Source organism: Streptomyces sp. NPDC004658, from assembly GCF_040609555.1.
Taxonomy (GTDB): Bacteria; Actinomycetota; Actinomycetes; order Streptomycetales; family Streptomycetaceae; genus Streptomyces.
Genome location: NZ_JBEXKG010000043.1, coordinates 1 through 53,674, shown reverse-complemented (window position 1 = coordinate 53,674; position 53,674 = coordinate 1). Strand labels below are relative to the sequence as shown.

Annotated in this window: 53 protein-coding genes, 2 tRNA genes and 2 pseudogenes; 26 read left to right on the top strand and 31 right to left on the bottom strand. The window is 72.3% G+C overall.

The window, feature by feature from the left end; genetic code table 11:
* Window positions 1–695: SDR family oxidoreductase (locus tag ABZV94_RS17560; protein WP_356341238.1), on the top strand; the 695-nt coding region annotated here is incomplete at its 5' end.
* Between the two features lie 32 nt (window positions 696–727).
* Entirely contained in the window at window positions 728–1,732 is a 1,005-nt protein-coding gene (locus ABZV94_RS17555) for a Gfo/Idh/MocA family oxidoreductase (protein ID WP_356341237.1), read from the top strand.
* A gap of 49 nt (window positions 1,733–1,781) precedes the next feature.
* Here the strand turns inward: ABZV94_RS17555 and ABZV94_RS17550 are convergent, their stop codons facing one another.
* From ABZV94_RS17550 to ABZV94_RS17530, 5 genes are all read right to left on the bottom strand, one after another.
* Window positions 1,782–1,976: a hypothetical protein gene (locus ABZV94_RS17550; RefSeq protein ID WP_356341236.1), complete on the bottom strand. Its 195-nt coding sequence runs from the start codon at window positions 1,974–1,976 to the stop codon at window positions 1,782–1,784.
* Between the two features lie 162 nt (window positions 1,977–2,138).
* Window positions 2,139–3,047, bottom strand: coding sequence for a sugar phosphate isomerase/epimerase (locus ABZV94_RS17545; protein WP_356341235.1), 909 nt, complete (start codon window positions 3,045–3,047; stop codon window positions 2,139–2,141).
* A gap of 2 nt (window positions 3,048–3,049) precedes the next feature.
* Window positions 3,050–3,961 (bottom strand): ATP-binding cassette domain-containing protein, encoded by a 912-nt coding sequence (locus tag ABZV94_RS17540; RefSeq protein ID WP_356341234.1) that lies wholly within the window; start codon window positions 3,959–3,961, stop codon window positions 3,050–3,052.
* 3 nt (window positions 3,962–3,964) lie between these two features.
* Window positions 3,965–5,041, bottom strand: a complete 1,077-nt coding sequence (locus tag ABZV94_RS17535) for an ABC transporter permease (protein ID WP_356341233.1) — start codon at window positions 5,039–5,041, stop codon at window positions 3,965–3,967.
* Complete coding sequence (locus tag ABZV94_RS17530; RefSeq protein ID WP_356341232.1) at window positions 5,041–6,060, bottom strand: sugar ABC transporter substrate-binding protein; 1,020 nt, start codon at window positions 6,058–6,060, stop codon at window positions 5,041–5,043. The genes ABZV94_RS17535 and ABZV94_RS17530 overlap by 1 nt, the downstream gene beginning before the upstream one ends.
* A 176-nt stretch (window positions 6,061–6,236) precedes the next feature.
* Between ABZV94_RS17530 and ABZV94_RS17525 the strand changes: the two genes are divergently transcribed.
* The 5 genes from ABZV94_RS17525 (at window position 6,237) to ABZV94_RS17505 (ending at window position 12,527) form a co-directional block, all read left to right on the top strand.
* Complete coding sequence (locus ABZV94_RS17525) at window positions 6,237–7,028, top strand: GntR family transcriptional regulator (RefSeq protein ID WP_356341231.1); 792 nt, start codon at window positions 6,237–6,239, stop codon at window positions 7,026–7,028.
* A 267-nt stretch (window positions 7,029–7,295) separates the two neighbouring features.
* Window positions 7,296–8,609, top strand: a complete 1,314-nt coding sequence (locus ABZV94_RS17520) for a carbohydrate ABC transporter substrate-binding protein (protein ID WP_356341230.1) — start codon at window positions 7,296–7,298, stop codon at window positions 8,607–8,609.
* 8 nt (window positions 8,610–8,617) lie between these two features.
* Window positions 8,618–9,598, top strand: coding sequence for a sugar ABC transporter permease (locus ABZV94_RS17515; protein WP_356341229.1), 981 nt, complete (start codon window positions 8,618–8,620; stop codon window positions 9,596–9,598).
* Window positions 9,595–10,482, top strand: coding sequence for a carbohydrate ABC transporter permease (locus ABZV94_RS17510; protein ID WP_356341228.1), 888 nt, complete (start codon window positions 9,595–9,597; stop codon window positions 10,480–10,482). Before ABZV94_RS17515 ends, ABZV94_RS17510 begins: the two co-directional genes overlap by 4 nt.
* Before the next feature lie 26 nt (window positions 10,483–10,508).
* Window positions 10,509–12,527 carry a beta-galactosidase gene (locus ABZV94_RS17505; RefSeq protein ID WP_356341227.1) on the top strand — a complete coding sequence of 673 codons (2,019 nt, stop codon included), beginning with the start codon at window positions 10,509–10,511 and terminating at the stop codon, window positions 12,525–12,527.
* Here ABZV94_RS17505 and ABZV94_RS17500 read toward each other — a convergent pair.
* Entirely contained in the window at window positions 12,521–13,507 is a 987-nt protein-coding gene (locus ABZV94_RS17500; protein WP_356341226.1) for an aldo/keto reductase, read from the bottom strand. The two genes, ABZV94_RS17505 and ABZV94_RS17500, sit on opposite strands and share 7 nt — an antisense overlap.
* Before the next feature lie 97 nt (window positions 13,508–13,604).
* Between ABZV94_RS17500 and ABZV94_RS17495 the strand changes: the two genes are divergently transcribed.
* Window positions 13,605–14,972 carry a cellulase family glycosylhydrolase gene (locus ABZV94_RS17495; RefSeq protein ID WP_356341225.1) on the top strand — a complete coding sequence of 456 codons (1,368 nt, stop codon included), beginning with the start codon at window positions 13,605–13,607 and terminating at the stop codon, window positions 14,970–14,972.
* A gap of 56 nt (window positions 14,973–15,028) precedes the next feature.
* On the opposite strand, the gene ABZV94_RS17490 is transcribed toward ABZV94_RS17495, so the two are convergent.
* From ABZV94_RS17490 to ABZV94_RS17475, 4 genes are read right to left on the bottom strand one after another with little or no spacing between them, the layout of a single operon-like run.
* Window positions 15,029–17,413, bottom strand: coding sequence for a glycoside hydrolase family 3 N-terminal domain-containing protein (locus ABZV94_RS17490; protein WP_356341224.1), 2,385 nt, complete (start codon window positions 17,411–17,413; stop codon window positions 15,029–15,031).
* Entirely contained in the window at window positions 17,410–18,228 is an 819-nt protein-coding gene (locus ABZV94_RS17485; protein ID WP_356341223.1) for a carbohydrate ABC transporter permease, read from the bottom strand. The genes ABZV94_RS17490 and ABZV94_RS17485 overlap by 4 nt, the downstream gene beginning before the upstream one ends.
* Window positions 18,225–19,181 (bottom strand): sugar ABC transporter permease, encoded by a 957-nt coding sequence (locus ABZV94_RS17480; RefSeq protein WP_356341222.1) that lies wholly within the window; start codon window positions 19,179–19,181, stop codon window positions 18,225–18,227. Before ABZV94_RS17480 ends, ABZV94_RS17485 begins: the two co-directional genes overlap by 4 nt.
* 7 nt (window positions 19,182–19,188) lie before the next feature.
* On the bottom strand, window positions 19,189–20,493 hold the full coding sequence (locus ABZV94_RS17475) for an extracellular solute-binding protein (RefSeq protein ID WP_356341221.1): 1,305 nt from the start codon (window positions 20,491–20,493) through the stop codon (window positions 19,189–19,191).
* Window positions 20,494–20,626: 133 nt separating this feature from the next.
* Between ABZV94_RS17475 and ABZV94_RS17470 the strand changes: the two genes are divergently transcribed.
* Window positions 20,627–21,649, top strand: coding sequence for a LacI family DNA-binding transcriptional regulator (locus ABZV94_RS17470; RefSeq protein ID WP_356341220.1), 1,023 nt, complete (start codon window positions 20,627–20,629; stop codon window positions 21,647–21,649).
* Between the two features lie 129 nt (window positions 21,650–21,778).
* Here the strand turns inward: ABZV94_RS17470 and ABZV94_RS17465 are convergent, their stop codons facing one another.
* Complete coding sequence (locus tag ABZV94_RS17465; RefSeq protein WP_356341219.1) at window positions 21,779–22,864, bottom strand: endo-1,4-beta-xylanase; 1,086 nt, start codon at window positions 22,862–22,864, stop codon at window positions 21,779–21,781.
* Window positions 22,865–23,173: 309 nt separating this feature from the next.
* Here ABZV94_RS17465 and ABZV94_RS17460 point away from each other — a divergent pair, with 309 nt between their 5' ends.
* From ABZV94_RS17460 to ABZV94_RS17450, 3 genes and pseudogenes are all read left to right on the top strand, one after another.
* Window positions 23,174–23,869, top strand: coding sequence for a glycoside hydrolase family 11 protein (locus tag ABZV94_RS17460; protein ID WP_356341218.1), 696 nt, complete (start codon window positions 23,174–23,176; stop codon window positions 23,867–23,869).
* Between the two features lie 67 nt (window positions 23,870–23,936).
* Window positions 23,937–24,617, top strand: a pseudogene (locus tag ABZV94_RS17455) (polysaccharide deacetylase family protein); the annotation flags it as partial.
* 209 nt (window positions 24,618–24,826) lie between these two features.
* Complete coding sequence (locus ABZV94_RS17450) at window positions 24,827–24,994, top strand: hypothetical protein (protein WP_356341217.1); 168 nt, start codon at window positions 24,827–24,829, stop codon at window positions 24,992–24,994.
* 43 nt (window positions 24,995–25,037) lie between these two features.
* On the opposite strand, the gene ABZV94_RS17445 is transcribed toward ABZV94_RS17450, so the two are convergent.
* Complete coding sequence (locus ABZV94_RS17445) at window positions 25,038–26,054, bottom strand: zinc-dependent alcohol dehydrogenase family protein (RefSeq protein ID WP_356341216.1); 1,017 nt, start codon at window positions 26,052–26,054, stop codon at window positions 25,038–25,040.
* Window positions 26,055–26,279: 225 nt separating this feature from the next.
* Window positions 26,280–26,353: transfer RNA gene (locus ABZV94_RS17440), tRNA-Pro, on the bottom strand.
* A 104-nt stretch (window positions 26,354–26,457) separates the two neighbouring features.
* Between ABZV94_RS17440 and ABZV94_RS17435 the strand changes: the two genes are divergently transcribed.
* Both ABZV94_RS17435 and cobF read left to right on the top strand, forming a co-directional pair.
* On the top strand, window positions 26,458–26,964 hold the full coding sequence (locus ABZV94_RS17435) for a DUF309 domain-containing protein (protein WP_356341215.1): 507 nt from the start codon (window positions 26,458–26,460) through the stop codon (window positions 26,962–26,964).
* A gap of 150 nt (window positions 26,965–27,114) precedes the next feature.
* The gene (cobF, locus tag ABZV94_RS17430; RefSeq protein ID WP_356341214.1) at window positions 27,115–27,897 is read left to right on the top strand and encodes a precorrin-6A synthase (deacetylating); all 783 of its coding nucleotides are present in this window, start codon (window positions 27,115–27,117) and stop codon (window positions 27,895–27,897) included.
* Between the two features lie 73 nt (window positions 27,898–27,970).
* Here cobF and ABZV94_RS17425 read toward each other — a convergent pair whose 3' ends face one another.
* Entirely contained in the window at window positions 27,971–28,726 is a 756-nt protein-coding gene (locus ABZV94_RS17425; RefSeq protein WP_356341213.1) for a cobalt-precorrin-6A reductase, read from the bottom strand.
* 69 nt (window positions 28,727–28,795) lie between these two features.
* On the opposite strand from ABZV94_RS17425, the gene ABZV94_RS17420 reads away from it, so the two are divergent.
* Window positions 28,796–29,575, top strand: coding sequence for a TIGR01458 family HAD-type hydrolase (locus ABZV94_RS17420; RefSeq protein WP_356341239.1), 780 nt, complete (start codon window positions 28,796–28,798; stop codon window positions 29,573–29,575).
* A 14-nt stretch (window positions 29,576–29,589) separates the two neighbouring features.
* Here ABZV94_RS17420 and ABZV94_RS17415 read toward each other — a convergent pair whose 3' ends face one another.
* The 3 genes from ABZV94_RS17415 to ABZV94_RS17405 form a co-directional block, all read right to left on the bottom strand.
* On the bottom strand, window positions 29,590–30,363 hold the full coding sequence (locus tag ABZV94_RS17415) for a sulfite exporter TauE/SafE family protein (protein WP_356341212.1): 774 nt from the start codon (window positions 30,361–30,363) through the stop codon (window positions 29,590–29,592).
* Window positions 30,364–30,447: 84 nt separating this feature from the next.
* On the bottom strand, window positions 30,448–31,959 hold the full coding sequence (locus ABZV94_RS17410; RefSeq protein WP_356341211.1) for a long-chain fatty acid--CoA ligase: 1,512 nt from the start codon (window positions 31,957–31,959) through the stop codon (window positions 30,448–30,450).
* 73 nt (window positions 31,960–32,032) lie between these two features.
* Window positions 32,033–33,220 (bottom strand): thiolase family protein, encoded by a 1,188-nt coding sequence (locus tag ABZV94_RS17405; RefSeq protein ID WP_356341210.1) that lies wholly within the window; start codon window positions 33,218–33,220, stop codon window positions 32,033–32,035.
* Window positions 33,221–33,384: 164 nt separating this feature from the next.
* Here ABZV94_RS17405 and ABZV94_RS17400 point away from each other — a divergent pair, with 164 nt between their 5' ends.
* The 5 genes from ABZV94_RS17400 (at window position 33,385) to ABZV94_RS17380 (ending at window position 36,673) form a co-directional block, all read left to right on the top strand.
* A complete protein-coding gene (locus tag ABZV94_RS17400; protein ID WP_356341209.1) occupies window positions 33,385–34,194 on the top strand; it encodes a lysophospholipase in 810 nt (269 codons plus the stop codon).
* 84 nt (window positions 34,195–34,278) lie between these two features.
* Window positions 34,279–34,770: a DNA starvation/stationary phase protection protein gene (locus ABZV94_RS17395; RefSeq protein ID WP_356341208.1), complete on the top strand. Its 492-nt coding sequence runs from the start codon at window positions 34,279–34,281 to the stop codon at window positions 34,768–34,770.
* Window positions 34,771–34,802: 32 nt separating this feature from the next.
* Entirely contained in the window at window positions 34,803–35,147 is a 345-nt protein-coding gene (locus tag ABZV94_RS17390; RefSeq protein ID WP_356341207.1) for a DUF3140 domain-containing protein, read from the top strand.
* A 13-nt stretch (window positions 35,148–35,160) separates the two neighbouring features.
* Entirely contained in the window at window positions 35,161–35,808 is a 648-nt protein-coding gene (locus tag ABZV94_RS17385) for an endonuclease (protein ID WP_356341206.1), read from the top strand.
* A gap of 67 nt (window positions 35,809–35,875) precedes the next feature.
* Entirely contained in the window at window positions 35,876–36,673 is a 798-nt protein-coding gene (locus ABZV94_RS17380) for an SAM-dependent methyltransferase (RefSeq protein ID WP_356341205.1), read from the top strand.
* On the opposite strand, the gene ABZV94_RS17375 is transcribed toward ABZV94_RS17380, so the two are convergent.
* Window positions 36,663–37,538 (bottom strand): Cof-type HAD-IIB family hydrolase, encoded by an 876-nt coding sequence (locus tag ABZV94_RS17375; RefSeq protein WP_356341204.1) that lies wholly within the window; start codon window positions 37,536–37,538, stop codon window positions 36,663–36,665. The genes ABZV94_RS17380 and ABZV94_RS17375 overlap by 11 nt on opposite strands.
* Window positions 37,539–38,258: 720 nt before the next feature.
* Here ABZV94_RS17375 and ABZV94_RS17370 point away from each other — a divergent pair.
* The 4 genes from ABZV94_RS17370 to ABZV94_RS17355 are packed head-to-tail and all read left to right on the top strand — an operon-like array spanning window position 38,259 to window position 42,236.
* Complete coding sequence (locus ABZV94_RS17370) at window positions 38,259–39,071, top strand: SAM-dependent methyltransferase (RefSeq protein ID WP_356341203.1); 813 nt, start codon at window positions 38,259–38,261, stop codon at window positions 39,069–39,071.
* A 39-nt stretch (window positions 39,072–39,110) separates the two neighbouring features.
* Window positions 39,111–40,514, top strand: coding sequence for a glutamine synthetase family protein (locus ABZV94_RS17365; RefSeq protein ID WP_356341202.1), 1,404 nt, complete (start codon window positions 39,111–39,113; stop codon window positions 40,512–40,514).
* A 2-nt stretch (window positions 40,515–40,516) separates the two neighbouring features.
* Window positions 40,517–41,692, top strand: coding sequence for an amidohydrolase family protein (locus ABZV94_RS17360; protein WP_356341201.1), 1,176 nt, complete (start codon window positions 40,517–40,519; stop codon window positions 41,690–41,692).
* Between the two features lie 16 nt (window positions 41,693–41,708).
* On the top strand, window positions 41,709–42,236 hold the full coding sequence (locus tag ABZV94_RS17355; RefSeq protein WP_201842046.1) for an NUDIX hydrolase family protein: 528 nt from the start codon (window positions 41,709–41,711) through the stop codon (window positions 42,234–42,236).
* A gap of 177 nt (window positions 42,237–42,413) precedes the next feature.
* Here the strand turns inward: ABZV94_RS17355 and ABZV94_RS17350 are convergent.
* Window positions 42,414–42,487 (bottom strand) — tRNA-Pro (locus tag ABZV94_RS17350).
* Between the two features lie 124 nt (window positions 42,488–42,611).
* Between ABZV94_RS17350 and ABZV94_RS17345 the strand changes: the two genes are divergently transcribed.
* Both ABZV94_RS17345 and ABZV94_RS17340 read left to right on the top strand, forming a co-directional pair.
* The gene (locus tag ABZV94_RS17345) at window positions 42,612–43,319 is read left to right on the top strand and encodes a transketolase (RefSeq protein WP_356341200.1); all 708 of its coding nucleotides are present in this window, start codon (window positions 42,612–42,614) and stop codon (window positions 43,317–43,319) included.
* A 38-nt stretch (window positions 43,320–43,357) separates the two neighbouring features.
* Window positions 43,358–44,281 (top strand): transketolase, encoded by a 924-nt coding sequence (locus tag ABZV94_RS17340; protein ID WP_356341198.1) that lies wholly within the window; start codon window positions 43,358–43,360, stop codon window positions 44,279–44,281.
* A gap of 88 nt (window positions 44,282–44,369) precedes the next feature.
* Here ABZV94_RS17340 and ABZV94_RS17335 read toward each other — a convergent pair whose 3' ends face one another.
* From ABZV94_RS17335 to ABZV94_RS17280, 12 genes and pseudogenes are all read right to left on the bottom strand, one after another.
* Window positions 44,370–45,662 carry an MFS transporter gene (locus tag ABZV94_RS17335; RefSeq protein WP_356341197.1) on the bottom strand — a complete coding sequence of 431 codons (1,293 nt, stop codon included), beginning with the start codon at window positions 45,660–45,662 and terminating at the stop codon, window positions 44,370–44,372.
* A 123-nt stretch (window positions 45,663–45,785) separates the two neighbouring features.
* Window positions 45,786–46,145 (bottom strand): MmcQ/YjbR family DNA-binding protein, encoded by a 360-nt coding sequence (locus ABZV94_RS17330; RefSeq protein ID WP_356341195.1) that lies wholly within the window; start codon window positions 46,143–46,145, stop codon window positions 45,786–45,788.
* 71 nt (window positions 46,146–46,216) lie between these two features.
* Complete coding sequence (locus tag ABZV94_RS17325; RefSeq protein ID WP_356341194.1) at window positions 46,217–46,762, bottom strand: GNAT family N-acetyltransferase; 546 nt, start codon at window positions 46,760–46,762, stop codon at window positions 46,217–46,219.
* Window positions 46,759–47,325 (bottom strand): XRE family transcriptional regulator, encoded by a 567-nt coding sequence (locus ABZV94_RS17320; RefSeq protein ID WP_356341193.1) that lies wholly within the window; start codon window positions 47,323–47,325, stop codon window positions 46,759–46,761. Before ABZV94_RS17320 ends, ABZV94_RS17325 begins: the two co-directional genes overlap by 4 nt.
* 46 nt (window positions 47,326–47,371) lie before the next feature.
* Window positions 47,372–48,274 carry a LysR family transcriptional regulator gene (locus ABZV94_RS17315; protein ID WP_356341191.1) on the bottom strand — a complete coding sequence of 301 codons (903 nt, stop codon included), beginning with the start codon at window positions 48,272–48,274 and terminating at the stop codon, window positions 47,372–47,374.
* A gap of 29 nt (window positions 48,275–48,303) precedes the next feature.
* Window positions 48,304–49,497, bottom strand: coding sequence for a glycine C-acetyltransferase (locus tag ABZV94_RS17310; RefSeq protein WP_356341190.1), 1,194 nt, complete (start codon window positions 49,495–49,497; stop codon window positions 48,304–48,306).
* A 44-nt stretch (window positions 49,498–49,541) separates the two neighbouring features.
* Window positions 49,542–50,570 (bottom strand): L-threonine 3-dehydrogenase, encoded by a 1,029-nt coding sequence (gene tdh, locus ABZV94_RS17305; protein WP_356341189.1) that lies wholly within the window; start codon window positions 50,568–50,570, stop codon window positions 49,542–49,544.
* 198 nt (window positions 50,571–50,768) lie between these two features.
* Window positions 50,769–51,344 carry a GAF domain-containing protein gene (locus ABZV94_RS17300; RefSeq protein ID WP_356341187.1) on the bottom strand — a complete coding sequence of 192 codons (576 nt, stop codon included), beginning with the start codon at window positions 51,342–51,344 and terminating at the stop codon, window positions 50,769–50,771.
* A 60-nt stretch (window positions 51,345–51,404) separates the two neighbouring features.
* Entirely contained in the window at window positions 51,405–52,004 is a 600-nt protein-coding gene (locus tag ABZV94_RS17295; protein WP_356341185.1) for an ATP/GTP-binding protein, read from the bottom strand.
* Window positions 51,982–52,353 (bottom strand): DUF742 domain-containing protein, encoded by a 372-nt coding sequence (locus ABZV94_RS17290; protein ID WP_030646844.1) that lies wholly within the window; start codon window positions 52,351–52,353, stop codon window positions 51,982–51,984. Before ABZV94_RS17290 ends, ABZV94_RS17295 begins: the two co-directional genes overlap by 23 nt.
* A gap of 2 nt (window positions 52,354–52,355) precedes the next feature.
* Entirely contained in the window at window positions 52,356–52,790 is a 435-nt protein-coding gene (locus ABZV94_RS17285; protein WP_356341184.1) for a roadblock/LC7 domain-containing protein, read from the bottom strand.
* A gap of 83 nt (window positions 52,791–52,873) precedes the next feature.
* A pseudogene (locus tag ABZV94_RS17280) lies at window positions 52,874–53,674 on the bottom strand (ATP-binding protein); the annotation flags it as partial.

Sequence of the window (53,674 nt, the reverse complement as noted above, 5' to 3'; positions counted from 1 at the left end):
GCGAGGGCGCCGCCGTGGCGGTGAGCGGGCGGCGCCCGGAGCCGGGCGAGGCGCTGGTGGCGGAGCTGTCGGCGGCCGGCGGCAAGGCGATGTACGTCCGGGCCGATCTGGCGGACGCCGAACAGGCCAAGGCGTCGGTCGCCGAGGTCGTGGACGCGTACGGCCGGATCGACTGCCTGGTCAACTCGGCCGGGCTGACCTCGCGGGGCACGCTGCTGGACACCACCCCGGAGCTGTTCGACGCGCACATCGCGGTCAACCTGAAGGGGCCGTTCTTCGCGATGCAGGCGGCGGTCGCCGACATGACGGCCCGTAAGGCGCCCGGCACGATCGTCAACGTCATCACCTCCTCGGCGCACGGCGGACAGCCGTTCCTCGCGCCGTACGTCGCCGCGAAGGCGGGCCTGGCGGGCCTCACCCGGAACGCGGCGCACGCCCACCGCTGGGACCGGATCCGGATCAACGGCCTGAACATCGGCTGGACCGCGACCGATGGCGAGGACGCCACCCAGCGGGCCTTCCACGGCGCCGGCGACGACTGGCGGGAGCGGGCCGCGGCCCGGCTGCCGATGGGCAAGCTCGGCTGGCCGGACGAAATCGCGGACTTCGTGGTCTTCCTGCTGTCCGAGCGGTCGGGGGTGGTCACCGGGTCGGTGATCGACTGGGACCAGAACGTGCTCGGCGGCCTCGACTAGTACTGAAGCACCAACCCTAGGAGCAGTACCGCATGCGTATCGGAATCCTCGGCCTCGGCCGCATCGGCGCCTTCCACGCCGAGACCCTCTCCGGACTGGACGCCGTCGAGTCGCTCGTCGTCGCCGACCCGTTCGCGGACGCGGCCAAGGCCGCCGCCGAGCGGTTCGGGGCACAGGTCGCGGACTCGCCGGAGGCCCTGCTGGCGGCCGGCGTCGACGGCCTCGTCGTCGCGGCCGCCACCGACGCCCATCCGGCGCTGATCCGGGCCGGCGTCGAGGCCGGCGTCCCGGTCTTCTGCGAGAAGCCGGTCGCCCGCACCATGGCGGAGGGCGTCGAGGTGCTGAAGGCCGTCCAGGACAGCGGCGTGCCGATCCAGATCGGCTACAACCGGCGCTTCGACGCGGGCTTCGTCGCCGCGCGGGCCGCCGTACGGGCAGGGGAGCTGGGGACGCTGCACACGGTGCGCTCCACGACCCTGGACCCGGCCCCGCCGCCGGCCGCCTACATCGCCGCGTCCGGCGGGATCTTCCGCGACTGCTCCGTGCACGACTTCGACATCATCCGCTGGGTCACGGGCCGTGAGGTCACGGAGGTGTACGCGGTGGGCGGCAACCGCGGCGCCGACTACATCAAGGCGGCGGGCGACGCCGACACCACCGGCGCGATCCTGACCCTGGACGACGGCACGATCGCCGTGGTGTCCAACTCCCGGCACAACAAGCGGGGTTACGACGTGCGCATGGAACTGCACGGCTTCGCCGACTCGATCGCCGTCGGCCTGGACGACAAGCTGCCGCTGCGCTCGGTCGAGCCCGGTGTCACCTTCCCCGCCGGCACCCCGCACGACTTCTTCATGGACCGCTTCACCGACGCCTACCGCGCCGAACTGAGCGCCTTCACCGAGGTCGTGGCCGGCACCCGGACCTCGCCGTGCACCGTCGAGGACGCCCTGGAGGCCGGCTGGATCGCCGAGGCCTGCACGCTCTCCCTCAACGAGCACCGGCCCGTGACGCTCGCGGAGGTACGGACGGTCTGACCGCACGCCGACGGCGCCGGGCAGGTGCCCGGCGCCGTCGGCGTGTCGGTCAGCCGCAGTACCGGATCAGCCACTCGTCCGGGTTGTAGGTGTCCCGCGCCGGGTCCGGCACCGTGGCCGGCTTCGTCTCCACCGTGTCCTGCGGGCGTATCCGCTCGGGCAGCGCGCCGAAGCGGTCACGGCGCCGGGCCGCGTCGGCGGCCGGGTCCTGAGCCGTGGTGTGGGCGTCCGTACCGTGTGTCATCTCGTCCTCCCGTCCCGCGCGGGCGCTCCCCTTGTCCGTAAGAACGCCCGCGTGACCCCGTTGGTTCCCGGCCGCCCGGTGACCGAATCCCCCGGGACAGCGCAGGAACCGGGCCGCGGTCGTCGGCACCGCGGCCCGGTTCCGGTGGGAACACCCCGTTCCTCAGGCCCCGCAGGAGCGCAGGAAGCGCCGGGTGCGCACGGCGATCGGCAGCGGCTTGTCCGGCGCGCACGGGTACATGTCCTGCTCGACGATCGCGAACAGCTCCACGCCCAGCTTCTGCGCCGCCTCCAGCACCGGCCCCAGCTCCGGGACCCCGGAGGGCGGTTCGCACATCACGCCGCGCTGCACGGCCGGCCCGAACGGCACCCCGCCCGCGACCACCTCGGCGAGGATGTCCGGGTCGACCTGCTTGAGGTGCAGGTACCCGATGCGCTCGCCGTAGGTCTCGATCAGCTTGACGCTGTCCCCGCCGCAGTAGGCGTAGTGCCCGGTGTCCAGGCAGAGGTTGACCAGCTCGCCGTCGGTGGAGTCCAGGAAGCGTTCGACGTGCTGCTCGGTGTCGATGTGGGTGTCGGCGTGCGGGTGCACGACGATGTCCAGGCCGTAGGCCTCCCTGACCTCGTGGCCGAGCCGTTCCATGCCCTTGGTCAGGTGCGCCCACTGCTCGGCGGTCAGCTCGGGCGGCTCCAGGATCTCGGCGGTCTTGTCGTCCCGCCAGAAGGACGGGATGACGACCAGGTGCCGGGCGCCCATCGCCTGGGTGAGCGCGGCGACCTGGCTGACGTGCGCCCACGTCTCCTCCCAGACGGCGGGGCCGCGGTGCATGCCGGTGAAGACCGTGCCCGCCGAGACCTTCAGGTTCCGCTTGGCCACCTCGTCGGTGAGCCGCGCGGGGTCGGTGGGGAGGTAGCCGTAGGGGCCGAGTTCGATCCAGTCGTAGCCGGCCTCGGCGACCTCGTCGAGGAAGCGTTCCCAGGGCACCTGCTGCGGGTCGTCGGGGAACCAGACCCCCCAGGAGTCGGGGGCCGAGCCGACCCTGATGCGGTCGAGCGGAGTGGGGTGCGCCATGATCAGGGGGTTCCTTCCGGGGAGGTCGCCACGGGTGCGCTGAGGTCGCCCTCCTCGGGCAGCTCCTCCACGTCGACGCCGCGCACCTGGGCCAGCTCGTGCTTGAGCGCGGCGAGTTCGGCGCCGCCGGCCATGTGGTTGGTCAGCTCTTCCAGGCCGATGTCGCTGCGTTCGGCGCTCAGCTCCAGGGTGCCGAGGCGCAGGACGCTGAAGTGGTCGCCGACCATGTAGGCGTGGTGGGGGTTGTGGGTGATGAAGATGACGCCCAGGCCGCGGTCGCGGGCCGCGGCGATGTACTTCAGCACCACCCCGGACTGCTTGACGCCGAGGGCGGCGGTGGGCTCGTCCAGGATGAGGACGCGGGCGCCGAAGTAGACGGCGCGGGCGATGGCCACGCACTGGCGCTGGCCGCCGGAGAGGGTGCCGATGGGCTGTTCCAGGTCGTCCAGGACGATGCCCATGTTGCGCAGTTCGTGGTCGGCGGTCTCCTTCATGCGGGCGATGTCCAGACGGCGCAGCGGCCAGGGGCCCTTGGTCATCTCGGAGCCGAGGAAGAAGTTCCGCCACACCGGCATCAGCGGGACGGTGGCGAGGTCCTGGTAGACGGTGGCGATGCCCCGGTCCAGGGCCTCGCGCGGGGTGGTGAAGCGGACCGGCCGGCCGTCGACGAGGAACTCGCCCTCGCTGTGCTGGTGCAGCCCCGAGATGATCTTGATGAGGGTGGACTTGCCGGCGCCGTTGTCGCCGAGCACGCAGGTCACCCGGCCGGCGTGGACCTTCAGGTCGACGCCGTGCAGGGCGCGGATGTTGCCGTAGGACTTGCCGGCGCCGCGCAGTTCGACCAGGGGCCCGTCGGGGTCGGGAGCGCTGTCCTGGAGGACGGCGCCGTGGGTGCCGGTGGTGTGGTCGGTCATCGCTTACCTCCGGGTCGCCGTGCGCTGGACCCACAGATTGATCAGGACGGCGCCGAGGAGCATCACGCCGAGGAAGGCCTTGAACCAGTCGGGGTTCCAGCCGGCGTAGACGATGCCCTGCTGCACCATGCCGAACATGAAGGCGCCGAAGACCGGGCCGATCGCGGAGCCGTAGCCGCCGGTGAGCAGGCAGCCGCCGATGACGGCCGCGGCGATGTAGATCAGCTCCTGGCCGACGCCCTCGCCGGACTGCACGGTGTTGAACGAGAACAGGTTGTGCATGCCGACGAACCAGGCGCCGAAGCCGACCAGCATGAACAGGGTGATCTTGGTGAACTTCACCGGGACGCCGACCGCGCGGGCGCTGTCCTTGTTGCCGCCGACGGCGAAGATCCAGTTGCCGTACTTGGTGCGCAGCAGCACCCAGGTGGCGAGGGCGGCGAAGACCAGCCACCAGATCACGGTGATCTTCACCTGGACCCCGCCGACGTCGAAGGAGGAGGCGAAGAGCTTCCTGGCCTGGTCGAAGCCGTCCATGTCGCTGATGTCGTCGGTGGCGACGTTGCCGGTGACCAGCTTGGTGACCGCGAGGTTGGTGCCCTGGAGGATCAGGAAGGTGCCGAGGGTGACCAGGAAGCTGGGCAGCCCGGTCTTCATCACCATCCAGCCGTTGAAGGCGCCGATCGCGAGGGACACGATCAGGGCGACGATCACGCCGGTCCACACGTTCACGGTCAGCTGGTAGCTGAGCATGCTCGCGGTGAGCGCCGAGGAGATCACGGCGACGCCGGAGGAGAGGTCGAACTCCCCGCCGATCATCAGCAGGGCCACCGGGAGGGCCATGATGCCGATGGTCGAGGACTGGTACAGGATGTTCGCCATCGAGCTGCCGTCCCGCACCGGCGGGGCCGTGATCAGGAAGAAGACCAGGACGGCGACGGCGCCGAGGAAGACGCCCACCTCGGGCCGGGCCAGCAGCCTGAGGGCCAGCGGGCGCCGGGCGGTGCGGCCGTCGGTCTGCCGGGGGCCGGACGCCGGCGGCCTGCCGACCGCCGGCTCAGCCTGCTGGGCCATGCTCATCACCGGGTGCCCTTCGCGGCGAACTCGGCGACCTTGCCGACGTTGGACTTGTCGACGAAGGCCGGGCCGGTGAGCACGGCCTGCTCGCCGCCGCCGCTGTAGTTGCCGTTGTTCTTGTAGAGCCACAGCGAGTCGACGGCCAGGTAGCCCTGGAGGTAGGGCTGCTGGTCGACGGCGAACTCGATGGTGCCCTTCTGCACCGCCTTGACCAGGTCCTTGTTGAGGTCGAAGGTGGCCACCTTCGCCTTGCTGCCGGCGTCGCCCACCGACTGCACCGCGGTCAGGGCGAAGGGGGCGCCGAGGGTGACGACGGTGTCGACGGACTTGTCCTGCTTCAGCTTGGCCGTGATGGTCGACTTCACGGACGGCATGTCGGTGCCGTTCACGTACAGGGTCTCAGTGGTGCCCTTGAACGTCTTCTTGACGCCGTCGCAGCGCTGGGTGAGGCCCACGTTGCCCTGCTCCTGGATCACGCAGACGATCTTCTTCGCACCGGTGGTGTTGAGCTTGCCGCCGAACGCCTCGCCCGCCACGCTCTCGTCCTGCCCGAAGAACTCCAGCAGGCCGAGCTTCTTCCAGTCGCTCAGTCCGGAGTTGAGGCCGACCACCGGGATGCCGGCCTGCTCGGCCTTGGCGATCGCGCCCTTCATCGCGTCGGGCTTGGCCAGGGTCACCGCGATGCCGTCGACCTTCTGGTCGATGGCGTTCTGCACGTAGGTGGCCTGGGTGCCGGCGTTGGGGTCGGCGGAGTAGATCAGCTTGATGTTGTCCTTGGCCGCCGCGGCCTCCGCGCCCTTGCGGACGGTGTCCCAGAAGGTGTCGCCGGGCGCCTGGTGGGTGACCAGGGCGACGGTCATGCGGGGGGTGTCGGCCTTGCCCGCGGAGGGATTCGCCGCTTCCTCCTCGGCCTTCTTGCCGCCGGAACCGCTGGAACAGCCGGCGAGGGTGAGGGCTGCCGCAGCGGTCAGGGCCACGAGGGGGGCCAGCCTGCGGGAGCGGGGGCGAGAAGAGCGGTCCATCTTTCCTGCACCTCACTGTGCGTGCGACGGGGCAAGGACGCTGTTGCGTTGGGACGGGATACAAGCCTCTGTCGAGCCCGCTGTCAATACTTTGTTAAGACATCATTTCACAAGCAGGTCCGAATGTAAGTACAAATCATTGACACCTTCAGCGCCGCGATCTACACCTGGGAAGCATGAGCCCAGTACACCGCACCTCGCAGCGAACGGCACCGGGTGATCGCGCGCTGGATCCCGTGGCCTTCGCCCTGGACCGGTCGAGCCCGGTCCCGTTGTACTACCAGCTCGCCCGGCAGCTGGAGGCGGCCATCGAGCGCGGCGTGCTGGCGCCGGGGAACCTGCTCGGCAACGAGGTCGACCTGTCGGCGCGGCTCGGGCTGTCCCGGCCGACCGTCCGCCAGGCGATCCAGTCCCTGGTCGACAAGGGGCTGCTGGTGCGCCGCCGCGGGGTCGGTACGCAGGTGGTGCACAGCCAGGTCAGGCGTCCGCTGGAACTCAGCAGCCTCTACGACGACCTGGAGGCGGCCGGACAGGGCCCGACCACCCAGGTGCTGCGCAACGAGCGGATCCCGGCGCCCGCCGACGTGGCCGCCGCCCTGGGCCTCCCGGAGGGCGCGGAGGTCGTCGTCCTGGAGCGGCTGCGCCGCACACACGGCCGGCCGGTGGCGTTCCTGCGCAACCATCTGCCCGCCTCCCTGCTCGAACTCGGCACCGGGCGGCTGGAGTCCACGGGCCTGTACCGGATGCTGCGCTCCGCCGGGATCGTCCTGCACAGCGCCCGCCAGTCCATCGGCGCCCGCGCCGCGAGCGCCGAGGAGGGCGCCCTGCTGGAGGAGCGGGAGGGCGCGGCCCTGCTCACCATGCGGCGCACCGCCTACGACGACGCGGGCCGGCCGGTGGAGCACGGCAGCCATGTCTACCGGGCGTCCCGGTACGCCTTCGACTTCCAACTGCTGGTCAGAAGCTGAAACGGAACGATCTGTTTCACACAGCCCCCTCGGCCGCCCGCGCCGAGGGGGCGCTGCGTCCGTGCCGCCGTCAACGACGCAGGTGACGGTGACGATTACGTTTCGGGCAAGAGACACCCCAGTGCGACCGGAGCTATTGACGCATGAGCGGACATGGGGCTGTTATTACGCCCACGATGTTCGGTCGAGTTGATTTCTGAGCGGTTTCGAACCTTTCAGTGATCAGCTCATCCCCTTGACCGAACCCTGTACGCCTCAGGAGCCGCCATGCGCCTCTCGCCCTCCGGGCTCTCCGTCCCGGGACCCAGCCGTCGTTCCCTGCTGCGCGGAGCGGGCGGTGCCGCCCTGCTCGCCGGCGCCGGCATACCCCTGCTGTCCGCCTGCGGAGGCAGCGGTTCCGGCTCCGACCCGAAGACCGTCACTCTGGGCTCGAACCAGTCCGACGCCGTGCCGAAGAAGGCCTACGGCGACATCTACGCGGCCTTCACCAAGCAGTCCGGCATCAAGGTCGATGTGAACACCAAGGACCACAACACCTTCCAGGAGCAGATCAACTCGTATCTGCAGGGCACCCCGGACGACGTGTTCAACTGGTTCGCCGGCTACCGCATGCAGTTCTTCGCGGCGAAGAAGCTGGCCACCCCGATCGACGACGTGTGGGCGAAGATCGGGGACAACTTCCCCGAGGCGATGAAGAAGCTCAGCAAGGGCGCGGACGGCAAGTACTACTTCGTTCCGCTGACCACGTACCCCTGGGCGGTCTTCTACCGCAAGAGCGTCTTCCAGCAGCACGGCTACGAGGTCCCCGCCACCTGGGACGACCTGGTCGCCCTGTGCAAGCAGATGAAGAAGGACGGCCTGGTCCCGATCGCCTTCGGCGACAAGGACGCCTGGCCCGCCATGGGCACCTTCGACCAGATCAACTTCCGCCTGAACGGCTACGACTTCCACGTCCAGCTGATGGCGGGCAAGGCGTCCTGGACCGACGCCAAGGTGAAGGACGTCTTCGACCACTGGGCCGAGATCCTCCCCTACCACCAGGACGGTTTCATGGGCCGCACCTGGCAGGACGCCGCGCAGACCCTGGTCGCGAAGAAGGCCGGCATGTACCTCCTCGGCTCGTTCGTGGCCCAGCAGTTCACGAACAAGGCCGACCTGGACGACCTGGACTTCTTCGCCTTCCCGGAGATCAACTCCGCGTACGGCCAGGACACCGTCGAGGCGCCGACCGACGGCTTCATGGTCAGCAAGTCCCCGAAGAACCACGCGGGTGTGGTGAAGCTGCTCGAGTTCCTCGGCACCCCGCAGGCCGAGGAGATCTACCTGAAGAGCGACCCGAGCGTGGTGGCCGCCTCCGACAAGGCCTCCACCTCCGCGTACTCGCCGCTGCAGAAGAAGGCCTTCGAGATGATCTCGGGCGCCAAGAGCCTCACCCAGTTCATGGACCGCGACAGCCGCCCCGACTTCACCTCCACGGTGATGCAGCCGGGCCTGCAGAAGTTCCTCCAGAACCCCAAGGGCGTGGACAGCCTGCTGTCGTCCATCGAGCGCCAGAAGAAGACCATCTTCGCGTCCTCGTGAGCGCCCCGATGACCACCGACACGACGACGAAGACCCCGGAGCCGGCGGCCGTGCCGGCTCCGGGGGCCGCGCCCGCGAAGAAGCGGGTCTCGCAGGGACACGCCCGCCTGCTGACCCGCCGTGACCGGATCACGCTCGCCCTCATGGCGGGCGTGCCCACCGTCCTGCACGTGATCCTCGTCTGGGTCACCGCCCTCGCTTCGATCTTCCTGGCCTTCACCACCTGGGACGGCATCGGGTTCGACTCGATCAAGTGGGTCGGCCTGGACAACTTCAAACAGCTCTTCACCGACAACCCGCAGTTCTGGCCGGCCGTCCAGCACAACGTCATCTGGTTCGTCGTACTGATCCTGATCCCGACGCCCTTCGGCCTGTTCCTCGCGGTCCAGCTGGACAAGCGGATCCGGTTCAGCCGCGTCTACCAGACCGCGTACTTCCTGCCCGTCGTCATCTCGATGGCGTGCATCGGCTTCGTCTGGCAGCTGGTCTACAACCCGGACACGGGCCTGATCAACAGCATCATCGGCGCCAACAAGCCCGGCCACTACATCGACTGGATCGGCGACCCCGACCTCAATCTCTGGGCCGTCCTGATCGCCGCGTCCTGGCGGCACACGGGCTACATGATGATCCTCTACCTGGCCGGCCTGAAGAGCGTCGACCCCTCGCTCAGGGAGGCGTCCGCGCTGGACGGCGCGAACGAGTGGCAGACGTTCAAGAACGTCATCTTCCCGACCCTGCGCCCGACCAACACGGTCGTCCTCGTCGTCACCATCATCGAGGCACTGCGCGCCTTCGACCTGGTCTTCGTCTTCAACAAGGGCGCCCAGGGCACCGAGTTGCTGTCGATCCTGGTCACCAACAACATCATCGGCGAGTCCAGCCGCATCGGATACGGCTCCGCCATCGCCGTCGTGCTGCTGGTGATCTCCCTCGCCGTCATCATCCCGTACCTGATCGCCACCTTCCGGAAGGAGCGGCGCGCATGAGCACCGTGAGCGCCCTGGGAAAGCGGCGTACCCCCGTCCGGCCGGCCCGGATCCTGCTGCACGTCTTCCTCGCGGGCACCGCCCTCGCCTGGCTGGCGCCTCTGCTCTGGGCGGTCTTCTCGGCCCTGCGCCCGTACAGCGAGACCAGCGCCAAGGGATACGTCTCCTGGCCGGACACGCTGAACTTCGACAACTTCACCAACGCGTTCCAGCAGTCGGACATGCTGCACTACTTCGGCAACACGCTGATCATCGCGGTGCCGGCCGTGCTGCTGACGCTGTTCCTGTCGTCGATGGTCGCCTTCTACGTCAGCCGCTTCGACTTCCGGCTCAACCTGGCGCTGCTGCTCGTCTTCACGGCGGGCAACCTGCTGCCCCAGCAGGTCATCATCACCCCGCTGTACCGGCTGTACCTGCTCACGGACCTGCCGGGCATCACCGCGAGCGGGAAGCTGTACGACTCCGCGCTGGGCCTGGTCCTGATCCATGTGGCGTTCCAGTCCGGCTTCTGCGCGTTCGTGCTGAGCAACTACATGCGCTCGCTGCCGCACGAGCTGACCGAGGCCGCGCTGGTCGACGGCGCCTCCGTGTGGCGGCTGTACTGGCAGATCACGCTGCCGCTGTGCAAGCCGGCGATGGCGGCCCTGGCGACCCTGCTGTCCATCTGGATCTACAACGACTTCTTCTGGGCCCTCGTGCTGATCTCCACCGGCGAGAACATGCCGATCACCTCGGCGCTGAACAACCTCTCCGGGCAGTACTTCACCGACCCCAACCTGGTCGCCGCCGGCGCGCTGCTGACCGCGATCCCCACCCTGGTCGTGTACTTCGTGCTCCAGCGCCAGTTCGTCAGCGGCCTGACCCTGGGCTCCAACAAGGGCTGAGGCGCCCGCACCCGAAAGAGAACCACGTGAAGCGCACCCTGTCCGTCCCCGGCATCGCCTACGGCGGCGACTACAACCCCGAGCAGTGGCCCGAGGAGGTGTGGGCCGAGGACATGCGCCTGATGCGCGAGGCCGGGGTGAACCTGGTCAGCGTCGGCATCTTCTCCTGGGCGCTGCTGGAGCCGTCCGAGGGCGTGTACGACTTCTCGCGCCTGGACAAGATCCTGGACCTGCTGCACGGGAACGGCATCGCCGCCGACCTCGCCACGCCCACGGCGGCGCCGCCGGCCTGGTTCTTCCGGGCCCACCCGGAAGCACTGCCGACCGACCGGGACGGCCGCGGGCTCTCCTACGGCAGCCGCCAGACGTTCTGCCCGTCCAGCCCCGCCTACCGGCAGGCCGCGCTGCGCATCGCGGGCGCGCTCGCCGAGCGGTACGCGGACCACCCGGCCGTCCGCATGTGGCACGTGCACAACGAGTACGGCTGCCACAACTCCGCCTGCTACTGCGACACCAGCGCCGCGGCCTTCCGGCGCTGGCTGCGCGACCGGTACGGCGACGACCTGGCGGCCCTCAACCACGCCTGGGGCACCGCGTTCTGGTCCCAGTGGTACTACGACTGGGAGGAGATCCTGCCGCCGCGCGCCACCGGCGCCGTGTCCAACCCGACGCACCAGCTGGACTGGCGGCGGTTCTGCTCCGACGAACTGCTCTCGCTGTACACGGCGGAACGGGACGTGCTCCGGGCGGCGGCGCCCGCGATCCCGGCCACCACCAACTTCATGGTGAACTTCAGCTTCGACGCCCTGGACTACTGGCGCTGGGCCCCCGAGCTGGACATCGTCTCCAACGACCACTACCTCCGGTCCACGGACCCCGAGCCGCAGATCGACATCGCGCTCAGCGGCGACCTGACGCGCTCCCTCGCGGGCGGCCCGTGGCTGCTGATGGAGCACTCGACCGGCGCGGTGAACTGGCAACCCGTCAACCGCGCGAAGAATCCCGGGCAGTTGCGCCGGGACGCGCTCGCCCACGTGGCGCGCGGCGCGGACGGCATCGCGTACTTCCAGTGGCGCCAGTCGAAGGCCGGTGCCGAGCAGTGGCACTCGGCGATGGTGCCGCACGCCGGGACGGACAGCCGGATCTGGCGGGACGTGGTCCGGCTCGGCGCCGACCTGAAGGCGCTGGCCGAGGTGCGCGGCAGCACCGGCACCGCCGAGGTCGCGATCGTCTGGGACTGGGACGCCCGCTGGGCCCTGGAACTCCCCTCGCAGCCCAGCGGCGAGCTGCGCTACCTGGATCTGGTCCGTGCCTGGTACGAGCCGCTGTGGCGGTCGCGCGTGGCCGTGGACTTCGTCCGGCCGGACGCGGACCTGAGCGGCTACCGGCTGGTGCTGGCCCCGAACCTGTACCTGGTCGACGAGGCGGGCGCGGCGAACCTCGTGTCGTACGCCACGGGCGGCGGCACGCTCGCGGTGGGCTTCCACAGCGGGGCGGTGGACGAGAACTGCCATGCCCGGCTGGGCGGTTACCCGGGGGCGTTCCGGGAGGTCCTGGGCGTCCGCTCGGACGAGCCGTTCCCGCTGCTGCCCGGGGAGCCGGTCGCGCTCACCGGTGCCGTGCCGGACGGGGCGACGGGCTCCCTGTGGTCGGAGCGGCTGCGGCTCGCGGGCGCCGAGGCGGTCGCCTCGTACGCCGACGGACCCCTGGCGGGGGTTCCGGCGGTGACCCGGCTCGCGCACGGCAGCGGGTCCGCCTGGTACCTGGCCACCCTGCCGGACCCGGCCACGCTCACCGCGCTGCTGGACCGCGTCCGCGAGGAGGCGGGCGTGGCTCCGGTGCGGTCCGCACCGCCCGGGGTGGAGGTGGTCCGCCGGCGCGGCCTGGAGGCGGACTACCTGTTCGTCATCGACCACACCGGCCAGGGCGCCGACGTCCCCGTGGCGCCGGGCTCGTTCGAGCTGCTGACCGGCAAGGAGACGACCGGCACGGTCACCGTCGCACCCGGGGACGTGGCCGTCGTACGGGAGCCGCGCGGTCAGTGAGCCGCGTCCAGCCGGGCGCGCTGCTCCCCGGTGAGTTCCAGGTCGACGGCGGCGAGGCTCTCGTCGAGCTGGGCCACCGAGGAGGCGCCGACGAGCGGGATCACGGGCGGCTCACCGCCCAGCTGCCAGGCGAGCACGACCTGGTTGACGGTCGCCCCGGTCTCCCGGGCCACCTCGCGCAGCACCGCGAGCCGGGCCGGGGTGCCGGGGTGGTCGTAGTCCGGCGGCAGCGGCTTGTCGGCGCGGGTGTAGGCGCCGGTGAGCAGCGGTGAGTAGGCCACCAGGGTCAACTCCGGCTCGGCGCGCAGGTAGTTCAGGAGCTGCGCGTCGGCGCCGCCGAGGCTGCCGTCCGGGAACAGCTCGCTCGGCACATCGGTGCGCGGGCGCAGGTAGCTGTGCTGGTACTGGAGCACCTCGTACCCGGGCAGTCCCGCCGCCGCCGCGAGGGCGCGGGCCCGTTCCACCCGCCACACGGCGTGGTTGCTGACGCCGAGCAGCCCGACGGTGCCCTCGGCGACGAGCGCGGCGAAGCCCTCGACGGTCTCCGCGAGCGGCACGGCGGGGTCCTCTATGTGGGCGTAGAGCAGGTCCAGCCGGTCGACGCCGAGCAGTTCCCGGCTGCGTTCGGCCGACTCCCGGATGACCTTGGCGGACAGGCCCTCGGCGTTGTCGGTGTAGCCGGTGCCGGGGGCGAGGGGCCGGGCGCCCAGCTTGGTGGCGATGACGATCTCGTCGCCGACGCCCCGGCTGCTCCGCCACCGCCCGAGCAGTTCCTCGCTCTGACCGCCCTGGCCGCCGTCCTCCCAGAAGGCGTAGTTGTCGGAGGTGTCGATGAAGGTCCCGCCGGCCTCGGCGTAGCGGTCGAGGACGGCGAAGGAGGTCTTCTCGTCGGTGCGCGACCCGAACAGCATCGCGCCGAGCGCGAGGACGCTCACCTCGCGGCGGGTGGCCGGATCGGTGCCGATGGTGCGGTACTTCATGCTGGTCCTCCCCGTGGATGGCTGGTAGCACGGGAGTGTTCAGCTTGAAGTGCACGCGAAGTCAAGGAACCCGACGCCGGCCACCCGGAGGTCTCCCGTGCTGCGAGCGATGCTGACGGCGGGCGCGGTCCTCGCCGCCCTCCTGGCCCCTGCCGCCGCCCGTGCCGAGGGGGCCGGGCAGGACATCCCCCGGCTCACCGACCCCCAGGGGCGGGTGCTGACCCTGCACGGCTGGAACATCGAGGACAAGGCGCACCGGGGCGAGGAGGCCCTGACCGCCGTCACCGAACGCCATCTGCGCGACCTGCGGGCCCGCGGCTTCGACGTCGCCCGGCTGCTGGTGTTCTGGGACGACCTGGAGCCGGCACCGGGGCACTACAGCCGCGGTTACCTGGAGAGGATCGAGCGCATCCTGGACTGGGCGCACCGCCATGACGTGAAGGCCGTCATCGACGCCCACCAGGACGTCTTCGGACCCGCCTTCGGCCATCGCGGGATACCCGAGTGGGCGACCCGGACCGACGGACTGCCGTTCACCGCGCACCCGGACGACTGGTTCGCCGAGTACTTCGAACCCGCCGTGCAGCGCGCCTTCACCCACCTCTACGAGGACGAGGACCTCCGGCGCGCGCAGGCCGGGATGTGGCACACGCTCGCCGCCCGCTTCGGCCGCCATCCGGCCGTCCTCGGCTACGACCTGCTCAACGAGCCGATGGGCGAGCCGGAGCCCGGGGAGGACCTGCCGGCGGCCGCCCGCCGCATCGAACGCGAGCAGCTGACGCCGATGTACAACCGGCTCGCCGACGCCGTCCGTCCGGCCGACCGGGACGCCTGGCTGTTCGTGGAACCGACCCCGGTCGTGGGCGAGGGCGTACCGACCGGCCTCGGCCGCGTCCACGATCCCCGGGTCGTGTACGCGCCCCACCTCTACGACGCGGCGATGGAGGCGGGCGGCGACTACGACCCCGGGGCCGGCTGGATCGAGGCGTACGAGCGGGCCGTCACCGTGTACCCGAGGCGGTACCGGGTCCCGGTGGTGGTCGGCGAGTGGGGTCCGCCGGACAGCTCCCTGCCGCACATGGGCCTGTTCTACCGGGACGCCATGGCCTCCCTCGGCCGCTTCACCTCGGGCTGGGCGGGCTATGTGTGGTGCTACGGCGGCGGGTACTGCGCGGTGGACGGCACCGGCGCCTTCCGCGCCCACAAGGAACTGACCGCCGAGCCGTACGCGGAGGCCGTGGCGGGCACGGTCCGCTCCGCCGCGTACGACGCCGGGGCGGGCGTGTACCGGCTGGTCTACCGAGCGGCGCCGCACGGCTCGGGGGTGACGGACCTGTCCCTGCCGCCGGGCGCCTGGCGGGTCACGGCCGACGCCGGCGCGACCGTCGTACGCCGGACGGCCGGACGGGCCCGGGTGTCGGCCGCCCCGGGCAGCCTGGTGACCGTCATCGTGGAGCGGTGCTGACAGCGCCGTGGCCCGTTCCCCGTCGGTTCGGGGAGCGGGCCACGGCGCGGGGCGCGTCAGAGCGCCAGGTGCGTCGGCTCCTGCTCGAAGCGCGCGTGGAACCGGCGGGTGTGGTCCACCTGGCGTGCGGGGCCGGTCAGGGTGACCTTCGCCGTGAGCCGGGCGTCGCTGCTGGAGGCCGCCAGCCGCAGTTCCAGTTCGCCCGGTTCGACCACCCGACGCCCGTCGCGGCCGGTGAAGGAGGCCAGGTCGGCCGGCACGGTGACCCGCAGCCGGCGGGCCTCGCCGGGGGCGAGCGGGACCCGGGCGTAGCCGACGAGGCGCTGCACCGGCTGGACCACGGAGGCGACCGGGTCGTGCAGATAGAGCTGCACGACTTCGGTGCCGTGCCGCTCCCCCGTGTTGCGCACGGTGAGGGCGAGGGAGAACGCGTCGTCCGTGTCCGCCTGGGGCCGCTCGACCGTCAGCTCTCCCCACTCGAAGGACGTGTAGGACAGGCCGTGTCCGAACGCGAAGGCCGCCGTGGGATCGATGTTGGACACGTCGCTGGCCTGGGCGAGCCGGGCGCCGAGGTAGCCGGCGGGCTGGCCGCCGGTGCCGCGGGGCACGCTGACGGGCAGCCGTCCGGACGGGTTGGTCCGCCCGCTGAGCACGCCGGCGATGGCCGTGGTGCCCTCCACCCCGGGGAAGAAGGACTGCACGATCGCGGCGGCCTCGTCCACGGCCCGGCCGAGGGCGTAGGGCCGGCCGGTCAGCAGGACCGTCACCACGGGGGTGCCGGTGTCGAGCAGCGCGTCGAGCAGGTGCTGCTGGGCGCCGGGCAGGGCCAGGGACTCGGCGTCGCAGCCCTCGCCGCTGGTGCCCCGGCCGAACAGACCCGCGCGGTCACCGAGGGCCGCGACGACGACGTCGGCCCGGCGCGCGGTGTCGACGGCCTCGGCGATGCCGCGGGTGTCGCCGTCGTCCACACCGGTGCCGCGTACGACCGTGAACTCGGCGTCGGGGAACTCGCGCCGGAGCGCGTCCTCCAGGGTGGGCAGGTCGATGCCGGGCGGGGTCTCGGGGTGGTGCACGCCGACGTGCTGGGGGAAGGAGTAGCAGCCCAGTACGGCGGTGGGCTCGGTCGCGTTGGGGCCGATCAGGGCGATGCGGCGTGGCCGGGCGAGGGGCAGGGTGCCGTCGTTGCGCAGCAGGACGACCGCTTCCTCGGCGACGGCGCGGGCCAGTTCGCGGTTCTCGGGGGTGTCCAGGTCGACCGTGCCGCGCAGGGCGTCGGGGTCGTCCAGGTCCGCTCCCCGGAGTGCGGCCGGGACCGGGCTCCAGTCCGCGTCGAGCAGGCCGAGCCGGGCCTTCTGGAGGAGCACCCGGCGCAGCGCGCGGTCGATCAGCGCCTCGGGGACCCGGCCGTCGGCGACGGCTTCGGCCAGGGGCGCGCCGAACGTCTTGACGGTGGGCAGTTCCACGTCGACGCCCGCGCGCAGGGCCGTGCCCGCCGCGTCGGCCCAGCCGCCGGCGACGCCGTGCAGGGTGCTGAGGAAGGCGATGCCGAAGTAGTCGGCGACGACCGTGCCCTCGAAGCCCCAGGTGTCCCGGAGCAGCCCGGTGAGCAGGTCCTCGTCGGCCGCGGAGGGCATCCCGTCGGTGTCGGTGTAGGCGTGCATGACGGAGTCGGCCGCGCCCTCGCGCACGGCCATCTCGAAGGGGGGCAGCAGGACGTCCGCCCGCTCGCGCGGTCCCATGCCGACGGGGGCGAGATTGCGCCCGGCGCGGGAGGCGGAGTAGCCGGCGAAGTGCTTCAGGGTGGCGACGACACCGGCGGACTGCAGTCCCTGGACGTAGGCGGTGCCGATGCTGCCGACGAGGTAGGGGTCCTCTCCGATGGTCTCCTCGACCCGGCCCCAGCGGGCGTCGCGCACCACGTCCAGGACGGGCGCGAGACCCTGGTGGACGCCGACGGACCGCATGTCGCGGCCGATGGCGGCGGCCATCCGGCGGATGAGGGCGGGGTCGAAGGTGGCGCCCCAGGACAGCGGGACGGGGTAGGCGGTGGCGCCCCAGGTGGCGAATCCGGCCAGGCACTCCTCGTGGGCCACGGCGGGGATGCCGAAGCGGTTCGCCGCGGCGATCCGGGTCTGGGTGCGCAGCAGGGAGAGCGCGCCGAGCGCGGGGTCGACGGGTGCCGTGCCGAAGGGGCGGGTCAGCTGGCCGAGCCCGGCCGGCAGGAGCGCGTCGAGGTCGACGGCCTCCTCCATGTCGTGCTGGTGCGGGGCGACTTCGCCGCCCTCGTCGGACGCGCCGACCCACACGCCGTACAGCTGGGCGATCTTCTCCTCGACGGTCATCGCGTCGATCAGCGCGGACACGCGGGTGCCGATGTCCTGGGTCGGGTCGTTCCAGAGGGGGATCTCGGGGGTGGTCTCTACGGCCACGTTGGTGGTCACTTTCCTCCCATGCCCATCAGGCCCTGGACGAGGGCGCGGCGGGCGAACAGGTAGACGAGCAGGACGGGCACCATGGACAGCGTCACGGCTCCCAGCAGGCCGGGGATGTCGATCCCGTGCTCGGTCTGGAAGTTGTACAGACCCAGGGTGATGACCTTGGTCGAGTCGGACTGGGTCAGGACGAGCGGGAACAGGAAGCCGTTCCAGGCCTGGAGCGCGGAGAACACCACGATCGTGGACAGTCCGCCGCGCGAGAGCGGCACGACCAGCTGGAAGAACATCCGCCGCGGGGTCGCTCCGTCCACCGTCATGGCCTCGAACAGCTCCGGGGAGATGTCGCGCATGGAGCCGCTGAGGATCAGCGCGGACATCGGCAGGCAGAACGCGGCCGTGGGCAGGATGACGCCGAGCAGGTTGTCGTACAGGCCCGCCTCGCTGATCAGGTAGAACATCGGCACGATGACCGCCTGGGCGGGGATGGCGAGGCCCAGCAGGAACAGCCGGAAGATCTGCGAGGTGACACGGCTGCGGCTGCGTACGATCGCGTAGGCGAGGGGCGGTACGAGCAGCAGCACCACGCCGACGACGCAGACGGTGACGATGATGGTGTTGAGGAAGTACCGCCCGAAGCCCGAGTCGAACGCCCCGGTGTAGTTGTCGAGGGTGAAGTCGCCGGGGAAGGACAGCGGGCCCTTCTTCGCGTAGTCCTGCCGGGTGCGCAGGGTCGCGGCGAGCATCACGTACAGCGGCAGACCCACCAGGACGAGCCAGACGATCGAGCCCGTTCCGGCCAGGTAGTTGGGGCGGCGCCTCATGACACCCCCTCCATGTCGCTGCGCATCTTGTCGTAGCCGGAGACGCGGACGACGATCAGCGAGACCACCGTGGCGGCGACGACCAGGCACAGGGCGATGGCCGAACCGGCGCCGAAGTCGAAGCCCTTGAAGGCCTTCTGGTACATGTAGTAGGCGCTGATCGTGGTGTCGGTGCCCGGTCCGCCCTGGGTCAGGATGAGCACGGTCTCGAACGTGGTGAGCCCGCCGACGATCATCAGGATCATCGAGGTGACGACCGAGTTGCGCAGCTGCGGCAGGGTGATGTGGAAGAACTGGCGGTAGCGCCCCGCTCCGTCGATCTCCGCCGCCTGGTACAGCACCGGCGGGATCGCCCGGGCGGCGCCCTGGTAGATCAGGGTGTGGAACGGCGTGAACTGCCAGGTGCTGACGAAGGCCAGCACCCCGATGGCCGAGGCCTGCTCACCGAACAGGTTGCCGTCCCCGAACAGCCAGGTCATGCGCGCGGGGATGCCGAAGTTCGGGTCGAGCAGCGCCCGCCAGAGCACCGACACCGCCGTGGAGGACAGCAGCAGCGGGATGAAGTAGATCGCCGAGAGGACGGCGCGGTTGCGCTGGTGTCCGGCGGCCCAGACGCCGAGCACGATGCTCAGCGGGGTCTGGATGACCACGCCCAGGGCGGTGAGCAGCAGGGTGAGCCAGATGCTCTTGATCATGACGGGGTCGTCGAGGATGCGCTTCCAGTTGTCCGTCCCGACGAACTGCGGTGACCCCAGGCCGTTCCAGCTCATGAAGGACAGCACCGCCACCATGATCAGCGGTGCGAGGGCGAAGAGGGCGAAGAACAGGGTGGCGGGCAGCGCCCAGCCGAAGCCGGGGCGCGTGCCGCGTGCGGAGTAGGAGTCCTCCGGCCGCCGCCGGGCCTTCCTGGAAGGCACGGCGGAGGGCGGGGCGCTCGTGAGCTGTGTGGTCATGAGCGGTTCATTCGGTCGGGAGGGCCTGCATGGCCTTGATGAAGCCGTCCGCGTCGAGCTGTCCGTTGAAGAACTGCTGGACGGCCTGGTGGATCGGCGTCATGGCCGACGGCGGGAATGCCTGGTCCCAGGAGAGCTGGAAGGACTTGGCCTTGGCGACGAGGTCGTACTGGAAGCGGGAGTACTGGGGGCTGGCCGAGGTGTCCAGGAACTTCTGGGTGTTCGTGGTCGTGGGCAGGTTGCCGATGGCCATCTGGGCCTTGACGAACTCGTCGGAGTACATCAGCTTCAGGAACTCGGCGACCGCCTCGGGGTGCTTGGTCTTCTTCAGCACCGAGTAGAAGTTGTTGGTGTTGCCGACGACGTCGCTCGGGTCGCCCTTGCCGCCGGGGATCGTCGGGAACGTGCCGTAGCCCAGGCCCTTGGCGGCGAAGTCCTTCGCGTCCTGCTGCTGCTGCGCGTAGTACCAGGACCCCATCAGCTCGAAGCCGGCCTTGCCCTGGGCCACCAGCGCGGGCGAGGCGCCGTTGGTGTACTTCACCGAGTCGTAGTTCTTGCCGAAGGCGCCGGCGTCGACCAGCTGCTTGAGCATGCCGAGCGCCTTCTTGCTGTCCGCGCTCGCCCAGGCGTCCTTGTCACCGCTCAGGGCCTTCTGGAACAGCTCCGGGCCGGCCACGCGGTCGTAGACGTACTCGAACCACATCAGCGTCGGCCACTGGTCGCCGCCGCCGAGGGCGATCGGGGTGACGCCCGCGGACTTGAGCTTCTTGACGGCGTCGAGCAGCTGGTCCCAGGTCTGCGGCTGCTTCACGCCCGCCTTCTGGAGCACGTCCTTGTTGCTGAACAGCAGCACCGGCTGCGTGCCGCGCATGGGGATGCCGTACGGCTTTCCGTCGACGACCGCGCTGTTGTAGACGCTGGGCAGGAACTTGTCGTCGAGGTTCGGGTCCTTCTTGACGAAGTCGTCCAGCGGCATCAGCAGCCCGGCCTTGACGAACGGCTGGATGCTGCCGCCGCCCCAGTTGAAGAAGACGTCCGGCGCCTGGGGCGTGTTGATGATCGTCTGGAGCTTCTGCTGGTAGTCGGCCCCGGGGATGGTGTCGAGGACGGCCTTGACCTTCGACGTCTTGTTGAACGTGTCGACGATCTGCTTCTCGACCTTGTTGCTGGCGTCCCCGTACACCAGCACATGGATCTTGCCGTCGTTCGAGGAACCCCCGCCGCTGCCGTTCCCGCACGCGGCCAGGCTCGCCGCCAGCGCGAGCGTGGCACCACAGGCGAGCACCCGGGGCATCCGTGTACGCATGATCATCCGCCTTCCGAAAGTTTCGGCTCTGGACCCGAAAGTCATGCGCTGGACAGTAGGAGCGAAGAGAAGAAATGGTCAACGGTCGTGCACCTACGCGGCCAAACCGTTATCCGGCGGAGTGGCCTATGCTGCGGCCATGCGCGAAGAAGCCCAGGTCGGTCGGAGAGTCACCTTGGCGGCCGTGGCGCGAGAGGCCGGCGTCTCGCTGCCGACAGTTTCGAAGGTCCTCAACGGTCGTTCGGATGTGTCCCCCGCGACCCGCGCCAAGGTCGAACGCCTGCTGGAGACCCACGGCTACCGCCGGCGCACCCCGGGACAGCCGCAGGCCCCGCTCATCGAGATCGTCTTCCACGAGCTGGAGAGCGTCTGGGCGATGGAACTCATCCGCGGGGTGGAGAACGTCGCCAAGCAGAACGACGCGACCGTGGCGCTCACCGAGAGCGGGACCCGGCAGGCTCCCGGACCCGAGTGGATCGCAGGCGTGCTGCGCCGCCGCCCCCTCGGGGTGTTGCTGGTCTTCTCCACGGTGCCGGAGGACGTGAAGCGCCAACTGCGGTCCCGGGCCATTCCGTTCGTCATCGTGGACCCGGCGGGCGATCCCGACCCCGACGTCCCCTCCGTCGGATCGGCCAACTGGGCCGGAGGAGTCGCCGCCACCCGCCACCTCACCGACCAGGGACACGAACGCGTCGCCATCATCACCGGTCCCGAGGACCTGATGTGCTCGCTGGCCCGGCTGGACGGATACCGCTCGGCGATGGCGATGGCCGGTCACGCACCCGACCCCGGGCTGATACGGTTCGGCGACTTCCACGTCCAGGGCGGCTTCGAACACGCCATGGACCTGCTGCGGCGGCCCGACCGGCCTACCGCGATCTTCGCCGGGAGCGACCTTCAGGCGCTGGGCGTCCTGGAGGCGGCCCGGGTCCTCGGCCTCAGCGTCCCCGGGGACCTGTCGGTGGTCGGCTACGACGACGTACCCCCGGCCCGCTGGTCGAGCCCGCCGCTGACCACCGTGCAGCAGCCGCTCCAGCGCATGGCCGAGGAAGCGGCCCGCATGCTGCTGCGCCCGCAGGACACCAAGAAGGCGGCCCTGCGCATAGAACTGGCCACGCACCTGGTCGTACGCCAGAGCACGGCACCGCCCGCGGGGCGCTGAGAGGGCGGCGGGTGGCGGGTTACCCGGCTCGTCGGCACGGCGCGCGATGACGTTCACCGTCCGCGCAGAGGGTGACCGGCCGGCCCTCGTCGGCCGACCGGTCACCCTGGACGGAAAGGCGCGCCCTCGTTACGCGGCGCCCCCGGCCCGCGCCCGGCCCGCCAGTTCCGACTGGAGCGCGCGGTAGGCCGGCTTGGGACGGTAGTCCTCGTCGTACAGGTTCGCGGCACCCTCACCGGGGAACGTGCCGGGGACCCACGAGTACTTGTCGGTGAAGCCCCAGACGGTGAACGAGATGCAGTGGCGGGTGCGCAGGCAGGCGTCGAGCAGACGGCGGTAGCCCTCGGCCTGTGTGGCGAGCTTGTCCGCGTCGGCCGGCAGTGGCATGCGGACGTCCGCCTCCGTCACGGCGGTGGCCACGCCGAGCTTGTCGAAGCGGGCGAAGTTGGCCGCCATGTCGGTGGGCAGGCCGTACTGGATGCCGAGGTGGCCCTGGAAGCCGACCCCGTCCAGGGGGACGCCCTGCGCGCGCAGGCGGCTGACCAGATCGTGGACGGCGTCGCTCTTCGGGCCGCTCCACTCGGTGTTGTAGTCGTTGTAGAACAGCAGGGCGTGCGGGTCGGCCTCGTGGGCCCAGCGGAAGGCGTCGGCGATGTAGCCGGGGCCCAGTTTGCGCAGCCAGATGCTGTCACGCAGGGTGCCGTCCTCGTTGAACGCCTCGTTCACCACGTCCCATTGCCAGACCCTGCCCTTGAAGTGCCGGACGGTGTCGGTGATGTGGCGGTGCAGGATCTCCCGCAGCTGGTCGGCGCTGAAGTCGCCGGAGGTGAGCCAGGACGGCAACTGGTTGTGCCACACCAGGACGTGGCCGCGCACCTTCTGCCCGTGCCGGCGGGCGAAGTCGACCAGGCGGTCGGCGGCGGCGTAGTCGTACTCCCCCCGGCTGGGCTCGATCGCCTCCCACTTCATCACGTTCTCCGGAGTGACGGTGGAGAACTCCGAGCCCGCGAGCCGGCGGTAGGCGGCGTCGTCGGTGAGCGCGGACATGTCGACGGCGGTGCCGACCCGGAGGTGGTCGTCGGCGGCGAGCTGCCGCAGCGGACGGTCCGGTACGGCGGTGCCGCCGGAGGCGCTTGCCGGGCTCGCGGCGGCGAGGGGCAGCAGGGCCAGGCAGCAGGCCGAGGCGGCGGCCGCGAGGGAGCGGGGCAGGTTCACGGGCACTCCTGGAGGAGTCGAAAGTTTCGAGTTACCTGACGAGCGTTGCGTCACGGTAAACAGACCCCATTTCCGCGTCAACCATTCTGTCGACGGCCATTCCAGCCAACTCTTCAGGGAAGCTCGAAACTTTCGCCCTTACTCCCCGCTCTGCCCCGTCAAGTTTCGATGAAGTTTCGGAAACGGACGCATTGACCGCCCTTTCCAACCCGCCCCATACTCTCCAGCAATCGAGCCCTCCCTCCCCCGGGAGCGGCCCGGCACGGCGTATGGCGCGAACATGACAACACACCTCGTCCAGGAGGAACCATGGACATGGAGCACGCCCTCTCCCGCCCGATGAGCCGCAGGGGCTTCATCAACCGCGCCGGCGCACTCGCGCTGGCCACGTCCGCGTCCGGGCTGCTGCTGCCCGGCACCGCCCAGGCCGCCACGGTCATCACCACCAACCAGACCGGCACCAACAACGGGTTCTACTACTCCTTCTGGACCGACGGCGGCGGGTCGGTCTCCATGACCCTCAACTCCGGCGGCAACTACAGCACCCAGTGGACGAACTGCGGGAACTTCGTCGCCGGCAAGGGCTGGAGCAACGGCGGACGCAGGAACGTGCAGTACTCGGGCAGCTTCTACCCGTCCGGCAACGGCTACCTGGCGCTGTACGGATGGACCTCGAACCCGCTCGTCGAGTACTACATCGTCGACAACTGGGGCACCTACCGGCCCACCGGAACGTACAAGGGCACGGTCACCAGCGACGGCGGCACGTACGACGTCTACCAGACGACGCGGTACAACGCCCCCTCCGTGGAAGGCACCAAGACCTTCAACCAGTACTGGAGCGTCCGGCAGTCCAAGCGGACCGGCGGCACCATCACCACCGGCAACCACTTCGACGCCTGGGCCCGCTACGGCATGCGGCTGGGCAGCTTCAGCTACTACATGATCCTCGCCACCGAGGGCTACCAGAGCAGCGGCTCCTCCAACCTCACGGTGAGCGGCTGACCTGCCCCCTCCGTCCCATCGACCCCCCACGGCGGTCACGCCGCCCACCCGAGGAGGACGCACCCGCATGCGAGCCGCACCCCGCCCCCTGCTGACCGGACTGGCCCTCGCGGCGACCGCCGTGGCCGGCACGGTCACCGCCGTCACCGACGCCGCCCCGGCGCACGCCGCCGCCTGTTCCGGGTACGTCGGGCTCACCTTCGACGACGGCCCGTCCAACGAACACACCCCGGCCCTGCTCAACGCGCTGAGGCAGAACGGCCTGCGGGCCACGATGTTCAACGAGGGCCAGTACGCCGCCGCCTACCCGGCGCAGGTCCGGGCCGAGGCCAACGCAGGGATGTGGATCGGCAACCACAGCTACACCCATCCCCACCTCACCCAGCTGAGCCAGGCGCAGATCGACTCGGAGATCGCCCGCACCCAGCAGGCCGTCGCCGCGGCCGGCGGCGGTACACCGCAGCTGTTCCGCCCGCCGTACGGCGAGACCAACGCCACCGTCCAGGCGGTGGAGGCCAAGTACGGCCTGCGGCAGATCATCTGGGACGTCGACTCGCAGGACTGGAACGGCGCGAGCACCGACCAGATCGTGCAGGCGGTGTCCCGGCTGACCAACGGCCAGATCATCCTCATGCACGAGTGGCCGGCCAACACCCTCGCCGCCATCCCGCGCATCGCCCGGACACTGGCGGGCAAGGGCCTGTGCGCCGGCCGCATCTCCCCGCAGACCGGCCGCGCCGTCGCCCCCTGACCTCGGGCACGAACGGGTGAGGGGCGGCTCCGGACACCACCGGAGCCGCCCCTGTGTGCTCACCGCAGGTGGTCCACGCAGGCCCGCACCCTGACGGGAAACCGCAGGTCACGGCCCTGCGGTGGAACGACATGCGCGTTACGCCGTTCGGGCGCATCCTGAGAGCGGCCCAACCAGGTGCCACAGACCGGCCTGCGGGAGGTGCTGTGATCCTGATTGCCCTGCTCGTGCCCGTCCTGGTGATCGCCTTCCTCTTCATCACACCGGCACTCGAAGAACTCCTGTTCCCGCTGCCCGAGGCGGACGACCTCGCCGTCCCCCCGAGCCACGGAATCCCGCACCGCCTCGTGCGCCCGAGGCACGAGGGAGAGTAGCGAGCGGTCTTCCGCCGCCTCCCGGCCGGTGCGCAGCGCCCGATCAGGGCTTGAGGAGCGTCTTGATGGCGCGGCGCTCGTCCATGGCCCGGTATCCCTCGGCGACCTGCTCCAGGGGCAGGGTGAGGTCGAAGACCTTGCCCGGGTCGATGCGGCCCGACAGGACGCGGTCGATCAGGTCGGGCAGGTAGCGCCGTACCGGGGCCGGGCCGCCACGCAGGCCGACGTGGGTGAAGAACAGCTCCTCGCCGTCGATCGCCACCTCGTGGGGAAGCCCGACGAAGCCGACGTTGCCGCCGGGCCGGGCCGAGTGCAGGGCCTGCTGCATGGACTGGCCGGTGCCGACGCACTCCAGGACGGAGTCCGCGCCGATGCCGCCGGTCATCTCCTTGATCCGGGCGACGCCGTCCTCGCCGCGCTCGGTGACGATGTCGGTGGCACCGAACTCCCGGGCCAGCTTCTGGCGGGACTCGTGGCGGCTCATGGCGATGATCCGCTCGGCGCCCATCTCCTTCGCGGCGATCACCGCGCACAGGCCGACCGCACCGTCACCGACCACCACGGCCGTGGAACCGGGCCGGACCTCCGCGGCGTCGGCGGCGTACCAGCCGGTGCCCATGACGTCGGAGACGGCCAGCAGGCCCGGCCAGAACTCCTCGCCCGGCACCTCGTCGGTGGCGACCAGGGTGCCCTCGGCCTGGGGGATGCGCACGCGCTCGGCCTGGCAGGTGCTCATGAACTCGCGGTTCTCACAATTGGACTGCCATCCGTTGCGGCAGTTGGCGCAGGTGTTGTCCGAGGTCGCGAACGAGCCGACGACGAACTGGCCCGGCTCGACCGAGGTGACCTCGCCGCCGACCTCCTCGACGAAGCCGACGTACTCGTGCCCCATGGGGTGCGCCTCGTCGGTCGGGTCGAGGCCGCGCCAGGGCCACAGGTCGGTGCCGCACACACAGGTGACGGCCGTACGGATGACCGCGTCCGTCGGCTCCAGGATCTTCGGGTCGTCCAGGGTCTCGAACCGCACGTCGCCGGGGGCGTGGATCACTGCTCCGCGCATGGGGGATTCCTTACGTTCGGTGAGGGGCGCGGCCTGGGGGCGGCCCGCGCCCCTCACGGGGGGGCCTCTGCTCCAGGTAACCGCTCATCCCGGCGGCCTGCGACTTGCCGGCCGGCGCCGCCCCGGCCGCCCCACCTCCACAACGAGGCGAACCCGACCCGCAACACAGGTCAGGGCCGGTTCCGGATGTCTCCGAAACCGACCCTGACCTGTGACTCCCACGAGTCGGGACGACAGGATTTGAACCTGCGACCCCTTGACCCCCAGTCAAGTGCGCTACCAAGCTGCGCCACGTCCCGTCGCACTCACGCGCGGTGCCCCGCGTGATCGTGCGGACAGCACTTTACCCCACGCCCGGGGGTGTGCCGTAGAAGGCCCGGCGGGGCGAGGGAGAATCGGCGGTATGACGAACGCGGGCGCATCGGATGCCAGGGACCGGGACGTGACCGGGCGGGCGCGGAACGCGCGGCCCCGGGACGGGCTGGGGCGCCCGCTGCCGTACGGCGCCGAGGGCGTCCCCCGGCAGCCGGAGGGCGTGCTGCGGACGCCGGAGGACACGGTCGCCGAGGCGCGGGCGCTGCTGGCCGCGGGGCGGCCGTTCCACGCGCACGAGGTGTTCGAGGACGCCTGGAAGTCCGGCCCGCAAGAGGAGCGTGCGCTGTGGCGGGGGCTGGCCCAGCTGGCGGTGGGCCTCACCCACGCGGCCCGCGGGAACGCCGTCGGCGGGGCGCGGCTGCTGCGGCGGGGCGCCGGCGCGGTCGAGGACTGGGCGGCCGGACGCGGCGAGGACCGCCCGTACGGCCTGGACCTGACGGGCCTGACCCGCTGGGCGCGGGAGCTGGCGGGACGGGTGGAGACCGGCTCCGCACCGATCGACGCGGAGGCCGAGGCACCGCGTCTGGGGCCGTGACCGCCGGCACCCCGGACGGACCCGTGTCCGCAGGCCCCGTGTCCGCAGGCCCCGGGGCCGCACCGGCTCCGAGACGTGCGGCCGGGCCGCCGTCGCAGCCCGTGCGGAGGCGGTGGATGCACCGTCAGCGGCATGCGGCAGACTCGGGGCGTGCGAAAGATTCATGTCATCGGTATCGGCGCGGGCGACCCCGACCAGCTGACCCTCCAGGCGGTCAAGGCGCTGCGGAGCACGGACGTGTTCTTCCTGCTCGACAAGGGCGAGGTGAAGAGCGATCTCACCCAGCTCCGCCGGGACATGCTGGACGCGCATCTGCCCGAGGGGTCGTACCGGGTGGTTCAGGCCCGTGACCCGGAGCGGGACCGGACGGCGGGCGGGTCGGCCTACTCCCCCGCCGTCGGGGACTGGCGCAGTGCCCGCGCCGGGATCTACGAGCGGATGATCGCCGAGGAGCTGGACGAGGACGGCACGGGCGCCTTCCTGGTCTGGGGCGACCCGGCGCTGTACGACAGCACGCTGGCGATCCTGGAGGAGGTGCTGGAGCGGGGCGCGGTGGAGTTCGCGTACGACGTGGTGCCCGGCATCAGCAGTGTCTCCGCGCTGGTCGCCCGGCATCGCACGGGGCTGAACCGGGTGGCCCGGCCGGTGCAGATCACCACCGGGCGGCGGCTGGCCGAGGGCTTCCCGGAGGGGGTGGACGACGTGGTCGTGATGCTGGACGCGCACCAGGCCTTCCGCCGGTACGCCGAGGAGGACATGGACATCTACTGGGGCGCCTACATAGGCACGCCGGACGAGATCCTCGTCTCCGGACCGATCGCGGAGGCCGGTCCGCGCATCGAGCGGGTACGGGCCGAGGCGCGGGAGCGCAAGGGCTGGATCATGGACACGTATCTGCTGCGCCGGCGTCCGTCGGGCGACGGGCGCGGCTGACGCACCGGCCGGCGAGAGGCCGGGGACCGGTACCTCCTCGGCACCCGCGCGTGTCCGTCCGGCCGTCCCCGGGTCACCGTCCTCCGGCCGGGCCGAGGCCCAGCCGTTCCAGGGCACCCGCCACGTCGGGTACGGCGGTCACACCGGCCGGCAGGGCGGGGCGGCGTACGACGACCACGGGCAGCCCCAGCTCCCGTGCCGCCGTCAGCTTCGCCGCCGTCGCCTCCCCGCCGCTGTCCTTGGTGACCAGGACGTCGATCCGGTGGGCGCGCAGGAGTTCCGCCTCGCCGGTCACCGTGAACGGCCCCCGGGCCAGGACGACGCGGGTGTCCGGGGGCAGCGGGGGCTCGGGCGGGTCGACGGAGCGGACGAGGAAGCACAGGTCCGTCAGGTGGGCGAAGGCCGCGAGGCCGAGGCGGCCGGTGGTGAGGAACACCCGGCGGCCCAGGCCGGGCAGCGCCTCGGCTGCTTCGGCCAGGGACGGGACGTCGTACCAGCGGTCGCCGGGGCCCGGCCGCCAGCCCGGGCGGCGCAGGACGACGGCGGGGACGCCCGTGGCCCGCGCCGCGCGGACCGCGTGGTCCGTGATCGACTCGGCGAAGGGGTGGGTGGCGTCCACCAGGGCGTCCACCCGGTGCGCGCGCAGCCAGCCGGCCAGGCCCTGCGGCCCGCCGAAGCCGCCGGTCCGCACCTTGCCGGGCAGCGTCCCGGGCCGGCTCACCCGGCCGGCGAGCGAGGTGGTGACCCGCACCCCGGGGCGGGCGGCCAGGTCGGCGGCGAGGCGGCGGGCCTCGGTGGTGCCGCCGAGGATCAGGACGTGCGCGGGCATAGGGGTGAGCGTACGAGGTCGCAGGGGGCCGCCCGCCGCCCGGGTCGCTACCGTCGGGTCATGGAGTCCTTGGCGTCCGTGCGTGCCGTCCTGATCGACATCGACGGGGTCCTCACCGTGTCGTGGAGGCCGCTGCCCGGTGCGGTGGAGGCGCTGCGCGGCATCCGCGCGGCCGGGTTCGCGGTGGCCCTGGTGACGAACACGACCTCCCGGACCCGGGCGTCGATCGCCGAGACGCTGTCGCAGGCCGGTTTCGACGTGGGCGAGGAGGACGTCCTGACCGCGCCCGCCGTGACCGCCGCCCATCTCGCCGAGCACCATCCGGGCGCCCGGTGCCTGCTGCTCAACAGCGGGGACATCGCGGCGGACCTGGGCGACGTCACGCTGGTCGAGGAGGGTGCCGACGTGGTCGTGGTCGGCGGTGCCGGGCCGGAGTTCGACTACGCGGCGCTGAACCGGGCCTTCGGCGCGTTGCAGCGGGGCGCGCGGCTGGTCGCCATGCACCGCAATCTGTACTGGCGCACCGACGCCGGGCTGCAACTGGACTCGGGTGCGTTCCTGCTGGGGCTGGAGCGGGCGGCCCGGGTGGAGGCGCAGGTCACGGGCAAGCCGTCCCGGGCGTTCTTCGAGGCGGCGCTGGCGCGGCTGGGAGTGGGCGCGGAGCGGGCGCTGATGGTCGGTGACGACATCGAGTCGGACGTGCTCGCGGCGCAGCGGGCCGGGCTGACCGGGGTGCTGGTGAGGACGGGCAAGTACCGGCCGGAGACGCACGAGGACGCGAGCGGCGCCCCGGATCACGTCCTGGACTCCTTCGCGGACGTCCCGGCGCTGCTGGGGCCGGCAAAGTAGCGGCCGGTGCCGGCTCAGCGCAGGAGCAGTTGCAGGCCGCCCACGACCGTCGCCGCGATGACGAGCTGCTCGAAGAGCCGCTGGTTGATCCGGTCCACGGCCCACTTGCCGAGGAGCGCGCCGGGCACCACGAACACCACGAGCGCGGCGTCGAGGAGCAGCGAGTGCCCGTCGATCAGGCCCAGACCCGCGCTGAACGGCACCTTCGAGACGTTCACGATGAGGAAGAAGAACGCGGAGGTGCCGAGGAAGCCGAGTTTCCGGAAGCCCGCCGACAGCAGGTACAGGGACATCACCGGCCCGCCCGCGTTGGCGACCATCGTGGTGAACCCGCCGAGCACACCGTAGGAGCGTGCCTTGAGGCGGCCCGCCCGGGTGCCGGCCTCCTCCGGGGGCTGCGGGGCGCCGGCCGTCCGCCGGCGCCACAGCGTCACCCCGGCCATCAGCAGCAGGATCGCGCCGATGGAGGTCCGTACGATCCCGTCGTCGGCCCACACGAGGAACAGGGTGCCGGCCACCACGCCCGCCGCGACGGCCGGGAACAGCCGCCACAGCGTGGGCCAGTGCGCGTGCCGCCGGTAGGTGAGGACGGCGAGCACGTCACCCGCGATCAGGACGGGCAGCAGCACGCCGGTGGAGGCGCGGGCGGGCAGGACCGCCGCGAAGATCGCGAGACTGACCGTGTTGGCCCCGCTGACGGCCGTCTTGGAGAAGCCGACGAGCAGGGCCGCGAAGGCGAGCGCCGCGAACCCCCAGCCGGACGTGTGCCAGAGCGTCATCGTGTTCATGGAGGGACCGATGCTATGCACACGCATGGGCCGGGCGTAAGGAGCGTCTCGCCGGTCGGTCCCGGTACGCGGCGGGTCTCCCGCCTACCGGCCGGCGTACCGCGCGCGCAGCTCCCGCTTGAGCACCTTCATGCTGGGCCCGAGCGGCAGCGCGTCCGCGAGCTCCACCCGCCGCGGGTACTTGTGCCGGCCCAGGTGCTGCCTGGACCACTCGGTGAGCGCGGCGGCGTCCGGCGCGGTGCCCGGTGCGGGCACGACGACGGCGCACACCTCCTCGCCGTGCAGGTCGTCGGGCAGGCCGATGACGGCGACCTGGGCGACCTGCGGGTGGCGCATCAGGACCTCCTCGACCTCCCGCGGGTAGACGTTGTAGCCGCCGCGGATGATGACGTCCTTCTTCCGGTCGACGATCCGCAGGAAGCCCTCGTCGTCCTTGACGCCGAGGTCGCCGGTGCGGAACCAGCCGTCCACCAGGGCTTCGGCGGTGGCCTCGGGGCGGCCGAGGTATCCGGAGAAGACGTTGTGGCCGCGGATGACGACCTCGCCCACCTGGCCGGGCGGCAGCAGCTCGATCCGGCCCTCCGCCTCGGCGCGGGCGATCTCCACGTCGACGCCCCACAGCGGGTGGCCGATGGTGCCGGCCTTCGTGCCGAACACCGGCTGGTTGACGGTGGCGGTCGGCGAGGTCTCCGACAGGCCGTACCCCTCGTAGATCTTCGCGCCGAAGGCGTCCTCGAACCGCTCCAGGACGGCCACCGGGAGCGAGGCCCCGCCGGAGACGCACACGCGCAGCGCCGGGAGCCGCTCGGCGTCCGCGGCGGCCGCCGCGAGGGCGACGAACATGGTGGGCACGCCGTGGAAGGTGTTCACGCCCTCGCGCACCATGAGGTCGATGGCGCGGGCCGCGTCGAAGCGGGGCAGCAGTACGAGCGTGGCGCCGGCCCGCCAGGTGGAGTTGAGCGACACGGTCTGGCCGAAGGCGTGGAACAGCGGCAGCGCGCCGAGGGCGATGTCGTCGGCGCGGATGTCGTTGGCGTCGAAGGCGTTGACGGTCGCGTTCATCACCAGGTGGAAGTGGCTGAGGACGGCGCCCTTGGGGACACCGGTCGTCCCGCTGGTGTAGAAGATCACCGCGGGGTCGTCGGCGGCCCGGGTGACGTACGACGGGAGGGGGTCGGCGTCGGCCACGAGCTTCTCGAACTCGGTGCCGAGGGTGACCGCCGGGACGCCCGTGGCGCGTGCGGCGGCCGTGCCGGTCTCCGCCTGGGCCGGGTGGACCAGCAGCAGGGTGGCGCCGCTGTCGCGCAGCACGTGCTCGACCTCCCCGGCGGAGAGCAGCAGGTGCACGGGGACGACGACCCCGCCCGCCGCGGCGATCGCGTAGTACGCCACCGGGAAGTCGGCGGTGTTGGGCGCCATGAGGGCGACCCGGTCGCCGGGCCGTACGCCGAGCCCGGCGAGCGCGCCCGCCTGGGCCAGCGCGCGCCGCCACACGTCGGCGAAGGTGAGCCGCAGGTCCCCTTCGACGAGGGCGGTCCCGGCGGGGCGGCGCCGGGCGTTCTCGGCGAGAATGGCGGCGACGGACAGGGTGGCCATGGAGTGGTGCTCCGTTTCCTTGCTGCGGCTCGTGTACCGGATCCCCGTGCGGGGAGCCCCCGTTGAAGGGTCTCTAGTGCCTCTCGACCAGCACCGCGCTCCCCTGCCCCACCCCCACGCACATCGTCGCCAGCCCCCGCCGCGCGCCCGTGCGGCGCATCCGGTGCAGCAGGGTGGTGAGGATGCGGGCGCCGGAGCAGCCGAGGGGGTGGCCGAGGGCGATGGCGCCGCCGGTGGGGTTCACCAGCTCGGGGTCGATGCCCAGCTCGTCGACGCACGCGAGTGCCTGCGCGGCGAACGCCTCGTTGAACTCGGCCTCCTGGACGTCGCCGATCTCCCAGCCGGCCCGGGTCAGCGCCTTGCGGGTGGCGGGGACCGGGCCGATGCCCATCACGTCGGGGTGGACGCCCGCGGAGGCGCCCGCGATGTAGCGTCCGAGGGACTCCAGACCCAGCTCGTTCAGGGCCTCCTCGCTGACCAGCAGCAGGCCGGCCGCGCCGTCGTTCATCGGCGAGGCGTTGCCGGCCGTGACGGTGCCGTCCGCGCGGAAGACCGGCTTGAGCCGGGACAGCTTCTCCAGCGAGGTGTCCTCGCGGACGCACTCGTCCTGCTCGACCACGATGCCGTCGGGGCGCTCGACGGGCAGGAGTTCGTCGTCGAAGTGGCCGTTCTTGCGCGCGGCGGCGGCGAGCAGGTGGCTGCGCAGGGCGAACTCGTCCTGACGCGCGCGGGAGACGCCGTACCGCGCGGCGACCTCCTCGGCGGTCTCCCCCATGGACAGCAGGCCGTGCAGCTCCTTCATGGCGGGGTTGACCAGCCGCCAGCCGAGCCGGGTGTCGTGGGTCTCGACGCGCTGCGGCAGGGCCTCGTCGGGGCGGGGCAGGACGAAGGGGGCGCGGCTCATGGACTCGGAACCGCCGGCGATCACGATGTCGGCCTCGCCGGCGGCGATGGTCCGGGCGGCGGTGGTGACCGCTTCGAGTCCGGAGGCGCACAGCCGGTTGACGGTGGCGCCGGGGACGGAATCGGGCAGTCCGGCGAGCAGGGCGGCCATGCGGGCGACGTTGCGGTTGTCCTCGCCGGCCTGGTTGGCGGCGCCCCAGTAGACGTCGTCGATGCGGGCCGGGTCGAGCGCGGGCACCTCGGCCACCAGGTGGCGGATCACGGTCGCGGCCAGATCGTCGGGGCGGACCGGGGAGAGGGCTCCGCGCAGCTTGCCGATGGGGGTGCGGCGGGCGGCCGCGAAGTGGACGGGACGCACGGCTGGGACTCCTGACCTACGACGCTGTGGATCAGCACGGACCTCGCGACAGCTGTTCACGCTGTGCGGCAGCATTAATTAGCACTGCTAGTTTTGGACTATAGACCCCCGACCGCCCCACTGGGAAGATCCGCAGGACCTTCCCCGAGGCAGCTGGAGGAGAGATGCCCCACGTCCGCGCGCACGTCCTCGACGGCACGCACGGAGCCCTCGCCGTGCACGAGTGGCCGCACCCGGCCCCCCGCTACCTGGCGCTCCTGGCGCACGGCTACGGCGAGCACGCCGGCCGGTACGCGGGGCTCGCCGCCCGGCTCACCGCCCACGGCGCCGCCGTGTACGCGCCGGACCACACCGGCCACGGCCGGTCGGCCGGGGAGCGGGTGCTGATCGAGGACTTCGAGGACGTGGTCACGGACGTGCGCACGGTGGCGGACACGGCCCGCGCGGCGCACCCCGGCCTGCCGCTGGTCCTGGTCGGCCACTCCATGGGCGGGCTGATCGCGGCCCGCTACGCCCAGCGGTACGGCGACGGGCTGAGCGCGCTGATCCTGTCCGGTCCGGTGATCGGCGCCTGGGAACTGCCGGGGCGGCTGCTGGCCCTGGACGAGATCCCGGACGTCCCGGTCAGCCCGTCCGCGCTCTCCCGGGACCCGGCCGTGGGCGCCGCGTACGCGGCCGATCCGCTGGTCTGGTACGGGCCCATGAAACGGCCCACGGTGGAGGCGTTCGCCCGGACGCTCGACACCGTCGCCCGGGGCGGTGACGTCGGCGCGCTGCCGCTGCTGTGGCTGCACGGAGACGACGACCGGCTGGTGCCGCTGCCCGGGAGCCGGACCGGCGTGGAGCGGCTGAGCGGCGGCCGGCTGACCGCGCGGATCTTCCCGGGGGCGCGGCACGAGGTGTTCCACGAGACGTGCAAGGAGGACGTCTTCGCGGAGGTCCTGGCCTTCCTGGACCGGGTGCTGCCCCGCTGATCAGCCCGTTTGCTCGTGCGCGCAGCGGGCACCCGCCCTGTCGGACATGACCGTGGACAGCTGCCGAAAGGGGATATACGGACCATGACCGTGGTCAAGAGCACGCTGCCCGAGGAGGCGCTCGGCGTCACCGGGACCGCCCTCCAGGACACCCTGGTGGACCTGCTCGGGCTGTCGCTGATCGGCAAGCAGGCGCACTGGAACGTGGTGGGCCCGCGCTTCCGGTCGATCCACCTCCAGCTGGACGAGGTGGTCGCCGCGGCCCGGAGCCACTCGGACACGGTGGCCGAGCGTGCCGCCGCGCTGGGCGTGCCGCCGGACGGCCGGCCGGAGACCATCGCCGCGACCTTCGCGCTGCCCGGCGCCAAGGACGGCTGGCTGCGCGACACGGAGGCCGTGGAGCTGATGGTGTCGGCGCTGGAGGCGGCCATCGGCCGGCTGCGCGAGCGCATCGAGGCGACCGAGAAGGCCGACCCGGTCACCCAGGACCTGCTGATCTCCATCACGGCCGACCTGGAGAAGCAGCGCTGGATGTTCGAGGCCGAGAACCACCCGCGCGACGACGCGGCCCGCTAGTACAGCCACTCCCGTACGGAAGGGACAGACCCATGGCCGACGCCCTGGAGATCGAGGCGCTGTGGGAGGACTTCCACCGCGTGGTGAACATGACCTCGGCGGAACTCGCGGCCTGGCTGAAGGTCCGGGACGCAGGCGAGGAGACGGAACCGCTGCCGGAGGAGGCGGGCACGCCCACCGGGCAGCACGTCCTCGCCATCCTGCAGAAGCGCCGGACCGACCTCACCGACGACGACGTGCGGATCATGTACAAGGTCGTCGACACGGTCGGTGACCTGGTCGACCCGGAGAACGAACCCGAGCCGGAGAGCACGCCGGAGGACACCCGGCGCCGGCACCGGCTGATGACGCTGGGCCACGACCCGCTCAAGCCCTAGCCGGAGCCCGACCATGGACCGGGACGAACGGGTCCTGCGCGAGCTGGTGTCCGCGTACGGGCGGACGTACGCCGAGGAGGCCGGCATCCGGCTGAAGGACACCCCTCAGCCGCTGTACCGGCTCCTCGTGCTGTCCCTGCTGCTCAGCGCCCGGATCCGGGCCTCCGTGGCGGTCGCCGCCGCCCGGGCCCTGCACGAGGACCACCTGGACAGCCCGCGCCGGATGGCCGACACCGACTGGCAGCGGCGGGTGGACGCGCTGGGCCGGGGCGGCTACCGCCGGTACGACGAGCGCACCGCGACCCAGCTCGGCGACGGCGCCGCACTGCTCACCGAGCGCTGGGGCGGCGACCTGCGCCGGCTGCACCGGGAGGCGCACGGCGACACCGGCGAGCTGAAACGGCTGCTCCAGGAGGAGCCGGGCATCGGACCGGCCGGCGCCGACATCTTCCTGCGCGAGGCGCAGCGGGTCTGGCCGGACGTCGCGCCCTACCTGGACGGCAAGGCGCTGGCCGGGGCCGGGCGGCTCGGCCTGCCGAAGGACCCGGAGAAGCTGACCGGGCTGGCCGGGGACACCCAACCGGCCGTGCTGGCCGCCGCGTTGGTCCGGGCGGCGCTCGACCGACAGGTGGCCGAAGACTGTCTGCGCCGGGCCGCGTGATCGTGTCAGACTGCTCCCCGCACGTCCCGGAGTGACCACCGGGACCGAAGCCGTGGAGGAGCATCACGTGACGGGGACCGGGCCGGGCATCCAGGACGGCATCGACACGACCCGGCCGCATCCGGCCCGGGTGTACGACTGGTTCCTCGGCGGCAAGGACAACTATCCGGTCGACGAGGAGCTGGGCCGGCGGATCGCGGCGATCGACGGGGGTGCCCCGAAGGCCGCCCGCGCGAACCGGGCGTTCATGCGCCGCAGCACGCGGATGCTGGCCGTGGAGCGGGGGATCCGCCAGTTCCTGGACATCGGCACCGGCATACCGACCGAGCCCAACCTGCACCAGATCGCCCAGTCGGCGGCCCCGGACGCCCGGGTGATGTACGTCGACAACGACCCCATCGTGCTGGCCCACGCCAACGCCCTGCTGCGCGGCACACCGGAGGGCGTGACGGAGTACGTCCAGGCCGACGCCCGGGAGCCGCGCGCGATCCTGGAACAGGCCGCCCGCGTCCTGGACTTCGGCCGGCCGGTGGCCCTCTCCCTCATCGCCCTGCTGCACTTCATCGCCGACGACGACGGCGCCCACGGCCTGGTGGACACCCTCGTCGGCGCGCTGGCGCCGGGCAGCTGCCTGGTGCTGTCCACCATGACGGCCGACTTCGAACCGGAGAACGTCCAGCGGGGCATCGCGGCCTACGCGGCCGGCGGAGTCACCCTGGTGGCGCGGACGCACGCCGAAGTGAGCACCTTCTTCAAGGGACTCGAGCTGCTGGAGCCGGGCATCGTGCCGGTGGCCGAGTGGCGGCCCGAGGGAGCGCCCGAGGGGCCGGTCTCGCTGTACGGCGGAGTCGCGGTCAAACCCTGACCCCGTCGTACGGCAGGCCCAGCACCCGGGCGACGGTCCGCAGCACGCCGTCCTCGTTGTTGGACGGAGCCAGGTGGCGGGCCCGCCGGATCACCTCGGGGTGGGCGCCCGCCATGGCGAAGGACCACTCGGCGGCGTCGAGCATCTCCAGGTCGTTCAGGTAGTCGCCGAACACCATGGTCTGGGCGGGCGTGATGCCGAACGCCCGCTGGAGGCCGCGCAGGGCGGTGCCCTTGTCGGCTGTGCGGTTCATCACGTCCACCCAGTGCTCGCCGGAGACGACGACCTGGTGGGTGGCGGCGAACTCCGCGAGGGCCGGGGCGGTGGTGTGCTCGGCGGACCCGAAGTCGAACAGCGCGACCTTGATCACTTCGTCGTCCACGGCGGTGACGTCCTCGACGATCCGGTGCTCGACGTAGTACTTGCGCACCTCCGCCAGGAAGGCCTCGTCGGTCCGCTCGACGTACGCCGCCCGCTTGCCGCAGACGACCGCGCCGACGTCCGCGCCGTCCGCGACCAGCCGCCGTGCCGTCCGGGCGACCCCGGCGGCGACGGACCGGTCCAGCGGGTCGGAGCTCAGCTCCACGCCGTCGCGGACCACGTACGTGCCGTTCTCCGCGATGAACACCATGCCCTCGGCGACGTCCTCGAACTGCCGGAAGAGGGTGGCGTACTGGCGTCCGCTCGCCGGGCTGAACAGCACCCCGCGGCGGCGCAGTTCGGCGAGCATCGGCCACAGCCCGTCGGGGATCCGCTTGGCGTCGTCCAGCAGCGTGCCGTCCATGTCGGTGACGATCAGCCGGATGTCGGCGCGGCCTGCGGGCAGGCCGGAGGTGTCGAGGAGGGGCGCGGGCGTGGCGGGCATGTCCTGCTTCCGGTCGGGGGCGTGGGTACCGGTCCAGTGTTCCTCATGCGCCCCGGCACCCCGGAACCGCCTGGGGGTGGGGCGCAGACCTGCCCGGAACCGCCGGGGGCGCGGCTCGACCGGAACCGCGTGAGGTCAGGACGCCCGGAGACCGCAACCGCCGAGCCAAAGCACAAGCGCCCGGAACCGCCCGAGCCGAAGCGCTCGACCGGAACCGCCGAAGGCCAGCGCGCCCCGCAGACCGGGCCCCCCCAAGGCGCGCACAAGCGCCCAGGACCGCCGCAGGCGAAGCATTCGGCTGGGACCGCCGGAGGCGAAGATCGAGCCTCTCCCGAACCCCCGAGCCAAAGCACAAGCACCCGGAACCGCCCGAGCCGAAGCACTCGACCGGAACCGCCGAAGGCCAGCGCGCCCCGCAGACCGGGCCCCCCAAGGCGAGCACAAGCGCCCAGGACCGCCCGAGCCGAAGCACTCGACCGGAACCGCCGAAGGCCAGCGCGCCCCGCAGGCCAGGCTCCCCAAGGCGCGCACAAGCGCCCAGGACCGCCGCAGGCGAAGCACTCGACCGGGGCCGCCGGCGGCGAAGCCAAGCCCTGCCCGAACCGCCGGGGGCACGACGCGCGTGTGTCCGGAACCGCCCGGCGTTCCCGTTTCCCGGGACAGCGCGATCACCGGGGGGCACAATGACGGCGGAGAACCGCACGTGAGAGGGGCGGACAGGTGAGCGAGGTCGACTCCCCGGGAGCCGGATCGGCACGGCTGGACACCACCGTGGCGCACAACGCCCGGGTCTGGAACTACTGGATCGGCGGCAAGGACCACTACGAGGTCGACCAGCGGGTGGGCGAGCGGATCGCCGGGATGTTCCCGGTGATCCGGGCGGTGGCGCGCGCGGACCGGGAGTTCCTGGGACGGGCGGTGCGCTTCCTGGCCGCCGAGCGGGGCATCCGGCAGTTCCTCGACATCGGCACGGGCCTGCCGACGGCCGACAACACGCACGAGATAGCGCAGCGGATCGCCCCCGAGTCCCGGATCGTGTACGTCGACAACGACCCGATCGTGCTCGTCCACGCCCGCTCGCTGCTCACCAGCTCCCCCGAGGGCGTCACGGACTACATCGACGCCGACGCGCACGACCCGGACCGGATCGTGCGGCGGGCCGCGGAGACCCTGGACCTGACCCGGCCGGTCGGAGTGCTGATGCTGGGCATCCTGAACTTCGTGCTGGACACCGGCGAGGCCCGGGACATCGTGCGGCGGCTGATGGCGGCGGTGCCCCCCGGCAGCCACCTGGTCCTCACCCATCCGACGTACGACCCCGACGTGGGCGGCGAGGGCAACGTGGCCGCCATGGAGTTCTGGAACGCCCACGCCACCCCGCCGATCACCGCCCGCGGGCGCGCCGAGATCGCCGGGTTCCTGGAGGGCCTGGACCTGGTGGAGCCGGGTCTGGTGCCGTGCTCGCAGTGGCGCGCCGAGTCGGCGTCCGCCGCCCCGGTGCCGCAGTTCGGCGCGGTGGCCGTGAAACCCTGACCCCGGCCGCGCGCGGTCCTGTCCCGCCGAGGAGGACGTATGACGACTTTCGCCGACCCCGTGCCCGGCGGCCGTCCCGGGGACCTGCGCCGGGTCGCAGGCCTCACCACCGACCTGACCGCCGGTGGCGTGCGCGGCATCGTGCTGGCGTACGTGGACACCGCGGGCGTCTGCCGGGTCAAGACGATCCCCACCGGGCGGCTGGAGGCGGCCGTGTCCTGGGGCGTCGGCATGTCCCCGGTGTTCGACACCTTCCTCGCCCACGACTCGATCGTCACCACCGACGTGCTCGGCTCACCCGACGGCGACCTCCGGCTCTACCCGGACCTGGACGGGTTGGTGGCGCTGGCCGGGCAGCCCGGCTGGGCGTGGGCGCCGGTGGACCGGATCACCCAGGAGGGCGCACGGCACCCCGCCTGTGCCCGGACCTTTCTGCGGCGGATCGTCACCGAGGCCGCCGAACGGCACGGCCTCGCCTTCAAGGCGGCGATCGAGATCGAGTGGTCCGTCGGGCTGGACTCGGCGCCCGCCGGGGAGTTCGTACCGGCCGTCTCCGGCCCGGCGTACGGGGCGATCCGGCAGGTCGGGCTGAGCGACTACACCGCCGATCTGCTGGCCGCGTGCGCCGCGCAGGGCGTGGACGTGGACCAGCTGCACCCCGAGTACGCGCCCGGGCAGTTCGAGATCTCGGTGGGCGCCCGGGACCCGGTGGCGGCGGCCGACCTCAGCGTGCTGGTCCGGCAGACGATCCGGGCGGTGGCCCGGCGGCACGGCCTGCGCGTGTCGTTCGCGCCCGCGGTGTCCGCCGAGGGCGTCGGCAACGGCGGCCATCTGCACCTGTCCTGCTGGCGCGACGGGGTCAACCTGCACGCGGGCGGCGAGCGCCGGTACGGCATGACGGCCGAGGCGGAGTCCTTCGCGGCCGGGGTTCTCGCCCACCTCCCGGCCCTGACCGCGGTCACCGCCCCGAGCCCGGCCAGCTATCTGCGGCTGAAGCCGTCCCAGTGGGCCGGGGTGTTCACCGCCTGGGGCCGCGAGACCCGGGAGGCCGCGCTGCGGATGGTCACGGGCACGGCGGGCCGCCACGACCAGGACGCCAACATGGAGGTCAAACCGGTCGACCTGGCCGCGAACCCGTATCTGGCCCTCGGCTGTGTGATCGCCGCCGGACTGGACGGCGTCACGGCGGCCCGCACGCTGCCCGACGAGATCACCGGCGACCCGGCCCGCTTCGGCCCCGACGAGGCGGCGGCCCTGGGCGTACGGCGGCTGCCGCGGTCGCTGCCGGAGGCGGTGGAGGAGTTCCGCGCGGACCCGGTGCCGCGGGCCGCGCTGGGCCCGGTCCTCGCCGACGCGGTGATCGCCGTGCGGCTCGGCGAGGTGGCGGCCGTCGACGGGCTCGGCCCCGAGCAGGTGGCGGCGGCCTACCGCTGGGTGTACTGACCATGGCCGCACCCGGACCGGTCCACGAGGCCCTCGCCGCGCTGCCGCTCGTCGACCACCACTGCCACGGCGCGGTCACGGCCGACCTGTCCGGCGAGGAGTTCGCGTCCCTGATCACCGAGGGCGCGGCCTGGCCGGACGTCTCCCCCTTCGACAGCCCCGTCGGCGTGGCCGTCCGCCGCCACTGCGCGCCCCTGCTGGACCTCCCCCGGCACGCGCCGCCCGCCGACTACGTGGCCCGGCGCGCCGAGCTGGGCTGGCGGGAGGTCAACCGCCGCTTCCTCACGGCTGCCGGAGCGGGGGTGTTCTGCGTGGACACCGGATTCGCCCCGCACCCGGTCACCACCCCCGCCGAGCTGGCGGCGGCCGCCGGCGCCGCCGCCTGCGAGGTCGTACGGCTGGAGCAGATCGCGGAGTCGGTGGCGGCGCGGGGCGTGGAGGCGGGCGAGTACGCGGCCGTGTTCCGCGCGGCCGCCGAGGAGGCCGTACGGCGGCCGGGTGTGGTCGCCGTGAAGTCGATCGCCGCCTACCGCACGGGTTTCGCCCTGGACCCGGGGCGCCCGGCCGACGCGGAGGTGACGCAGGCCGCCCGGCACTGGCTGGCGCGGGGCGGACGCCTCACGGACCCGGTCCTGGTCCGGCACCTGCTGTGGACCGCCGTCGAGCTGGGGCTGCCGCTGCAACTGCACACCGGCTTCGGCGACGCGGACGTACGGCTGCACCGCGCGGACCCCGCCCTGCTCACCGACTGGCTGCACCGGACCGCCGGCACGATCCCGGTGCTGCTGCTGCACTGCTGGCCGTACCACCGCCAGGCCGCCTATCTGGCCGCGGTGTTCGAGCAGGTGTACCTGGACGTCGGGCTCGCCCTGCACTACACCGGACCGGCCCGCTGCCGGGCGGTGCTGGAGGAGGCACTGGAGATCACCCCGTTCCGCAAACTGCTGTACAGCTCCGACGCCTACGGTGTGGCCGAGTTCCACCACCTGGGTGCCCTGTGCTTCCGGCAGGGCCTCGCCGATCTGCTGCAGGAGCGCGTGGACACCGACGAGTTGAGCCTCGCCGACGCCCTGCGGATCGCGGCCTGGACGGGCCGCGACAACGCCCGCCGACTGTACGGACCGCCCGTATCCGAACCGGCCCGCGATTCCAGCGGGCGCCCCACCCGGAAAGTATGATCAAGCAATGTCTGACATGACCGAGACCACGCCCGGCTGGCTGACCACGGACGAGCTGGAGATGGCCAGGGCCCGGATGCCGATCCTGTACGTCGAGGCCGTGCCCGTGCGCGTGGACGACAGCGGTGAGGTCACCAGCATCGGGCTGCTGCTGCGCATCGGCCCGGACGGCACGGTCAGCCGGACCCTGGTCTCCGGCCGGGTGCTGCACCACGAGCGGGTGCGCGACGCGCTGCTGCGCCACCTGGAGAAGGACCTCGGACCGGTCGCCCTGCCGCGCGTCCCCGCCTCGCTCCAGCCGTTCACGGTCGCGGAGTACTTCCCGACGGCGGGCATCACGCCGTACCACGACCCGCGCCAGCACGCGGTGTCGCTCGCCTACATCGTGCCGGTGACCGGCGACTGCCGGCCCCGCCAGGACGCACTGGACCTCGTCTGGTTCAGCCCCCAGGAGGCCGCCTCCCCGGCGGTGCAGAACGAGATGCCGGGCGGCCACGGGGTCCTGCTGAAGCAGGCGCTGGCCCATGTCGGCCTGACGTTCTGACCGTAGGGGCGGGTTCGGCGGCGGCAGGGGTCGGCGCCCCTGCCCAGGCCGATGACGTCCTGGTGCGCCTGGACATCGCCGGCCCCGCCGACAGAGCCACGGTCGTCTTCGGGGACGCGGACGAGGCCGCCTCCTCATCTCTGAGCAGACGGCCTCTGTCCTGACGACTCCTACGAGTCGGGACGACAGGATTTGAACCTGCGACCCCTTGACCCCCAGTCAAGTGCGCTACCAAGCTGCGCCACGTCCCGGTGCCGTTTGACCTGGGGTTTCCCCGGCCGAACGCGCAGTGAAACAATACCGCACTCGGGTCGGTGGTCGCGCGCCCCTTTCCCAGTTGACCTCAAGCTTGATTGAGGTTGCACGATCGTCGGCATGACGATCGCGACGGACCAGAGCCGTACGTACGGCTACGACGACCTGCCCCGTCTGATGGGGCTCATGACCGGCGACGAGAAGCACGGACCGGCCGCCACCTCCACGCTCGACGTGCTGTGGGTGCTCTACGACCGGGTGCTCCGGGTCGCTCCGGACCGGCGGGACGACCCGGCCCGGGACCGCTTCCTGCTGAGCAAGGGGCACGGGCCCATGGCGTACTACGCCGTACTGGCCGCGAAGGGGTTCCTGCCCGTCGAGTGGCTGCCGGGTTTCGGGTCCTACGACTCCCCGCTCGGGCACCACCCGGACCGTGTGCTGGTGCCGGGGGCCGAGATCGGCAGCGGATCGCTCGGGCACGGGCTGCCGATCGCCGTGGGCACCGCGCTGGGCCTGCGGGCGCAGGGCCGGCTCGATCCGGCGGTCTGGGTGCTGATCGGGGACGCCGAGCTGGACGAGGGCAGCAACCACGAGGCGATCGCCTTCGCGGGGCCCGCCGGACTGGACCGGCTGCACACGGTCGTGATCGACAACTCCTCCGCCAGCCATGCGCTGCCCGGCGGCATCGCCGCCCGCTTCGAGGCCGCGGGCTGGTCCGCGGTGACCGTCGACGGGCGCGACCACGAGGCGCTGTACGGCGCGTTCAGCGCGCCGCATCCCGGCCGCCCGCATGTCGTCGTGGCCCGCGTCGAGCCGAAGAACGCCTGACTTCCCCGGAAATGACTCCCCCGGAAAGAGACTCTCTGATGGACACCATGCGTGACCGTTTCGCCCCCGTCGTCTCCCGGCTGCTGGACGAGGACCCCCGGGTCGCGGTCGTCCTGGCCGAGATCGGCCGGGACGGGTTCCGCGAGGCCGAGCGCCGGCACCCCGACCGGGTGATCAACGTCGGCATCCGTGAGCAGTTGCTGGTCGGCGCGGCGGCGGGGCTGGCGCTCACCGGGCTGCGGCCGGTCGTGCACACCTTCGCCAGCTTCCTCGTGGAGCGGCCGTTCGAGCAGGTCAAGCTGGACCTGGGGCATCAGGGCACGGGCGCGGTGCTGGTGAGTGCCGCCGCCTCCTTCGACTGGCCGGCCGGCGGCTTCACGCACATGGCCCCGGGCGACGTGGCTCTCCTCGACACGCTGGACGGCTGGACCGTGCACGTGCCCGGGCACCCGGACGAGGCCGAGGCGCTGCTGCACCACGCGGTCGCGGCGGGCGACGACCGGGTGTACGTGCGGCTGTCCGTCCAGTCCAACCGGCAGGGGCGGATCATCGACGGCCGGCACTTCGTCCCGGTCCGCGAGGGCCGCTCGGGCGTGGTGATCGCCGTGGGCCCCCTGCTCGACGCCGTCCTCACGGCGACGGAGGGCCTGGACTTGACCGTGCTGTACGCGACGACCGTACGGCCGTTCGACGCGGCCGGGCTGCGCCGGGCGACGGAGGCGGCGGGCACGGACGTCGTGCTGGTCGAGCCGTACCTGGCCGGGACGTCGACCGCCGCGGTGAGCGAGGCCCTGACCGACGTCCCGCACCGGGTGCTCGGCCTCGGCGTCGCCCGCCGCGAACTGCGCCGCTACGGCACGATCGAGGAACATGTCTGCGCACACGGCCTGGACGCGGCGACCTTGCGGGAACGGATCGGGCACTTCCTGGACGCCGGGCGGGTGACGGCGGGACGCGGGTGAGCTGCTGCGCCCGTGTGCCCGGCGTGCGGGGAAGCGGGGCACGTCGGCACACCCGGACCGCCCCGCGGCCCGGACCGGGTCCCTCGCCTCACGGCGCCGCGGACGCCCTCGCGTCGGCTCGGGCCAGGTCGCGGATCGGGGGGACCGCCAGCAGGATGGCCGCCACCGCCACGCTCACCGCCGCCGCGGTCAGCAGGACGTGGCCGGCGCCCAGGGACGCGGCCGCCGGGCCCGCGAGCGCCTGGCCGACCGGCATCATGGCGAGGGAGCCGGCCACGTCGTAGGCGTGGATGCGGTTGAGGACGTCGGCCGGGACCTGGGTCTGCACGGTGGTCGCCCACATCACGCCCCAGAACGACATCCCGGCGCCGGCGACCGCGGCCCCGGCCGCCATGGCCGGCACGCCGAGGCCCGCTCCGACGGTCGCAGGGAAGCCGAAGAAGGCGAAGAGGGAGAGCGCGCCCGCGCGGAGCATGCGGCGGGGGCGCAGCCGCAGGGCGAGCAGACCGCCGACCACCGTGCCCGCCCCGAGCGCGGAGTTGACCAGGCCGTAGGCGCCGGGGCCGTGGTGCCGGACGACCTCGGTGGCCACGAGGGGCACGGTCGGGCCCCATACGGCGATCATGTAGAGGCACCAGACGGCGATCACGCCCCACAGCCAGGCGCGGGAGCGGAACTCCCGCCAGCCGTCGACGAGATCGGCGCGGAAGGCGCGCAGGGCGGAGCCGGTGGCGGCGCGGGCGGCGACGGGGAGCGGGCGCAGCCGCAGGAGCAGCAGGCACAGGGCGCTGAGCGCGTAGGTGGCGGCGTGCGCGGCGAAGACCCCGCCGGGCGAGGCGAGGCCCACCAGGACGCCGGCGACGGCCGGACCGGCGAGCTGGGCGGCGGACTCGGCGATGCGGATCGCGCCGTTCGCGCCCTGGATGTCGGTGGCGAGGCGGGGCACGGTGCTGGCGACGCCGGGCTGGAAGACCGCGCCGGCCACGCCGTTGACGATGCCGATGGCGCAGATCTGCCAGAGCACCACGTGCCCGGTGAAGAACAGTCCGGCGGCGACGGACTGGGTGCCGAGCCGGACGAGGTCGGCACCGATCATCAGCCTGCGGGTGCTGAACCGGTCGGCGACGACCCCGCCGAAGACGACCAGTCCGGCGAACGCGGCGGCCGTGGACGCCATGGCGAGGCCGACCGCGCCCGCGCCGTACCCGTGTTCCAGCAGGCCGGCCGCCAGGGCGACGGGCAGCATGGTGTCGCCGAGGCGGGCGACGGCCCGGGCCACGAAGAAGAGCGCGAAGTCCCGTGACCAGACCGCCGGGGCACCGGCCGCCGCCTCGCGCACGCCCTGAGCGGCGGCGTCCCGCCGCGCGTCCGTTCCGGTCATCCGAGCCATCCCCTCCCCGGTCCGGCGGTTCCCCGTCCGTGCCGCTTCCCGTCCGACGCCGTGGCCTCTTCCCGCCCACCGGGGCGGGATCATGCCACCACCCGGCCGCGCCCGCCGGGCTTTTCAGTCCCCGGCCACAAGCCCCAACTCCGGATGGGCGTCGAGGAGTCGGGACGGGGCCGCCTGGCGCCAGGAGTCGGCCAGGATGTCCCGCAGCTCGTCCTCGTCCTCCAGGGCGGCGAGTCTCGCTCTCACCCAGGCGAACTGCGCCTCGTGGTCGGCGATCCAGAACTTCTCCGGCTCGGCCAGCACCAGTTCGTCGCGCTCCTCCTTGGGGCAGCGCACGGCGATGGACGTCTCGTCCTCGGGGAGGGTCGCGAACATCTTCCCGGCGACCCGGAACGTGGGCATGCTCCAGGCGATCTTCTCCGTGGTGTCCGGCAGGGACAGGGCGATTCGGCGTACGTCGTGTGCATCCGGCATGCCCCGCACGGTAGCTCCTGCCGCTGACAGCCGCCCCTCCCGGCCGCCCCCGGTGCGTCAGCCTCCGTCCCTCACCCGCCGAGCCGCTTGTAGTACAGCGTCGTCGGCCGCAACAGGCCCGCCGGGCTCGCCGCGTAGTCGGGGATGGTCCCGGCCCTGGTCCAGCCGGCCGAGCGGTACAGGTGCTCGGCGGGGCTGCCCGTCTCGGTGTCGAGATGGAGCAGGGTCCGGCCGTCGGCCGCGGCGGCCCGCTCGGCGGTGGCGAGGAGCCGGCGGCCGAGGCCCTGTCCGCGCGCGGAGCGGTGGACCATCAGCTTGACCAGCTCGGCGCGGTGCCGGCTGTTCGGCTTGTCGGGCTGGACCAGGCTGACGGTCCCGGTCACCCGGTCCGCGGGGTCGAGGGCCGCCCAGACGGCGAGCCGGCCCGCCGCCGCGGCCTGCGCCCGCTCCCGCCACCAGGCGACCGCCTCCGCGTGGCCGAGCGGCGCGAGGAATCCGACGGAGGCGCCGGATGCCACGGTGTCGGTCAGCAGTGCCGCCAGGTCGTCGGCGCGGTCGCGTACGCGGGTGCCGTCCCAGCGCTCCACCCTCGTCGCCGTGTCCCCGTGAGGCGTCATGGCCGCACCACCGCCAGCACGTACCGCGCCTCGCCCGGACCGGCGCAGCGGAAGCGGGTCGCGCCGGTCACCCGCATCCGCAGGCAGTCCCCCGCGTCGAGCCGGTGGACCCGGTCCCCGACGGTCACCTCCAGGGCTCCCTCCAGCAGCCACAGGTGCTGTTCCAGGCCGGGCACGGGCGGGCGGTCGTAGGCGATGTCCGCGCCCGGGGTGAGCCGGCCCTCGACCAGTTCGCCGCGCAGGCCGGTGTACGGCGGTGACACGGACCGGCGGACGAAGCCGGAGGCCCGGTCCTCCCACACCTGCTGGTCGGCGGCCCGGACCAGCGGGGCCGGTGCCGCCTCGACCTCGCTGAGCAGCTGGGACATGGTGCGGCCGTAGACGTGGCAGAGCCGGTTCAGCAGGGCGGCGGTGGGGCTGGTCTCCGCGCGTTCGGCACGGGACAGCGTGGACCGGCTGACTCCGCTGCGCTCCGCCAGTTCCCCGAGGGACCAGCCGTGCTGGGCGCGCAGTTCGGCGAGCCGGGCGCCGATGAGGAGATCGACAGCGTCCTCGTTTCTCATATCCGGGACGCTATCCCGGATATGAGACGACGGTGTTACGGAAGCCTCACGCCTGTGCCGCCTCGCCGAGTGCCTCCAGCACCGGGCGGATCAGCGGGTGTCCCTCGGCGCCGCGGCGGACGGCGGCGAAGACCCGGCGGGTCGGGGCGACGCCGTCGACGGGGCGGACGACCACGCCGGTGAGGTCCATGCCGCGCAGCGCGGAGCGCGGGACGAGGGCCACGCCCGCGTCGGCCGAGGCGAGGGCGACGACGGCCCGGAAGTCGTCGGAGGAGTGTTCCAGGCGGGGCTGGAAGCCGGCGCTCTCGCAGGCGAGGACGACCACGTCGTGGCAGGGGTTGCCGGGGTACGGCCCGATCCAGGGGTCCTTGGCCAGTTCGGCGAGGGGGACCTCGGGGGCGTCCGCCAGGCGGTGCCCGAGGGGTACGACGGCGTCGAACGGCTCGGCGTAGAGCGGGACGTGGGTCAGGCGGGGGTCGTCGGCGGGCGGCGCGCCCCGGTACTCGACGGCGACCGCGACGTCGACCTGCCGGTCGAGGACCATGGGCAGGCTGGCGTCGCCCTCCGCGTCCTGCACACGGATCCTTATGCCGGGCGCGTGGTGGGCGAGGCGGGCCACGGCCGGGGCCACGACCTGGGCGATGCCGGTCGCGAAGGCCGCCACGGTGACCGTGCCCGCCTCGCCCGAGCCGTAGGCGGCCAGCTCGGCCTCCGCGCGCTCCAGCTGGGCGAGGACCGCGTTGGTGTGGCTGAGCAGGATCTCGCCCGCCGGGGTGAGCCGTACGCCCTTGGCGCCGCGCTCGACCAGGCGGTGGCCGGTCTCCTGCTCCAGGGCCGTCAGCTGCTGGGAGACGGCGGACGGGGTGAGGTAGAGCGCGGCGGCCGCCGCGGTGACCGTGCGGTGGTCGGCCACCGCACGGAGGATGTGGAGCCGCCGTGCCTCGATCATGCCCCCATTATCCCAGGCGTCCGCCCTGGTCAGGCCGCCAGCTCGGCGCGCGCCGCGACGAAGGCGTCGACCGCGCGGTCGACGTCGTCCGTGGAGTGCGCGGCGGACAGCTGGACGCGGATGCGGGCCTGGCCCTGCGGGACGACCGGGTAGGAGAAGCCGATCACGTAGACCCCCCGCTCCAGCAGCAGTTCGGCCATGCGGGCCGCCCTCGCCGCGTCCCCGATCATGACGGGGGCGATGGCGTGGTCGCCGGGGAGGATGTCGAAGCCCTCCTCGGTCATCCGACGGCGGAACAGCGCGGTGTTCTCGGCGAGCCGGACGCGCAGGTCGTCGGCGGACTCCAGCAGGTCGAGGACCTTCAGGGAGGCGGCGGCGATCACCGGGGCGAGCGTGTTGGAGAACAGGTAGGGGCGGGAGCGCTGGCGCAGCAGGGCGACGATCTCGGCGCGGGCGGCGACGTAACCGCCGGAGGCGCCGCCGAGGGCCTTGCCGAGGGTGCCGGTGATGATGTCGACGCGGTCCATCACGCCGTGCAGTTCGGGGGTGCCGCGGCCGGTCGGGCCGACGAAGCCGACGGCGTGCGAGTCGTCGACCATCACCATCGCGTCGTAGCGGTCGGCGAGGTCGCAGATCTCCGCGAGCGGGGCGACGTAGCCGTCCATGGAGAAGACGCCGTCGGTGACGATCAGGCGGCGCCGGGCGTCGGACGCCTCCTTCAGCTTGGCCTCCAGGTCGGCGAGGTCACGGTTGGCGTAGCGGAAGCGGCGGGCCTTGGACAGGCGGATGCCGTCGATGATGGAGGCGTGGTTGAGGGCGTCGGAGATCACCGCGTCCTCCTCGCCGAGGAGGGTCTCGAAGACGCCGCCGTTGGCGTCGAAGCAGGAGGAGTACAGGATCGTGTCCTCCTGGCCGAGGAACGCCGACAGCCGGGCCTCCAGCTCCTTGTGCACCTCCTGGGTGCCGCAGATGAAGCGGACGGAGGCCATGCCGTAGCCCCAGCGGTCCAGGGCGGCGTGGGCGGCGGCGATCACGTCGGGGTGGTCGGCGAGGCCCAGGTAGTTGTTGGCGCAGAAGTTGAGGACCTCGCCGGGGCGGCCGCCGGCGGTGACGTTCACGGTCGCGGACTGCGGGGTGCCGATGACCCGCTCGGGCTTGTGCAGGCCGGCGGCGCGGATCTCGTCGAGGGTGGCGCGCAGATCGTCGCGGACGGTGTCGAACATGAGGGTGCTCCTGAGTACCTGAAGGTGCTTGCGGGTGAAGGGGGTTACGCGGTCCAGTCCAGGATGACCTTGCCGCCCCTGCCGCTCGCGGCGTCGGCGAAGGCCGCCTCGAAGTCGCGGTAGTCGTACCGGCCGGTGATCACGGGCGCGAGGTCCAGGCCGCCCTCCAGCAGCACCGACATCGCGTACCAGGTCTCGAACATCTCCCGGCCGTAGATGCCCTTGATGGTGATCATCGAGGTGACGATCCGGGCCCAGTCCACCGGGAACTCCTCGGCGGGCAGGCCGAGCATGGCGATCCGGCCGCCGTGCGTCATGTTCGCGATCATGTCGCGCATGGCCTCGGGCCGGCCGGACATCTCCAGGCCGATGTCGAAGCCCTCGCGCAGCCCGAGTTCGCGCTGTCCGTCGGCGATGGTGGACTCGGCGACGTTCAGGGCGAGGCTCACCCCTATCTTGCGGGCGATCTCCAGGCGCTCCTCGCTGACGTCGGTGACGACGACGTTGCGGGCGCCGGCGTGCCGTGCCACGGCGGCGGCCATCAGGCCGATCGGGCCCGCGCCGGTGATGAGCACGTCCTCGCCGACCAGCGGGAAGGAGAGCGCGGTGTGCACGGCGTTGCCGAACGGGTCGAAGATCGCGGCGACGTCGAGGTCGACGGGGACGCGGTGCACCCAGACGTTGGACGCGGGCAGGGCGACGTACTCGGCGAACGCGCCGTCGCGGCCGACGCCGAGGCCGACGGTGGCGCGGCACAGGTGGCGGCGGCCGGCCAGGCAGTTGCGGCACTTGCCGCACACCAGGTGGCCCTCCCCGCTGACCCGGTCGCCGATGCGGATGTCGGTCACGTCCCGCCCGGTCTCGACGACCTGCCCGACGAACTCGTGGCCGAGCACGAGCGGGGTGCGGATCGTCTGCCGGGCCCAGCCGTCCCAGGACCGGATGTGCAGGTCCGTGCCGCAGATACCGGTCCGCATGACCTTGATCAGTACGTCACCGGGGCCGATGGCGGGCTCCGGGACGTCCGTCAGCCAGAGTCCCGGCTCCGCCTTCTCCTTGACCAGCGCCTTCAACGCTACGGCTCCTGTGGGTGAGGCCCGGGCCGCGGGCATGCCGAAGGAGCCCGCACCGGGTCTGAGGGGTGGAATCACCCTGCAATCTGCCGTACGCGGGGGCCCGGGTCCATCGAGCTTTTCTTAACCGGCGCCTCAGCTTTCCTACACGCCCCCCGGAAACGCCCGGCACGCCGCCCCGCGCGGGTGTCCCGCGGGTCAGAGAGGAAGTCCGTCCTGCCTACTCCGTTCGAGGTGTACGACGAGATCGGCGGCGAGCGCCTTGATGGTCTCCAGGCCGGGTCTGCCCCAGGCGCGGGGCGCGGTGTCGGCCGCGCACACGGTGCCGAGCGCCATGCCGGAGCTGTCGATGAGCGGGGCGCCGAGGTAGGAGCGGATGCCGTAGCCGTCGACGACCGGATTGCACGCGAACCGCGGGTAGTCGCGGACGTCCTCCAGGACGAGTGCCTTGCGGCGGACCACCACATGGGGGCAGAAGCCGTGGTCGCGGGGCAGCACCCGGCCGATCTCGGCCCTGGTGCCGTCGTCGCGCACGACCGGGGAGGTGGCCGGGGCGCTCAGGCCAGCGAAGAACTGGTGGTCCTCGCCGATGAAGTTGACCATGGCGTAGGGCGCGCCGGTGAGCTGCGCGAGGTGGCCCGCGAAGGCGTCGAGGCCGGGGTCGGGGCGGTCCGCCAGGCCGAGCCGGCGCAACCGGTGGACACGGGCGGGGGCCTCCTTGTCCTCGGGGGTGAGCAGCAGACCCCGGATGGGCCGGGGCGGCTCGTAGCTCATGGCCGGGCTCCGTCGCTGTGGGCGTACCTCATATAGGGGCTCCGTGGGCGTAGGGCGGAATCACATGTGGGCGCCGTGGCTGGGCGCGGTCGCCGGGGCGTGGGCGAGGAGATGGCGGACGAGGACGAGCAGGGTCTGGACGCCGGAGCTGGAGATCCTGGCGTCGCAGCGCACCACCGGGATCTCCGGGTCGAGGTCGATGGCGGCCCGGACCTCCTCGGGGTCGTAGCGGTGGGCGCCGTCGAACTCGTTGAGGGCGACGATGAAGGCGAGCCCCCGTTCCTCGAAGAAGTCCACGGCGGCGAAGCAGTCCTGAAGGCGCCGGGTGTCGGCGAGGATGACCGCGCCGAGCGCGCCCTCGGACAGCTCGTCCCACATGAACCAGAACCGCTCCTGCCCCGGCGTGCCGAACAGGTACAGCACATGGTGCGGATCGAGGGTGATCCGGCCGAAGTCCATGGCCACCGTGGTCTCCATCTTGTTCTCGACGCCGTCGAGACTGTCCGTGCCGACGCTGACCGTGGTGAGCAGCTCCTCCGTGCTGAGCGGCGCGATCTCGCTGACCGCGCCCACGAAGGTGGTCTTGCCGACGCCGAACCCGCCCGCCACCAGGATCTTGAGCGCGGTCGGGAACGGGTCAGAGCTGTCGTCGTAGTCCATCGAGCACTGCCTCCAGCAGAGACCGGTCAGTGGGAGTGTGGTGGTACACGGGCGGCTTGGTGGTCAGCGCGCCGCAGTCGACCAGGTCCGAGAGCAGCACCTTGGTGACCACGGCGGGCAGTTTCAGCTGGGCGGCGACCTCGGCGACCGAGACGGGCGCGCGGCACAGGTCGAGCGCTTGCGCGTGCTCGGGGCCGAGGTAGCCCAGCGGGGTGACGCCGGTGGCCATCACCTGCGACATCAGGTCGAGGGCGATGCTGGGTTCGGTGCGGCCGTTGCTGACCGTGAACGGCCGTACGAGCCGTCCGGCCGCGTCGTCCAGCCAGGGCCCGTCGCCGGCCGCGGCCACGCTCAGGGCCTCGTCGCCGTGGATTCGACGGCGTGCTGCCGGGGCGCGGTGACCAGGTAGGGGCGGACGCTCTTGACCAGCATCGCCATCTCGTAGCCGAGCACCGCGGCGTCGGCCTCGCGGCCCGCCAGCACGGCGAGGCAGGTGCCGGAGCCGGCGGTGGTGACGAACAGCAGGGTCGCGTCGAGTTCGACGACGACCTGGCGGACGTCCCCGCCGTCGCCGAACCGGACGCCCGCGCTGCGGCCGAGGGAGTACAGGCCGGAGGCCAGGGCGGCCATGTGGTCGGCGCTGTCGGCGTCCAGGCCGTGCACGGACTTCACCAGCCCGTCGCAGGACAGCAGGACCGCGCTGGTGGTGTGCGGTACGCGCTGCACGAGGCCGCTCAGCAGCCAGTCGAGGTCGGAGGCGTGGACGGTCGGCGCATCGCTCGCCATGGTGGATCGACTCCTTGGGGTACGAGGATCAGCGGGAGCGCTGGGGGTGGGGGTGCGTCGTACGGGTGCGGGGGCGGAGGCGGTCATCCGGCCGGGGCGCTCCCCTCGGTCCGGCCGGTGCCGCGAACGCCGTCGACTGCGGGCGCGTGGGCGTGCGCCTGGGGTATGGGGGCCGGGGACGCGGGGTCCGGGGCCGGGTGGAGCGGGGTGGCGGGGGCGGGGGTTGAAAGCGGGGTGGTGGCGGGCTGGGCGGTGTGGCCTGGCCTCGTGTAGTCCGCCCCCCTGTGCGGCTGGCCCGTGTGCTCCCGGCCCGTGTGCTGTGACCCCGTGCCGTCGGGAGGGCGGTGTTCCGGACGTGCGCGTGTCGGCTCGGTCGGTCCCGGTGCGGACACCGGCAGGTGCGCGCCCGTCATGTGTCCGGCATCCATGTGTCCGGCATCCATGTGGGCAGAACCCATGTGCCCGTGCGCCGTGTTCTCGTACGCCGTGTTCTCGTACGCGGGCTCCTGATGCTCGGACTCCAGGCTCTGCTGGGCCTCCGCGAGTCCGATGCCGCGCTGGAAGGCGGCCATCAGGCCGGGGTCGTGACCGGCGACGGTGTCGCTCTCCTGGCGGGGCAGCGGGCCGCCGCGCAGCTGCGGCACGATGTGCTCCTGGGCGCGCCGACGGGGCAGCCGGGGCTTGTCCATCGTGCCCCGGACCGGGCCGCCGCGCGGTGTGGGCAGGACGCCCGTGTGCGCCTCCACCGCCGCCCTGTCCTCGGCACCGATGCCGGGCGCGGCTCCCGCGGGTGTGGGCCGTGCCTCTTGGGCACCGCGCACGGGAAGCGGGGCCGGGGCGCCCCCGTGGCGCCCGCCCGCACCGTCCTCGGTCCCGCGCCGCCC

Bases quoted from the DNA above. Each gene is read 5' to 3' on its own strand.
- ABZV94_RS17515 (WP_356341229.1), top strand. From the start codon at position 8,618: ATGACCACCGACACGACGACGAAGACCCCGGAGCCGGCGGCCGTGCCG.
- ABZV94_RS17470 (WP_356341220.1), top strand. From the start codon at position 20,627: ATGCGCGAAGAAGCCCAGGTCGGTCGGAGAGTCACCTTGGCGGCCGTG.
- ABZV94_RS17485 (WP_356341223.1), bottom strand. From the start codon at position 18,228: ATGAGGCGCCGCCCCAACTACCTGGCCGGAACGGGCTCGATCGTCTGG.
- ABZV94_RS17555 (WP_356341237.1), top strand. From the start codon at position 728: ATGCGTATCGGAATCCTCGGCCTCGGCCGCATCGGCGCCTTCCACGCC.
- ABZV94_RS17325 (WP_356341194.1), bottom strand. From the start codon at position 46,762: ATGACGCCTCACGGGGACACGGCGACGAGGGTGGAGCGCTGGGACGGC.
- ABZV94_RS17435 (WP_356341215.1), top strand. From the start codon at position 26,458: ATGACGAACGCGGGCGCATCGGATGCCAGGGACCGGGACGTGACCGGG.
- ABZV94_RS17520 (WP_356341230.1), top strand. From the start codon at position 7,296: ATGCGCCTCTCGCCCTCCGGGCTCTCCGTCCCGGGACCCAGCCGTCGT.
- ABZV94_RS17415 (WP_356341212.1), bottom strand. From the start codon at position 30,363: ATGAACACGATGACGCTCTGGCACACGTCCGGCTGGGGGTTCGCGGCG.
- ABZV94_RS17510 (WP_356341228.1), top strand. From the start codon at position 9,595: ATGAGCACCGTGAGCGCCCTGGGAAAGCGGCGTACCCCCGTCCGGCCG.
- ABZV94_RS17445 (WP_356341216.1), bottom strand. From the start codon at position 26,054: ATGCGCGGAGCAGTGATCCACGCCCCCGGCGACGTGCGGTTCGAGACC.
- ABZV94_RS17320 (WP_356341193.1), bottom strand. From the start codon at position 47,325: ATGAGAAACGAGGACGCTGTCGATCTCCTCATCGGCGCCCGGCTCGCC.
- ABZV94_RS17295 (WP_356341185.1), bottom strand. From the start codon at position 52,004: ATGGACTACGACGACAGCTCTGACCCGTTCCCGACCGCGCTCAAGATC.
- ABZV94_RS17330 (WP_356341195.1), bottom strand. From the start codon at position 46,145: ATGCCGGATGCACACGACGTACGCCGAATCGCCCTGTCCCTGCCGGAC.
- ABZV94_RS17550 (WP_356341236.1), bottom strand. From the start codon at position 1,976: ATGACACACGGTACGGACGCCCACACCACGGCTCAGGACCCGGCCGCC.
- ABZV94_RS17530 (WP_356341232.1), bottom strand. From the start codon at position 6,060: ATGGACCGCTCTTCTCGCCCCCGCTCCCGCAGGCTGGCCCCCCTCGTG.
- ABZV94_RS17535 (WP_356341233.1), bottom strand. From the start codon at position 5,041: ATGAGCATGGCCCAGCAGGCTGAGCCGGCGGTCGGCAGGCCGCCGGCG.
- ABZV94_RS17385 (WP_356341206.1), top strand. From the start codon at position 35,161: ATGGACCGGGACGAACGGGTCCTGCGCGAGCTGGTGTCCGCGTACGGG.
- ABZV94_RS17300 (WP_356341187.1), bottom strand. From the start codon at position 51,344: ATGAGCTACGAGCCGCCCCGGCCCATCCGGGGTCTGCTGCTCACCCCC.
- ABZV94_RS17365 (WP_356341202.1), top strand. From the start codon at position 39,111: ATGACGACTTTCGCCGACCCCGTGCCCGGCGGCCGTCCCGGGGACCTG.
- ABZV94_RS17425 (WP_356341213.1), bottom strand. From the start codon at position 28,726: ATGCCCGCGCACGTCCTGATCCTCGGCGGCACCACCGAGGCCCGCCGC.
- ABZV94_RS17410 (WP_356341211.1), bottom strand. From the start codon at position 31,959: ATGGCCACCCTGTCCGTCGCCGCCATTCTCGCCGAGAACGCCCGGCGC.
- ABZV94_RS17480 (WP_356341222.1), bottom strand. From the start codon at position 19,181: ATGACCACACAGCTCACGAGCGCCCCGCCCTCCGCCGTGCCTTCCAGG.
- ABZV94_RS17315 (WP_356341191.1), bottom strand. From the start codon at position 48,274: ATGATCGAGGCACGGCGGCTCCACATCCTCCGTGCGGTGGCCGACCAC.
- ABZV94_RS17540 (WP_356341234.1), bottom strand. From the start codon at position 3,961: ATGACCGACCACACCACCGGCACCCACGGCGCCGTCCTCCAGGACAGC.
- ABZV94_RS17285 (WP_356341184.1), bottom strand. From the start codon at position 52,790: ATGGCGAGCGATGCGCCGACCGTCCACGCCTCCGACCTCGACTGGCTG.
- ABZV94_RS17545 (WP_356341235.1), bottom strand. From the start codon at position 3,047: ATGGCGCACCCCACTCCGCTCGACCGCATCAGGGTCGGCTCGGCCCCC.
- ABZV94_RS17335 (WP_356341197.1), bottom strand. From the start codon at position 45,662: ATGACCGGAACGGACGCGCGGCGGGACGCCGCCGCTCAGGGCGTGCGC.
- ABZV94_RS17400 (WP_356341209.1), top strand. From the start codon at position 33,385: ATGCCCCACGTCCGCGCGCACGTCCTCGACGGCACGCACGGAGCCCTC.
- ABZV94_RS17345 (WP_356341200.1), top strand. From the start codon at position 42,612: ATGACGATCGCGACGGACCAGAGCCGTACGTACGGCTACGACGACCTG.
- ABZV94_RS17390 (WP_356341207.1), top strand. From the start codon at position 34,803: ATGGCCGACGCCCTGGAGATCGAGGCGCTGTGGGAGGACTTCCACCGC.
- ABZV94_RS17500 (WP_356341226.1), bottom strand. From the start codon at position 13,507: ATGAAGTACCGCACCATCGGCACCGATCCGGCCACCCGCCGCGAGGTG.
- ABZV94_RS17355 (WP_201842046.1), top strand. From the start codon at position 41,709: ATGACCGAGACCACGCCCGGCTGGCTGACCACGGACGAGCTGGAGATG.
- ABZV94_RS17395 (WP_356341208.1), top strand. From the start codon at position 34,279: ATGACCGTGGTCAAGAGCACGCTGCCCGAGGAGGCGCTCGGCGTCACC.
- ABZV94_RS17340 (WP_356341198.1), top strand. From the start codon at position 43,358: ATGGACACCATGCGTGACCGTTTCGCCCCCGTCGTCTCCCGGCTGCTG.
- ABZV94_RS17310 (WP_356341190.1), bottom strand. From the start codon at position 49,497: ATGTTCGACACCGTCCGCGACGATCTGCGCGCCACCCTCGACGAGATC.
- ABZV94_RS17360 (WP_356341201.1), top strand. From the start codon at position 40,517: ATGGCCGCACCCGGACCGGTCCACGAGGCCCTCGCCGCGCTGCCGCTC.
- ABZV94_RS17475 (WP_356341221.1), bottom strand. From the start codon at position 20,493: ATGATCATGCGTACACGGATGCCCCGGGTGCTCGCCTGTGGTGCCACG.
- ABZV94_RS17460 (WP_356341218.1), top strand. From the start codon at position 23,174: ATGGACATGGAGCACGCCCTCTCCCGCCCGATGAGCCGCAGGGGCTTC.
- ABZV94_RS17375 (WP_356341204.1), bottom strand. From the start codon at position 37,538: ATGCCCGCCACGCCCGCGCCCCTCCTCGACACCTCCGGCCTGCCCGCA.
- ABZV94_RS17525 (WP_356341231.1), top strand. From the start codon at position 6,237: ATGAGCCCAGTACACCGCACCTCGCAGCGAACGGCACCGGGTGATCGC.